Source organism: uncultured Photobacterium sp. (assembly GCF_947502415.1).
Taxonomy (GTDB): Bacteria; Pseudomonadota; Gammaproteobacteria; order Enterobacterales; family Vibrionaceae; genus Photobacterium.
Genome location: NZ_CANMZV010000001.1, coordinates 1 through 57,671 on the forward strand (window position 1 = coordinate 1; position 57,671 = coordinate 57,671).

The following is a 57,671-nucleotide window of genomic DNA, read 5'->3' on the forward strand; positions in this document are numbered from 1 at the left end:
AAAGACTTGGTTTTTACACTCCAGGATACTGCTATGCACAATAATTACTTTTGTCGCACTTCAAAGTTGAAACTAAGAATTAAAACAACACTGGCTGCGATGCTTGCAGCTTCTCTTATTGGCTGCGCTGCTTCCCCGGCAACAGACATATCGGCAAAGGTGAAAGACGTAGCGATAACAGCTTCGGTTTGTTGCAATACATATAGCGAATTTTCCTGGGTGCCAATGCAAGGGAATGAGATTGATTTTGCTATTGATGAATATTCTAAGGTAGGGCAGTTTGCAGAAGGGAATAGTTATTTTGCTGCTTTTGCATTACCTCAGAATGTCGAAAGAATGCGGGTGGGTTTGAAGAGCTGGATGAAAACATCGGGTGTATTTGCCCCCAAAGTTTTGCTGTTAAGCCCTCAGTTTGAACCGGTAAAAACTATTGCTCTTGAAGATTTTGAGGTAAAGCCTTCGAATATATTTAGCCTTTCTAGCTATCAGAAGCGTTTCGTGATGGAGCAAAGCAAAACTCCGTATATGGTTGTATATTCTCCGCTTGAGTACCGGGAAGGCAAAATTCAGATTCCGCATCCTGAACGAGTTCGTGCTGAAGAGCTGGGTATGGCTAGACCAATGGTGACAGATCCGGTTATCCAGCATCGCAAATTTGGCTCGCTAGCTCTAGATTTGAAGCCGCTTAATTTACGCTCGTATCGAGCTGACCAGGCCGTCAGGGCTCCTGTAGTTCCTGCTGTTGTTTCAGAAACTCAACCTGTTACAAAGGTTGCTCCGGCGGCTATGAATGTGAAGATGCTACCGGAAACGGAGGCCTTTTATAACGTTCAAATTAAAGCGGCAGTTGAAAAGAACGATATGCATAAAGCACTTCAATTACTTGAAGAGGCCAAGCGTGCAGGTTCAAGCTCGGCAGAAACAACGTTTATCGAGCTAATTAAGAAGTAAATCACCATAGCGGGCAGGTTTCACCTGCCCGCTTTCATCTTTTATCTCCTTTTCCTTTTTGCCTTCAGAGTTAACTTTCCATGACTAAATCGAACACGCCCGAAAAACATGTCGTTTATCAGGTTTTTACTCGCTTGTTTGGCAATACAAATACAACCAACAAGCCTTGGGGAACGATTGAAGAAAACGGTGTCGGTAAATTTAATGATTTTACTGACAAAGCACTGCAAGAGATCAAACAGCTGGGTGTCAGCCACATTTGGTATACAGGTGTCCCACATCACGCTTTGGTTAGAGACTATAGTCAGTATGGGATCGCAGCGGATCATCCTAGTGTTGTGAAAGGGCGGGCTGGTTCACCATATGCTGTTAAAGATTATTACAACGTTAATCCGGATTTAGCAGAAGACCCGGCGAATCGTTTGGATGAGTTCAAAGCTTTGATTGAACGAAGCCATCGCAATGGGCTGAAAGTGATTATTGATATTGTCCCCAACCATGTCGCTCGTCGCTATCAGGGGCTGACAAACCCTGAAGGTGTTGAAGACTTTGGTGCTTCAGATAATACGTCGGCAGTCTATCATCGCGACAATAACTTCTATTACATTCCGGGTGAAGCATTTCAGGTTCCTGAAGCTAAGAATGGTTACCTGCCTCTCGGTGGTGAGGCGCATCCTGATTTGGCAGAGCCTTATGACGAATTCCCGGCTAAATGGACAGGAAATGGCACTCGTCTGGCACAGCCAAAATTTGATGACTGGTATGAGACCGTTAAGGTCAATTACGGGGTAAGACCGGATGGCAGCAAGGATTTTGATGAGTTACCTTTAGGTTATGAGCTTCTTGAACATTCTGCGCATCATCAGTTCTGGCAGGATAAATGTGTCCCGGATTCCTGGAATAAGTTCCGTGATATCGCCTTGTATTGGCTTGACCTTGGGGTTGATGGTTTCCGTTACGACATGGCTGAGATGGTGCCTGTTGAGTTCTGGAGCTTTATGAACTCATCGATCAAACACGTCAATCCTGATGCATTCCTGATGGCAGAGGTTTATCAGCCGCAGCTTTACCGGGATTATATCCACCTGGGTAAAATGGATTATCTGTACGATAAAGTTGATTTGTATGATTCGCTGAAACTTATTATGCAAGGGCGCGGCTCAACGGATAATATCGTTGGTGTACAGGAGCAGCTATTAGATATTGAACACCATATGGTGCATTTTCTTGATAACCATGATGAACAAAGGTTAGCCAGTCCGGAATTTGCAGGTGATGCGGATAAAGGCAAGCCGGCAATGTTGGTTTCGACGACATTAAGTACCTCACCAACCATGGTTTATTTCGGTCAGGAAGTCGGTGAATCCGCAGCGGAAGATGCCGGCTTTGGTCTGCATTCTCGGACGACGATTTTTGATTATTTCGGGGTACCAAATTATCAGCGTTGGATGAATGACGGAAAGTTCGATGGGGGCTTGTTAACCGAACAAGAACGAGCGCTTCGCGACTTTTATCAGCGTTTGTTGAATTTCTTGTTAACGAGCTCTGCGATGACCGGCAAGTATCTGGAAATCCATCTCTACAATCGAGCGCATAGCGAACATTACAATGAATCCTTGTTTTGCTTTAGCCGTTTTGATGAGCAGCAGAAGCTGCTGATTGTGGTTAATTTTGCGGATGTTAATCAGGGAATGGTTAAGGTCAAACTGCCTGCGGCATTGCTTGATGCCTGGCAGCTCGGAGAGGGTCTGTATGTATTGACAGAGCAGCTCTATGGAAACGAGCAGGTCCATTTATTTGTTGCTGATGGGGACGGTGAAGCAATTATAGAGCTACCTGCATTAGCTGCAAAAATCTATCAATTGGGTTAATTATACAGCCTGAATATTCTATTCAAAGCCGCTGATTATCAGCGGCTTTGTTGTCTTCAGAGCAACAGAATGTGTTTAGTTTCACAGAGTTGATAGAAACCTTCTGGGGGCGTAGGGAGGGGGAGGATGATCAATGAGCATGGGGGGAGGAGAATGCATTTATCGATGAAAACAACAACTCGATAAAAATAACAACGGGAATTGATGATGAAACATATGCTTAAAACTCTGACCCTTTGCTCGCTTTCTGCCGCAATTGCTTTTCCGATGGTAGCTTCCGCTGCAATGCAGGAAGGAAAAATTCTGATCTGGATTAATGGTGATAAAGGCTACGACGGCCTGGCTGAAGTTGGCCGTCAGTTTGAAGAAGAGACCGGTGTTAAGGTAAACGTCCAGTACCCTGAATCTCTTGAGGCTAAGTTTCAGCAGGTAGCGGCAACAGGTGGCGGCCCTGACATTATTTTCTGGGCACACGATCGTTTTGGTGGTTATGCCAAGTCCGGCCTGCTGGCAGAAGTTCATCCATCAGAAGAGTTTAAGCAGAAGCTCGTCGATTTCAGCTGGGATGCAGTGACTTACGAAGGCAAGCTTGTCGGTTATCCCGTTGCCGTCGAGTCTCCATCTCTGATTTACAACAAAGATCTTTTGCCGGAGCCACCTAAGACCTGGGAAGCGCTGGTAGAGATCGAAAAGCAAATGAAGGCAAAAGGTAAGAAAGCCATCATGTGGGATGTGAAAAACGCCTACTTCACCTGGCCAATGATTTCGGCCAACGGTGGTTATGCATTTAAGAAAACCGAAACAGGCTTTGATGGTAAGCAGGTCGGTGTAAATAGTAAGGCGGGTATTGTTGGCTTGAGCTTCTTGGTTGATTTGGTGAAGAAAGGTGTTGTTTCTCCGGATATGGATTACGCAGTTTCTGAGTCTGAGTTTAATAAGGGCAATGTCGCCATGACTATCAATGGCCCGTGGGCATGGGGCAACCTTGAGAAGTCTAAGCTGAATTACGGCGTTGCTGTACTGCCAACGTTGAATGGCGGGACATCTAACCCGTTCGTTGGCGTTTTGAGTGCCGGTATTAATGCTGCCAGCCCTAATAAAGACTTGTCTGTCGAGTTTATTGAGAACTACTTGCTGACTAACGAAGGCCTGAATAAAATTAATGATGACAAACCTTTAGGTGCGGTTACATTGAAGTCATTCCAGAATATCCTGTCGAAAGATAGCCGAATTGCTGCAACGATGACGAACGCGCAAAATGGCGAAATCATGCCGAACATACCGGAAATGACTTCATATTGGTTTGCGGAAGGTGCTGCAATTGAAAATGCATTGCTAGGTCGCCAGACAGTGAAAGAAGCGCTGGATACGGCGGCTTTGCAAATCAAATAATGGATAGAACACCTATGTAAATTGGGTGAATAAATGTCTTTCAATGCGCCCGCCTGGTCTGCGCATTCTTATTTGAAGAACGTATTTTAGTCCTGAATGGCTGGCCAATAGCCATACTGGCGACGGATAAGGAACAGATGTGAACGGGTTAGTGCAGGCTCCGTATAGTGAGCAGTTATATGTGAAAGGTACCTTTAATGGCTGGGGTGATGACACTCCAATGGCTTATATGGGGGCGGGGTGCTATCAGGCGGTAATTTGTCTTTCGGCAGATCAGCATAGTTTTAAGGTTTCCGATCAGCAAGGTAGTGAAGGGCTGACGTTTTCGGCAGATAAGTACAAGTCTGTGGTGTGTAAGTTGGATCAAGTTCAGGCTTTAGTGCCGGCTAAAGGGATTGGTAATGATCTGACGTTTTGGGCTCCGGAAACAGGACTGTATACAATTTCGCTTAACGTAAAAGATCAGAAACCGTTAATGATAATTGCAGCTGGTGGCGATAACAGTGATGCAGAACTAAGCCGCGAACTTGTAGAGCTTGAAGTGGCTGTTAGTGCCGGTTACGCTCAGTTGCACGCCAAATCTGAGCCTGTGTTAGCACCTGATATACTGTTCGATCATCTGGCAATTAAAGCTCAGGAAAGTGTTCCGTTCGTGTTCGGTGATAATGTGGACGGTTATTTTGAAGGGGTTACTCACGGTTTTGTTGCATCAGGAAAATACCGCCATAAACAGGGTTGGTATCTGGGCTCTTTTGCATCTTTTGTTGATGGAAAAATCAATGATAAGTGCTTGGCAACTGATGCAGAGATTTTGCCATATGGTGTAACTCACCATTATTCCAACCATAGCCGCGATACATTTATGTTGCTTTCGCAGCAGCGAGCAGTGGCATTGACGGTATGCTTACCACAGGCGGCCAAGCTGGCATTGGCTCCACAATTGAACCTTGGCCTGAATGCCTCTTCAGTAAAGGCATTTGAAAACGGTGTTGTGTATGTATTGGATCCGGCTTTGCGGCAGGACAATACCCCATCGTTCATTGCACTTTGCGCAGACAAGCCATTTCGTTTCAAAGAAGTTACTTTTTCCCAGATGCCTGCGCTGAAAGATGTGATGCACCTGAATGGTAATCACGTTAAGCCAGTTATTGAAACGCTGGAGGATGAAATTAGCCTGACACTGTATATTGCGTTTGCTGAGAGCGAAGCTGAGGCAATTGCTCTGGCTAATCAGCAGCTTGAGCAAGATGGTTACGTCATGCACCAGCAACAAACCTATGACATGCTGACCCATTCTTACATCTGGACATCAGATCTTGAATATAACCGGGCGCTGATGTGGGCTAAGGCATCAGGTAAGGTTTTCGTCTCTAATGAGTTTGGAAAAGGGATCTGGGCCGGATTACCGTGGTTCAAGGACTGCTGGGGACGTGATTCATTTATTGCGTTGCCGGGGATCACTCTGGTTAATGGTGATTTCAGCGATGCAAAAAAAATTATTGATAATTTTGCCTCAATGCAGTTGACGGATGAGAAGCACATTAATTACGGTCGTATTCCGAACCGGGTTACCAGCCTGACCAATATTATTTATAACACCACCGACGGTACGCCGTGGATGGTCCGCGAGGTATGGGATTACCTGCGTTATAGCGGTGACATTGAATATGCTCGCGCGATTTATCCGGTTGTGCAAACTTACATCGATGGTATCGAAAAAAATTATCTTGATCAGCATGGTTTGATGACTCATCGCGATCCGGATACCTGGATGGATGCTAAGTTGGAAGGGAAGCTTCCTTGGTCAGCTCGTGGTAACCGAGCTAATGATATTCAGGCTTTGTGGTATACCAGCCTGAAAGTGGCGGTGGAGCTGGCTCGTATCAATCAGGATGAGAATAGCGAATTGCGTTATCAGGCAATGGCGGATAACGTGCAGGCGAGCTTCCAGCAATTGTTCTGGGATAAAGAACAAGGTTTACTGGCTGATCGCTTATGCGAAGATGACAGCCGTGATTTACAGGTGCGTCCGAACCAGCTGATGGCGCTGAGTGTGCCTTTTGACGGCGCACTGGTCGACAAGGTGATTGGAGCTAATATTGTAAGGAATGCGGTGACGGAGTTGTTGTTTCCGTGGGGGATCACATCGTTATCGCAGAAAGATCCTATCTTCCATCCTTATCATGCGAATCGTGAGGAATACCATAAGGACGCCGCTTATCATAATGGTACGATTTGGGGCTGGAATGCGGGCTTTACCGTGACAGGCTTACTGCAATATGGCTATACAGACTTTGCTTATGAGTTGACTAAAAATTTGTCACAGCAAATTTTGTCGATTGGCCACTGTGGTGCGATGAGCGAGAATTTGGATGCTTTCCTTGATGCCAAGGGGCAGCTAACTACAACTGGTACTTATGCCCAGGCTTGGTCGGTTTCAGAATTTACCCGTAATGGTTATCAGGATTATGTCGGGTTTACACCGGATCTGCTGGCTGGAAAAGTGATTTTGTCACCGAGTTTGCCGTCTGTGTGGAAGTCGTTCGATGCCAGTCTGCGCTTTGCCGGGAACAATGCCTTGGTTGTTGATTTTGTACGACAGCCAGGCGGTAATGAAGTGTATCGTCTTAATTATCAGCAACCAGCGGATATTGCTCTTGAACTGGTGCTGACAGCAAGTAATAAAGCTAAGTACTTACTATCGTTTTCTGGTACTTCTTTGCCGGTAATGGTAGCGTTTAATCCGGCTCTAGCTCAAGCTGAAGTCAATGGCAAGTCGGTAGTACTGACTTGTGTCCAGCAGAGTTATCTGGTGGAAATTGGCTCATTGGAATTTGCCCAACCCGATACAGATCGTGATTATCCGGTTTTGCGTATTAGCCATGTTTTGCAACAGCAAGTTGAGGTAAGTGACTTGAGCAAAGCTGTCGATTAGTGAGAACAGAGCCACAATAAAAACAAACGCCGCTCAAGATGAGCGGCGTTTTATGTCTATGGCCGTTGGTATAATCGGGCACCTTATCGGTTAAAGAACACCGTGCGAGCTATTTAGAATCCTCATCCGTGAACACTCGACCTTCAATGGAGTAAGGCTCGCGCTCATCATATTGATTGATATTGCTTTGGCCCCTGAGTTTTTTGATTTTGACTTCAAGCGCTTTGGCCTCCTGATAGTTACCTTCTTGATATGCCATATAGATTCGTTGCTCGATATCTTCGATTCTGTCGTGGCTGCTCATGTAATGATCCTCCATCAAAAGATATTTCTAGATATCTAATACCAAACCAACATAAATTTTTTATACCGAAAATTAATTAGTTTGATATATCCGGGTGATTCCCTAAATTGCTTACGTAGCCTGTGATGCTGAAGATCACCAGCCATTTAAGTCTAGGTGTGATGAGCAGGGCTCACCACTCATTACCGGGCTTTACGGCCATAAAATTACTTTATTATCTCCAGGTAGCGTGTTGCCCAGGCATTTATCCAATGAACAGGTGCCGAGGGGGGCTTTGTAACAAGTACAAAGAAAGGTAAGCGATCACAAAAAAAGCGCTGTCAGTAAACTGGAACAGCGCTTTTCGTTTAGAGGAAATTAGCTTTTACACGCCCGGTTCTTTGTACAGACGGCGGCATGCACGGCCATCACTGTGGAACAGGTGGCAGCGGTGGGCTGGAATACCAAATTTGAAGCTATCACCTGCTTCTACGTCCAGTGTATCTGGGCGGCGGTAGATAAAGTCGGCATCTACGTGTTCAAGATGCAGGTAAGCCTGGGTCTCGTAGCCAAGTTTTTCAACAACTTGAACTTTACCTTCAACACATGCTTCGCCTTCGTCACATGGAACCAGGTGTTCAGGACGGATACCTAACGACATACGGTCACCTTTTGTTACGGTTGTACCGTCAACAGGGATCCAGAAGGCATTACCGTCAGCCATTTGAACCATCACTCGCTCATCTTCTGCCTCTTCGATGAATACGCTCATGAAGTTCATTTTCGGTGAGCCGATAAAGCCCGCGACAAAACGGTTTTGCGGGTAGTGGTATAGCTCTAGTGGTTTACCGACCTGAGAAACATAACCACCATCCAGTACGACGATCTTCTGTGCCATTGTCATGGCTTCGATCTGGTCGTGGGTAACGTAGATCATGGTACAACCCAGCTGTTTGTGCAGCTTGGCAATTTCAATACGCATCTGGACACGAAGCGCGGCATCCAGATTAGATAGCGGTTCATCAAGAAGGAATACGTTCGGTTGGGAAACGATAGTACGGCCGATGGCGACACGCTGGCGCTGACCACCTGAAAGTGCTTTAGGCTTACGTTCTAGCAGGTGACCCAGTTGGAGAATATCAGCAGCATGATCAACACGTTGTTTGGTTTCAGCTTTGTCTGCTTTTGCCAGCTTCATACCAAAAGACATGTTGTCGAACAGGTTAAGGTGTGGATACAGGGCGTAAGACTGGAAAACCATACCAACGCCGCGTTCAGAAGGAGGAACCTCGTTCATGCGTTCTTCGCCGATGTAAAGATCACCGGAAGTAATGTCTTCTAAGCCCGCGATACAACGAAGAAGGGTCGATTTACCACAGCCTGAAGGCCCTACAAAAACAACGAATTCGCCTTCAGCAATATCGAGATCAACGTTCTTGGAAATCAGGTTATCTCCATATGCTTTACATACATTTCGTAAAGTGACACTCGCCATCGAGCCTATTCCTCTAAGTTTGTTGTTGCCTGCAAGGCTTCTCTTTGCGGCATGATATTCACGCCAGGCCTTACGGGTAAAGAATTTTTATTCGGTGTAGTGAAGAAAAAAACGGGTAGCGTGTGTTGCACTCAGGCAGTGGAATGAACTGCTACCCTGACCAATTCCACTTTACTTACTTCCCCAAGAAGTAAAGCGGTTCTGTCGTTTCCAATAAAAGTGGTTACTGTGAAAGTTAAAACTGCATAAAACAGAACAGTAAAAGCATCTTCATCTACCCATTGGGTATGGCTGTATTCTTACCTAGCTGGCACAGGGAAACATCCTCCTTATTCATTATTTAAAAGGTGGATGAGGGGGGGAGGAGTGCTTGGATCACATTTTAATATTCCGCTTGCTGATGAGGTTATTTATTACCAGTACCATGTGCGTTGTATCACAATCAGGTGTTGTTTTTAGATCTCTGTCACTAACCGAAACGACAGAGATCACGCTTTTAAATCGAAGGGTTAGGGGGCGTAGGGCGTAGGATGATGCCGGGTGCTCACTCCTGATGGATGATACAGGCTGAAAATTGTGCTGCAGAGTAGGTTCTGGAGTACGAAATATAACAATCATGAAGGATGTTAAAAATGAAGAAAGTCCTCAGCACTGTAGCTTTTTGTACCCTTGCTGCACTTGGTTCAGTTAATGCGCATGCTGCGATTGAAGAGGGTCAACTTACTATCTGGATCAACGGCGATAAAGGTTATAACGGCCTGGCTGAAGTAGGTAAGAAGTTTGAAGAAGACACAGGTGTAAAAGTTACAGTTGCTTTCCCCGATGGCCTGTCTGAGAAGTTTCCTCAGGTAGCGGCGGCGGGTGATGGTCCGGATATTGTTTTCTGGGCGCACGACCGTTTCGGTGGTTATGCAAAAGCAGGTCTGCTTAAAGAGATTAAGCCATCTGCTGAGCTGAAAGACAAAATCATCGATTTCACATGGGATGCAGTGACGTACGATGGTAAGTACATTGGCTACCCAGTGGCGGTTGAAGCACTTTCTCTGATTTATAACAAGGATCTTGTTCCTAACCCACCGAAGAACTGGGAAGAGGTTGAAGCGCTGGATAAGTCGCTTCAGAAAGATGGCAAAAAAGCGATCATGTGGAACCTGAAAGAACCGTACTTTACATGGCCGGTAATTTCAGCTGATGGTGGTTACGCATTCAAGTTCACAGTGAATGGTTACGATGTGAAAGATGTAGGTGTTAACAATGCGGGCTCGAAGCGCGGCATGAACTTCATTAAGTCACTGGTCGACAAAAAAGTGATCTCGCCAGATATGGACTACAGCATTTCTGAAGCTGAGTTCAACAAAGGTAACGTTGCAATGACTATCAATGGCCCATGGTCTTGGGGCAACGTTGAGAAGTCAGGTATCAGTTACGGTGTAACAGTTCTGCCTAAGCTAAACGGTAGCGCATCTAAACCATTTGTTGGTGTGCTGACTGCGGGTATCAGCTCTGCGTCACCTAACCAGGATCTGGCTGTTGAGTTCATCGAAAACTACCTATTGACAGACGAAGGTCTGGGTATGGTTAACGATGACAAGCCTCTTGGTGCTGTTGCGCTGAAATCATTCCAGAAGACGTTAGATAAAGATGCACGTATCGCTGCAACAATGGATAACGCGATGAACGGCGAAATCATGCCTAACGTACCTCAGATGACTGCTTTCTGGTATGCAGAAGGCAACGCTATCAAGAACGTTGTAGACGGTCGTCAGGACATCAACGGCGCGCTAGATGCAGCTGCAGGTCATATGCTTAAGTAACTTTTTGCGGGGAGGGGTAACTCTCCCCATTTTTGTCATTTTTTGCTAGCAAGGAGCTGAGATGCAGTCAGTTCAAGGTGCAGGACTTTTGGAATCGGAAAACGAAAGTCCTAAATTTAATTATCGTAAGTGGCTGAAGTGGTCACTGCTAGGCATGATCGGTGTGGTTAACGGTTATGCTACCGTGTTGATGTATGCACAAGGCGAGATTGCCTTTGCGCTTCTTACCGTTGTTCTAACAGCACTTGCTCTTTTTATTTTCGGTAGTAACAAAACATACGCCCATCGATATATCTTCCCTGGTATTGCAGGGATGCTCATTTTCATTATCTTCCCATTGGTTTATACCGTAGGGCTTGCATTTACTAACTACAGTGCATCGAACCAGTTATCGCTTGAGCGGACGCAATCGGTATTGCATCAACGTACTTTCCAGTCTGGTGATAGCTATAAATTCGACTTATATAAAGTCGACAATGGCCATCAACTGGTAATTAATGCAAATGGTGAATTGCTTGCTTCTGATGTTTTCGACATTGCAAACCCGTTTGCGGATCCGATGAGCCTTCGTCAAGTTGACAGTATTCAAGGGCAGAAAGAGAAGATCAAAGCGATTGTTCAGAACCGTTCTAACTTAACAAAAGTTGAGTTGGTGATGCCGGATGGTGATCAAATCCGTATGAGTGGTCTGCGTAAGTTCGCTGCAGAATCACCGCTGTTTACTCTTCAGGGCGATGGTCTGACACTGGTTAACAATAAGACTCAGCAGCTATTTAAGCCAAATATGGAAATCGGTTATTACCAGCCGGTTGATGCTGATGGCAATTTTGTTGGTGAGCCAATTTCTCCGGGCTTTGTCGTGGGTGTGGGCACGGCGAACTTTGAACGAGTAATGACAGATGATGGCATTAAAGAACCATTCTTCGGTATCTTCATCTGGACCGTGGTATTTGCTTTCCTTGCCGTTGCTCTGACGCTGGCTGTCGGTATGGTACTGGCGTGCATTGTCCAGTGGGAACCACTGAAAGGCAGTGGTATCTACCGGGTGCTATTGATCCTTCCATATGCTGTTCCATCGTTTATTTCGATTCTGATTTTCAAAGGTTTGTTTAACCAGAGCTTTGGTGAAATCAACATGTTGCTGGATGGGATTTTCGGCATCAAGCCGTCTTGGTTCTCTGATCCTGTGATGGCAAGAATCATGGTTGTATTGGTAAATACCTGGCTTGGTTTCCCATACATGATGATTCTGTGTATGGGCCTTCTGAAGTCGATTCCGGAAGACTTATACGAAGCTTCTGCAATTGATGGTGCCGGTCCGATTCAGAATTTCATGACGATCACGCTGCCAATGCTGATTAAACCGCTAACGCCGCTATTGATTGCAAGTTTCGCCTTTAACTTCAACAACTTTGTAATGATTCAGCTACTGACTGCGGGTGGTCCTAACATGGTGGGGACGTCTGAGCCTGCTGGTTACACTGACTTGCTAGTAAGTTACACCTACCGTATCGCATTCGAGGGTGGCGGTGGTCAGGACTTCGGCCTGGCGGGTGCTATCGCAACCATTATCTTCTTGTTGGTTGGTGGTATGGCGCTACTTAACCTGAAATTCACTAAGCTATCACAGGACTAAGGAGAGACGTCATGCCAATGGTTCAATCTAAGTCATTAAAATACCGAGTATGGGCGACGCACATCGGATTGTGTTTGTTTCTTGCGGCAACCATCTTCCCATTGTTGATGATTATTGCTATCTCACTGCGTGAAGGTAACTTTGCCGGTGGTGAGCTTATCCCGAGCAACCCAACACTCGATCACTGGCGATTAGCCCTTGGATTCGCGGTCACAAATGATGACGGTAGTGTAACACCGCCTCCATTCCCTGTGCTGTTATGGCTGTGGAATACAGTGAAGGTTGCTGGAATCACATCGATTATTATCGTTGCGCTTTCAACAACCAGTGCTTATGCGTTTGCACGCCTTCGCTTTAAGGGTAAGAGCACAATCCTGAAAGGGATGATGATTTTCCAGATGTTCCCGGCGGTACTTGCACTGGTAGCCTTGTACGCTTTGTTCGACCGTCTTGGTCAGTACATTCCGTTCCTTGGCCTGAATACTCACGGTGGTCTGATTTTCTCTTATCTGGGGGGTATTGCTCTTCACGTATGGACCATCAAGGGGTATTTCGAAACAATTGATGGATCACTGGAAGAAGCGGCTGCGCTTGACGGCGCGACACCATGGCAGGCATTCCGTCTGGTTCTGCTTCCGTTGTCGGTGCCAATTCTGGCAGTTGTTTTCATCCTGTCATTTATCGGCGTAGTAACAGAGGTTCCGGTAGCATCACTACTATTAACCGATGTGAATAACTACACATTGGCAGTAGGTATGCAGCAATACCTCTATCCTCAGAACTACCTGTGGGGTGATTTTGCGGCTGCAGCAGTACTATCGGCAATTCCAATTACTTCCGTATTCCTGTTGGCTCAGAAATTCCTGGTTGGCGGTCTGACGGCTGGTGGTGTGAAGGGTTAATTTTATCTCTCGCGACATAAAGGGCTTGCTATTTAGCAAGCCTTTTTTTTACACAAAATAGTAGCTAAAGTTTATTAAACAAGAAGTAATAAATAGGTTGTAGATATATCAGTAAGTTGAATTCCAATAGCATGGCAGGCATTGACCACTATTTTTGTTGTTGCCTGTAAGTGATAAGAAACTCTATTAATAGGACTAACATTTTGTGCTGAATAGGGGCAGTGATGAGTGAAAACTTGCAGCTTGAAGTATGAAAGAATCGCTAGTTGACGGTTTTTTTTGTTTAAAACCGTCATTATGACTGCTAATATAATTCCTATAAGACATGAGATTAGAAAAGCAATAATAAGGCTCACTTCACTTATGGTGAGCTACTCCTGAGTACAGGGCTTAGCACTGGTTTGGCCGCCGATCTGTTAAGATAACCTGTATTTAAAATTTAATTGGCGTTGCTGCATAGCTGGCTTACTCTTCAGCTGGAAACAGAGTGAAGGTAGGTTTAATTGGTAACCAAAACCCGATGATTTCATCGGGTTTTTTGTATTTATAGCAAACGGAATAATACCAAACTGAATACCGATCTGGCTTATGCACGGATGACTTGGTTTTTTCCTGCTTCTTTGGCTTTGTATAGCGCGACATCTGCAGCTTTGAGAACATTGGCCGGCTTGTGGTCTGGGAAGCTGTCGGCGACACCGATACTCACAGTTATCTTGACTGTTTTTTCTGTTGACTCATCCTTACGTTGTTCAATGTCTTTTTTATTGCTTTTCGGACGTGAACTGTACTGGCGGACACGCATTTCATAGTTGGCGACAGCTTCTCGGAATTGTTCAAGGTACTCAAGACAGTGGTTACAGTCCTTGCCTTTGAATAAGATCGTAAATTCTTCGCCACCATAGCGGAATACTTCAGCACCGCCTTTTATCTCCCGCATGAATTTAGCGATAACCCTTAGTACGTCGTCGCCTGTTTTATGTCCGTAGGTATCGTTGAATTTCTTGAAATGATCGATGTCTAGCATGGCTAGGGTATAGGTTTTTCCAAGGTATTTAAGTTCGGTTTCAAGTGCACGACGACCAGGTATTCCTGTTAATTGATCAACATAAGCGAGTTCGTGACTACAAGTGATGATATTGAGCAACAGTAAGATAGCTGCGACGGAGAAAGCTGCGCTCGATATAAAGGTCTGTTGGAATACTGAAAATGTGATCCCGGCAAAGAGTAGGCTGATAAAAATAGCCTGGTCATACCCTTGGTTTCGCTTGAGTATGGTAGACGCACACGCAAAACCAATAGCTAAATAGAGCAAAATTAGTAATACCGGCATAGGTGAAAAGCCTGGGATGGCATAGAGATAGCTTTCCCAGAGAGGGCTTAGATCCCTGTCGGAGAAATGATTCGCGACTAGGACTCCCCAGGCAATCTGTAATAACAAGAATATAAAGTAGCCGCTGCCAAAACGAGAAAATAGCCGGCGTTCCGGCAGTATATGTACCAGAAGCAGGTTAAGGGGGAGGAGTGTAGCCAGCATTACATAGATAATATGGGTTTCGTTGTTGGCAAGCGGTGACTGAAGTCGAGTTTGTATAATGTAGAAAGTGATTAGCATCAGCAGGGCAGTTAGATCTGTTTTACCTTGGTTGAAAGGCTGGCTAAGCAGGATAACAAGGCCAAGCAACACATACGGCAGAATCAGCAACAGCTCCCGATAAGGCGCAAATGTAGTTACAGCCGATTCTAACGAAAATGTCATCAGAACAGCCAGTAGCAAAGGTAACCCAAAGCGCACTCCTGCGCTTCTGAATATTGCAAAAGAAACTTGTGGCATTACAACTTATTTCCCAATCAAGGGCTTATTATCAGATATTTGGTACAGGAGCTTCAATTTAAACAGCGAATAAAAATGATAGGTCTGTTTAATATGAAGGTGTTCTGCAACGAAAGGGAGTGATCCGCTACTCCCTTATTTATATATTGTTCCTTATTCTAATTATTTGATAAGGAAAGGAAATAATTTTTTTATTTCTTCTTGTGTCAAACTCTCTACACATTCAATGTTCCGTTCCGGAATTCCATCCGGATCAGGATAATGTTTTAGTACCTTCTCCATGCTGGCTTCACGGATAAGGTGAAAGATGGGAAACGGTGAACGGTTAGTAAGATTTTCCGCATCATCTGGAACTGTGTCATAGAAGCAATAGTTTGGGTGGAAGCTGGCTACTTGGTAGATACCTTTTTTTCCTGTTTGTATGACCAATGCATCAATTAGATTCAGGAACTGGTTATAATCATCAAACTCGGCAAAGAGGCCAGGTGTTACAACAAGGGTTGTTTCTAGCTCTTCAACGGGGGTTTGATCGAGTTCCAATAGTTGTTGATAGATATCTTCAAGCAATAGTTCTTCGCTTGTTGCTTCGCTTACGTGGATTTTAATCTGTTTGTTGCGGTTTGGTTTAGCGGCAAACGGGCATAAGTTGAGCCCGATAACGACATTTTCAAGCCATTGTTCGATTTGTTGGTGAATATATGAAGTTTGTTGCGCTGACATTGCTGACTCTTCGTTTTTATTGAATGATTTTGACTTAAGAGTAACAGTCAGATTGAAAGTCGGGATGTAAAAAAAGGGCCAGTTTTCACTAGCCCTTGATTGATAGCATTTATAGAAGAAGCAATTAAGCTTGTTCTTCAGTCGCTTGAGTTTCAGCTACAGGTGCAGGGAATTCTTTAACTGGCTTTGCGACCAGCTGGCGTGTACCTGCGCGAACTTCAGCAAGTTTGACTTCGAAAGTGTCACCTAACTGATATTCCTTGACCTTGTCGATGTTGATGATCCCAAGATCAGCGTTACATTCGATACGCTGTTTGTTTTCCAGGATCAGCGCGCCAGGAATGAAGGCTGCCGCACCATTTTCCAGCAGACGAACACGCATGCCGGCACGGTTGATGTCGAACACTTCCGCAGTGAAGGTGCTTTCTTGCTTAACTGCATCTTTCAGTAGGCGAACGTATAGCCAATCAGCAACATCACGCTCGGCCATACGATGATGGCGGCGGTGGTTGGCAATTTCTTCACCAACAGTATCATCCGGTTTCTGGCTTGGTTCGTTACCGCTGATGACAGCCTTAAGCAAGCGGTGGTTGATCATATCACCGTACTTACGGATTGGTGATGTCCAAGTTGCGTAGACATCAAGGCCCATCGCGTAGTGGGGGGCTGGTGCATTGCCTACTTCGCTGTATGCCTGGAATTTACGTAGACGGTTATCCAGATAAGTTGTTTCCTGGTTGTTCAACCAGCGACGCAATGCACTGAAACCTTCCAGAGAGGTCAGTTCTTCTTTCTCAAACGGCGCTTCGGCGTTGGTCAGGAAGTCCATTGCGGTATCCAGTTTCTCAGGATTGAAACCGTTATGGTAGTTAAATACACCGGTACCAAACTTTTCTTGCAGGATACGACCGGCACAGATATTTGCTGTGATCATTGCTTCTTCGATCATACGATTCGCTGTACGGCGAGGGTCTGTATGAATAGCAATAACGTCGTTGTCTTCGCTTAGTTCGAAACGGTAGTCAGGACGGTCAGGGAATACGACTGCATTATTTGCACGCCAGTTGCTGCGGGCATTGGCGAAACCGTGTAGCGCTTTAACTTGCTCTGCAATTACGTCATTCGGTGTCCAGTTTTCACTATTACCGTGCTCAAGCAGATCCGAAACGTGGTTATAAGCAAGACGGCCTTGCGATTTAATCCATGCTGCGAAGAAGTGGATGTCATCTTGGATCACACCTTCTTGATCTACAGTCACACGACAGCAGATAGCCGGACGTTTTTCATTTTCCATCAGTGAGCAAAGTTCATCACTTAGCTCACGTGGCAGCATCGGAATATTTCGACCTGGCAGGTAGATGGTGAAACCACGCTGGCGTGCTTCATCATCCATTTTATCGCCAACGGAAATGTATGATGTTGGATCCGCAATTGCGATAGTGATCTCAAAGCTGCCGTCATCTTTTTTCACGGTATAAAGTGCATCATCCATATCTTTGGTTGATTCACTATCAATAGTGATGAACGGTAGATCAGTAAGGTCTTGGCGTTCAAGGCCTTCATCCAGCATATTCCAGCTATCTTGCGGAGCAGGTTCTGCATTTGGTAGTTCATGACGGGCCAGAGTTACCCACCATGGTGCAATCTTGTCATTGCTGTCTGTGATCTTTTCTTTGATTTCACAGAAGAATGTTTTGTTGTCGCCTACTAGCGGATGGCGAGTCATGTTCGCAACTACCCAGTCACCTTCTTTAAGAAGTTCTGGGTTGAGGCCTTTTACGGCGCGCGCTTTGATTGCGTCTTTTAATTGCGGATGATCAGGTACAACGTGCAGACGATCGCGAATAAGCTTTACGCGACCGATAAAGCGGTTAATGAACTGTTCGACCAGTTCTTGAGGCTCTGCGACTTCACGCTCTTTTTCAGTACGAATAACAGCAACAACACGGTCACCGTGCATTACGTTTTTCATATAGTTAGGTGGGATGAAGACACTTTCTTTATTGTCTGTTTCCAGAAAACCAAAGCCACGGTCTGTTGCTTTGATATTACCTTCCTTTTTTGGAAGTGTTTCCTGAATTTGTTTTTTTAGCTGTGCTAGTAATGGATTATCTTGAAACATTATGCCCGGTCTCAGATTGTGAACGGACACACTATAAGGCCTTCATGCATTAAAACCAAGTTCTATACCTACGTGAATACAACTCATTGTCGTTCAATTAGCCCTTGTTACTGTTGAATTTGTTGCTTTTATATGAACCTGTAATGCGTTTAAGTTCATGCTTTATTTGAGATAGGTATCAATAAGGTGTTGATACCTAATGTGAATATTTTTTCTAGGTATGAAAATGAAATATCGAGATGTTTACATTTTTCGCGCTATTTTGGACGCAGGGGGTCACATTCTGGATTATTACTGCTACTAAACTGTCTTCTTTCTGGTAAACAAGATATTTAGTACGAATAAAAAAGATATGTTTAAGTACTTACATAATGCTCGGTTGGTTGGGGGCGTAATATGGATGTCAGTCTGAAATTAGAGTTAAGTCATTTGGTGGACTTGTTGGCTCGCCAGTCAAGTCTGGAACGCTGGTGTTATTCTCTGTTATCAAGTTTTAGTAAGGAGCTCAAGTTAACCAATATAACCCTGATGGTTGAAAAGAATTATGAGCCGAGGGTAATTTCCAGCTGGATTGATGATCAATTCCGGTATTTCAGTACGCCTTTAACACTGAAAGATTATAACGATGTACCTGTCGGTATGTTGCAACAGGCCAGGCAAACCGGCCAGTACGTACGGACATCCGTAGACCGGACAAGCAGGGTGTTCGGGCCAAAGGTAGACGACGGTAAAAATTCTTGCTGTCGGTTGTTATTACCAATCAAGACACATAATGGTAATGTCGGCTTTATTTATGCGGAAACAACGGAGCCTAATTACTTCGAAGCCAATTTTGAGCATATAGAGAGTTTATTGTATTCAATTGCCTCTGATATTAGCGCCCGGGTTTTAAGGCAAGAGGTGATTGATAACTATCTCACACGCAGAAGTGTTGAGGCTGAACTTGAAATCCGCAATTACTCGATCAATGAGTATCTGGCCTTACTGAGAAATCTTCATGAAGTAACGCTGAGCTTATCAAAAGTCTCTAGTCTTGATCTGTTATATCGTACTGCGGTTGATTTGGGGCGAAGCCATTTGGGAATTGACAGGATGGCATTATTTTTGACTGACTTTAATAAAAATGAGTTGCAGGGAACTTATGGTACCGATCCTGATGGTAACTTGGTGTTGCGAAGTGACTTTACCAGTGCAATCCCTGATCATCCGATAGTCAATGAAGCCTTGAGCCATAAAGATCACGTTGTTGTAAAAGAGAATGTGCCACTTTACTTTGGGGTCAAGCAGGTAGGAACCGGATGGAATGCGATGATTGCCATGTGGAATGGCAATGAATGTATTGGCTGGCTGGCAGCTGATAACCTGATTAACCAGCGTACGTTGACTGAACATCAAAAAGAGATCCTGAAATTATTCGGTGCGGCTTTGGGGCAGCAAATAGTGATCAGGCGTAAGCATGTTCAGCTGAGCGAGTTAAATGCCGAGTTGGAGGTGCGGGTATTGAAACGTACGCATCAGCTAGAGGCAACTAACCGGGCCCTTGCTGAAGCTAACCAGCAACTAGAACTTTTATCTATGCAAGATGGGTTGACGGGAGTTGCGAATCGTCGTTTTTTTGACCAGACATTAGATCGCTATTGGAAGTTGGCTCAGAAAACTGAAGAGCCACTCAGTTTGATCATGATTGATGTCGATTATTTTAAAATATTTAATGATACCTACGGGCATCAGGAAGGTGACAATTGCCTTATAAAAATAGCTACTTCATTGGACGAAATAGTCAAACCATACCAAAAGTCAATATTTACCCGTTATGGCGGCGAAGAGTTTGCCTGCTTATTACCTAGTGTTGATGCTAAGACAACACAGAGTATTGCTGCAAAGATGCGGATTTGTATAAACCAGCTGGCTTTAACAAATGAATTGGTTGATGACGGCAAGGTTACAATCAGCTTGGGCATGCATACAATAACGCCGACAGCTGGGACTATGCTTGAGGAGTTGATTGAAGGGGCTGATAGGGCTTTGTATCTTGCGAAGGAATGGGGAAGAAACCAGTATCACCAATGGAGTGATTTAGTGTGCGATATAAAGTAATGTGCAGCATGTTTATCAGGTAAGCTTATTGTTCAATAAATAGATATTTCAAACTTATTTTGTGACAACGCTCAATTTTTTCTGGCATTTTATCGAGTAATGGCGCACAATGCGCGCCTCATATCTTCGAGGCCCATGCTTGTGGTTGCTGTTGCAGAACCGATTAAAGCCAAAGGGGCCCGTTTTACGTTAGATTATATATTGGGATCCCAATGCAAGAATCTGTTACAGAATTTCGTCAGTTAGATCTGGCTGACACACTTTTATCCGCACTTGACTCAATGGGCTTCGTTGCGCCGACTCCAATTCAGGCGGCGTCAATTCCTCTACTACTAACTGGTACTGATGCGCTGGGTAAAGCACAGACAGGTACTGGTAAAACAGCAGCGTTCTCACTACCGCTTCTGAACAAGCTTGATCTTGGCCAGCATAAGCCACAAGCAATCGTTATGGCTCCGACTCGTGAACTTGCGATTCAGGTTGCTGCAGAAATTAAAGTTCTTGGTCAAAACGTCAAGGGTCTTAAAGTACTAGAAATTTACGGTGGTGCATCTATCGTTGATCAGATGCGTGCGCTTAAAGCTGGTGCTCACATCGTTGTAGGTACTCCAGGTCGTGTTAAAGACCTAATCACTCGTGACCGTCTACACCTTGATGAAGTACACACTTTTGTACTTGATGAAGCAGACGAAATGCTAAAAATGGGTTTCGTTGACGATGTAACTTGGATCATGGAGCAGGCTCCAGAATCAGCTCAGCGCGTTCTGTTCTCTGCAACTATGCCTCCAATCGTTAAAGAGATCGTTGATCGCTTCCTACGTGAACCTGCGCGTATTGACGTTGCTGGTGAAAACCGTACTGTTTCTCAGGTAGAGCAGCAGTTCTGGGTTGTTAAAGGCGTAGAGAAAGACGAAGCAATGATGCGTCTTCTAGAAACTGAAGATACTGACGCATCAATCGTATTCGTACGTACACGTCAGGATACTGAGCGTCTGGCTGACTGGCTATCTGCTCGTGGTTTTAAAGCTGCTGCACTGCACGGTGATATTCCACAATCTCTACGTGAACGTACTGTTGATCACATCAAGAAAGGTGTTATCGATATTCTGGTTGCAACTGACGTTGTTGCTCGTGGTCTTGATGTGCCGCGTATTACGCACGTATTCAACTACGATATCCCATTCGATGTAGAATCATACATCCACCGTATCGGTCGTACTGGTCGTGCTGGCCGTGCTGGTAAAGCGATCCTTCTTGTTCGTACTAACCAGATCCGTATGCTGCGCACTATCGAGCGTGTAACTAAGTCTCGCATGGAAGAAATCCAGCTTCCTCTACGCGATCTAGTTGCCGCTGCTCGTTTGAACCGTCTAGGTCAAGAGCTAGCGACTCAGAAAGAACAAGTAAATGTTGAAGCATTTGTTGAACTTGTAGAGAAGCTGCAAGAGACAATTGAAGTTGATGCTGCAACACTAGCGGCGATGCTTCTTCAGCGTCAGCAGGGTAACCGTCCTCTGTTCTACAAAGGCCCAGACCCAATGATTGCTGCTATCGAGCGTGACAAGCAGCGTCGTGAGCGTCGTCGTGAAGACCGTGGCGGCGAGCGTGGTGAACGTCGTGAGCGTCGTTCTTACAACAATGCTGACTGGGATACTTACCAGCTACAGGTTGGTCGTGAGCAAGGTGTTCAGGTTAAAGATATCGTTGGTGCTATCGCGAACGAACTTGGCCTAAGCAAAGAGTTCATCGGCGCAATCAAACTGGCTCCTGAGCACACTTATGTTCAACTTCCTAAGAAGATGACGGCTGAAGTATCAGCTCAGCTTAAGAAGCTACGTATTCGTCAGAATGACGTTAAAGCTGTTGTTGTTGAAGGTGAGGTTCTTCGTGAGCACCGTCGTGGTGGTCGTGATGGTAGCCGCGATGGCAACCGTGGTGGTTACCGTGGTAACCGCGATGGTAACCGTGAAGGTGGCCGTGGCCGTCGTGATGGCGAGCGTCGTTTTGACCGCAACCGTGGCGGCGACAGCCGTGGTAGCTACCGTGGTGAGCGTAACCACGGTTCATCTGACCATCCACGTCGCGACCGTAAGCCTCGTAACGAAGCTTAATCGCTGCGAATTAGAGATAGAAAACCGGGCTATTAAGCCCGGTTTTTTTATATCTGTGCTTTTATACCAAATTGAATAATACACCTGCCCTCTGAGGGTGCTCTGCCGCTAATGATAACGAAACATATTTTTTAACGAATTATGCTTTTATAGATTTATGAGAACTGAGTGGCTATTATTTCTTTGTAACTCAGATGCCCTGTTGCTATGACTAATACATGCAGTGATAGAACCATTGTCATTGCTATTTTATTTATACAACAAGGGATAAGTTGTATGTCTATATTAAATAATCTATCAATAAAACGTCAGGTGACAATTCCGGTTGTAATGGTCTCTGTTCTATTTCTAGCCTCTTTTTTCTTGAGTCGTGGTGGTCTTGAAAATGCAGTTTCGGTAATGAATATGACGACTCAGCAGGCCGTTATGTCAAAAAATAGTATTGCGAGACTAATTAATGGAATGTATGCAACCAGAGTAAGTGCTATTTACGCTATTTATGATAAGTCACAGTTGAAAGGGTTTGAAAACAGTCTTAATCAAACCGAGCAAGAAAATACATTTGCAATTGAAAACCTCAGGGCTATGTCCGGGATAGAAACAGAACTGAATGCGTTTAATAAGATATTTAATGAGTATTTGAATTATACGCGCAACACTATGTTATCTGTGTTGACAGAATATCACTCCGGTAATCTCAATGAGCTGGAATATCAGACTTATGTCACTCAATATCGTTCCCTGGGTGACAATATGACAGTCTCGATTGATGCGCTTTCCGATAAGCTTAATGTCATCACAGACCAGCAAATAGCTGCACAGGTTAAAAATCATAATCAGATTCTTGAAACCGCTTTGTGGGCAACACTAGTGACGACGTTGGCTGGTGTAGGATTCGGTTGGTTGTTGTCGGGTTATATAGTGAGTCCGATTGTGGATCTGCAGCGGACTATGCAGAAAATTGCCCGTGGCGAACTGAATGTTGAATTAGATACCGACGGTAAAAATGAACTTAGCCATCTTGCACAGGATATATCCCGGATGGTTGTACAGTTGCGTAACACGGTTAACGAATTAATGACGATCAGCACTAGTGTAGCCTCATCATCAACAGAATTGGCTGCGGTGATGAAAGAGTCAGAAAAAAATGCGAATCAGCAGACAACAGAGGTTGAACAAGTTGCGACAGCAGTTGAAGAACTGTCTTCTACCGCGGAAAGTGTCAATCAGGCTGCGGTAAGGGCTGATGATAACGCTCGCAGCGCAAGTGTTCTGGCGGCTGAAGGGGCCGGTTTATTTGACCAGACTACGCTTGCCAGCGAGGAGATATCCTGTCGTCTTAATGATGCTGCAGAAGTGGTAAACCAGTTAGAGCAGCAATCAACACAGATCAGTAAAGTGATCGAGGTAATCCAAAGCATTTCCGAACAGACTAACCTATTGGCTTTGAATGCAGCTATTGAAGCTGCCCGGGCGGGGGATAGTGGGCGTGGTTTTGCGGTGGTTGCTGATGAAGTCCGTCAGCTTGCAGCTCGTACTCAGGAGTCAACAGGGGAAATTCAAGCCATTATCGAACAATTGCAGTCTCAGTCAGCTAATGCGAATGAAGCGATGCATTCAGTGCGTACTATGCTGGAGAGCAGTCATACGCTGACAGATAAAGCCAATGAAGCACTTTTGGGCATTAATGAAGCTGTTCAAGGTATTACTGATATGAACACTCAGGTTGCGACAGCAGCAGAGGAGCAATCTCAGGTTACCCATGATATTAACCGCAACATCAGCAACATTCACCACATTGTTAGTCTGAGCGCTACAGGTGTCAGCCAGTGTGCTACAGCCAGCGATGAATTATCAGTATTGGCCGAAAAGCAAAAACATTGTCTTTCATATTTTAAAATTTAATGTTTCAGTAGGATTATATAATACCAAGCTGAATGTTAACCTCATTGATAGGTCTGATTGTTTTTCAATTTGGTATAAGTACGAGGTAATTAATTTATCTCGTGCTTTTTTATGGCTTATTAACTATTAATGGGTATAACCATCGATGTTAATGTTCGTTTCTATTTTATAGACGTTAGTATATTGATTCTTTTGTCAGTGTATTTCCTTAGCGTAGTTAAATTTCATTATTTCATGAACGTTATGTCTGACATATCGGAGCAGTGATGTTTGCACTGGTGTTACTGTAAGTTTTGTGTGTTTCTTCTAATATCCACATAAATAGTATTTTTTCTTTGGGGATAGCGTTTTTCAATATGCTAATTTAGTTTCAGTTTAAGATTTGTATTACTGATTGGTATGGAGTTGGGAGAAATCATGCTTAAGAATAAAGTGTGTGTAGTTACCGGTGGAGCGCAGGGAATTGGCCGCTGTATCGTTGAAACTTTCGCTAAAAACGATGCAACTATAGTATTTGCTTGCGACATGAATGCTGCGGCTATGGCTGATCTTGAATCTGATTACAGTAATGTAAGAGCAGTTGAACTTAACGTTTGCGATCGTAAAGCGATCGAGAATTTTATTGCGAAGATAAAGCAAGAATTTACTAATATTGATGTGCTAGTCAATAATGCCGGTATTACTCGTGATAACTTACTTGATAAGATGACTGAAGATGACTGGGATATGGTTCTTGATGTGAACCTCAAAGGTGTCTTTAATATGACGCAGGCGGTTGCTCCGGTGATGATTGAAGCAGGAATTGGCTCTATTATTACCATGTCATCTGTAGTTGGTACAGATGGTAATGTTGGTCAAAGTAATTATGCTGCAACTAAAGGCGGTGTGATTGCGATGACTAAAGGCTGGGCAAAAGAATTCTCACGCAAAGGTGCACAAGTTCGTGCTAACTGTATAGCCCCTGGGTTTATTGAAACTCCAATGACAGTTGATTTGCCTGAGAAAGTGCTGGATTACATGAAAAATAAAACACCGCTTAAGCGTATGGGCAAACCGGAAGATATCGCGAAGGGGGCTCTGTTCCTTGCCAGTGATAATGCATCATTTATTACCGGTCAAACTCTGAAAATTGACGGTGGTTTGGTGATTTAATTTGCTATAACTGGTGGCAATGATTATTTCAGGATACGTTAAGCAGCCATTCATGTGATGGCTGTTTTTTTGTTATTTATGGCGCGAATGCATTGCGGTGAACCCTAAGATAAATTGGTGTGGCCTTTTTAAATTGCGTGGTTTTAGTAAAAGCGATTTTCCTTTTAATGACGTCACTTAATTGAACTGTCTCCGTAATTTTTAGCCAACTGGTTGGAAACTACAAAAAAAATGAAATAAATGATAAAAAGGCTATACAAAGCATTAAATGCTGGTAGTATTGCTCTTGGCCTGTAATCAGACCTATTTATATGAAACAAGATATTATGCTTTTAGAACACTTTGCTACATCTGCTTTACCAGTTAATGTTATCAAGTACTTCCATCCATAATTATTCCTCACATAAGTAATTCTTTTCTGGCTATACAACGCATTACGCGAATTATTTGTTAAAAAATTTAGGATATAATCATGTCTAAACTAACTGGTACAGTTAAGTGGTTCAACGAAGAAAAAGGTTTCGGCTTCATCACTCAGGATAACGGCGGCGCAGACGTATTCGTTCACTTTCGTGCGATCGTTTCTGAAGGTTTCAAAACTCTAGCTGAAGGCCAGAAAGTTTCTTTCGAAACAGAGCAAGGCCAGAAAGGTCTTCAAGCTGCAAACGTTGAAAAAATCTAATTTAACGTTGCACTGATTTTGAAATGCTGGCTTAGGCCAGCATTTTTTTATCTAAATAACTTGGTTCCTTATTATTAGAGGAACTCAATTATTTTTAATAAAAAGGGGCAGAATCTAAGTTCTGCCCCTTTTTCATTATGCGTATAATCGCTTTGCTTGTTGTCGAGATTAAGCGTTTTTAGGTGATGTATGCGCTAGGTTAACTGGTACTTCACCTTGGTATTTTTCCACTTCTAGTTGCGCCATGTGGCCACAGTTAGCCTGTGCCAATTGTGATGACCCTTGATCGAAGGTTAGAACGTTGATACAGCCATTTCGGCACATACCTCCGGCTTGTCCAGGTGTGTCTGAGTCATACCATGCACCTTCACAAACACGAACTGCACCTTGGCGGATATCGTCAGATACCAGTGCGCCTACTAGAATTTGACCTCGGTTATTGAAAGCGCGGACCAGATCACCATGTTTGATACTTCGTTCCTTGGCATCTTGGCTGTTAATCATGATAGCTTCGCGGTTTGCAATAGCGAATTTGTCACGCAGTGGCGTGTTATCCAGCTGGGAGTGTAAACGCTGAGTCGGGTGAGCTGTGTTCAGTGATAGCGGGAATTTCTTCGCGATATCGGCTTTGTACCACTCACGAGGCTCGTACCATTTAGCGTGCGGTGCACAGTCAGCGTAGTCCATTTGTGCTATGGTATCGGAGAAAATCTCAATACGGCCAGAAGGTGTACCTAACGGATTTAGAAGTGGGTTTTCACGGAAGTCTGCATGGCGTACCCAGCGCTTGTTGGCTTCTGGAATTGGGAATACAACATAGTCGTTAGCATTCCAGAACATCTCAAATGGTGGCAGAGGTATGCGGTTAGTGCGTGCTTGTGTGGCCATACCGTCATACATTTCTTTCAGCCACTGCATTTCGTCTTTGCCTTCAGTGTAGGCGTCTTTTACCCCCAGCTTGTTTGCCAGTGCCACATAGATATCAAAGTCGTTTTTGGCTTCATGTTGTGGCTCAACTATTTTGTGCATAGGGATCACATAGCGCTGCGAGTAATCACCGCCCATATCCAGATCGTTACGCTCGTAAGCGGTCGTTGCTGGAAGCACAATATCTGCATGTTTGGCTGATGCCGTCCAGTAAGGTTCCTGTACAACAATGGTGTCAAGTTGCTGCCATGCCTTTAACAGGCTATTGGTGTCCTGATGTTGGTGGAACGGGTTACCGCCAGCCACGTAAACCATTTTGATTTCAGGGTAGGTAACCTTACGGCCATTGAACTTGATTGTTTTACCCGGGTTCATAATGGCATCAACAATACGGGCTACCGGAATTGGAGCCGGAGAACCTTTCGGTGCTTTGCCTGCGTTGATACCTGCCAGAATACCGCCTTTAGCTGTCGGGCTACCGCCTGAAGAGTAGTGGTAGCTGAAGCCAAAGCCTCCGCCTGGCAAACCGATTTGGCCCAGCATTGCAGCCAGTGTAACCAGCATCCAGTTTGGCTGTTCGCCATGGTGCTGGCGCTGCATACCCCAGCCAGCCATCAGCATAGTACGGTTTTTGGCTAATTCACGGGCCAGAGTTTTAATGGTTTCTGCGTCGATACCACAGATATTAGCGGCCCATTCGGCTGTTTTTGCTTCGCCGTCAGTTTCACCGTTCAGATAAGTAAGGAACTTATCAAAGCCTGTGGTGTAGTATTTCAAGAACTCTTTGTCGTGCAGATCTTCGCTGTAAAGGGTATGAGCCATACCCAGCATCATTGCAACGTCAGTATACGGACGTGGTGCAATCCATTCTGCGTTCATGTAGTCGATGGTTTCATTGAGAATCGGATCAATAGCAATGATACGGGTGCCTTTATCTTTAAGAGCTTTAAGGCCTGCCTGACCTTCGTGATCTGGTACGTTCCAGGCGTTCTTCAATGTCGCCATGGCATTGAAGCCCCATAGTACAACCAGCTCACTGTTTTCAACAACTACAGGCCATGCTGTTTGTTGTTCGTAAACTTCCATTGAGCCCATAACGTGCGGCATGATCATCTGTGCGGCACCGGTTGAATAGTCACCTGCATAGCCCAGGAAGCCACCGGTCAGGTTCATCAGGCGGTGCAGCAGGGTACGGCTGTTGTGTAACATGCCCGTACTTTTCCAGCCATATGAACCGGCGTAGATTGATGACGGACCGAAATTTTCCTGCAGGCGGGTAATTTCACTGGCAACCAGTTCAGTGGCTTTGTCCCAGCTGACACGAACCCACTCGTCGTTACCGCGTTTCTCTTTGCTTACGCCTGCACCACCTTCAAGGAAGCTGCGGCGGACCATTGGGTATTTAACACGGTTCTTTGCGTGTACCTGATGCGGCACCATTTTGATCAGCTCATTTGGTGCCGGATCATCGTCTATGGCAATTGCATCGATCATCTTGCCATCTTTCACAACACCCTGGAATGCGCCCCAGTGAGCAGCACTTAAAATGCCTTTATGGGCTGTTTTTGTGTATTTGAAGTGAGGAAGAGCTTCTTCAATGGCTTTTGCAAGCGCTGTTTTTGGTAAAATGCTGTTGATTGCTGGTACTGCTGCCAGGGCTGCTGCACTTTTCAGGAAGCGACGACGGCTCAGTAAAACTTCGTTTTTATTGGTCATGGATTGCTTGCTCATTAGTGTTTACTTCCCGTCATATCGCTTGCGTGTTTTTGAACGTATTGAGTTAGGATTCGGCTTTGCTCCGGAGTCAGAGATGTGCGGGATTCCATGCCTTTAATAACACCAATCCACTGGTTGGAGTTAAAGTGATCCAGCGGTGTCAGGCCGTGACAACCGGTACAGTTTGCTGACATCAGCTCTGATGAGTAGTCCCAAAGGGCTTTGTCGTTATCAAGTAGCTTGTCGGTTTCCATCCATAGTTTCAGGTCAACCTGATGCCATACAATACTGGTCGCTTCGTCAGTCACTGTTGCCAGTTTTTCAACTGCCATTTTTGCATCATCACCCAGAAGCACAGAAAGGATCCGTTTACCCTGTTGCGCGTAGATCACTGAATCAACACCTTCCTGCTGCCAGCCATGAACAACCCCCTGAACTCGCTCAGCACCACGGGTGAGCACTTCGAACTCTGTCGTTGGTAGCAGGTTACCCTGGTTGTGACTCTCAGTTTCACTCAGGTAGAAAGGGGTGGTTTCATAAGTAAACAGCTGAGTAGCCGTTTCTGAAGCAGACAAGGCTGCTTTTGCCAGTTCTGCGGCACCTGATTGAGCTGAAGTTGAAGTATCTGGCAATAGGTGTGCAATGCCTTTATGGCAGTCGATACAGGTCTGGTTATTAGCAATTGCCTGCTGATGCATGTCGCGTGCTGCTGGTCGTTGTTCAAGCAGTGTCATTGCATTGAAGTCGTGACAGTTACGGCAGGTTGCAGAATCGTTGGCTTTCATTTGCTGCCATACAGTTTCAGCCATGTGCTGGCGGCGAGCTTCATAGGCTTCTTCGGTATCAATTGTGCCTGCCAGTTCATGATAGATATCTTTTGCAGCACTTACTTTGGTGAACAGGTAATCAATGGTATCGGTTGGAATGTGGCAATCTGCACATTCTGCGCGCACACCGTGCTTGTTCTGGAAGTGGATCGTACCTTGGTATTCAGCCAGAGGCTTTTCCATTGAGTGACAGGATACACAAAATTCAGTTGAACTTGTTTTGTGCATAATGAAAGCTGCGGTGCCAAATGAGGCAATGCCTCCTAGTGCGCCAAGAGCTAGGATTCCAAATAGCATTTTCTTTTGTAATGATTTTTGATATTTATTGTTTACCATTGTTTACATTTCTTTATATGGTGAAATAACTGGAGGCATCCTACAAAAAACAGTATTAATACGGTAATAAATACTGCTAAAGAGGTATTTGTTTGGACACGTTTTCGACGTTTGTGTGGTGGATGTTATGATGTTGATATGGCAATGGTTTTGTAAAGTGGGTGGTTGTGAGCGGTGCTTTATGGGTATGTTGGCGAGTGGTTACTATTACTGAAAGGCTTTAAAGGAAAAAGATGCTTATCAATGACAAATATGACAACTTATTTCATTAATGCTGGTGAGATGTATTCCCTTAAGGGATGAGTGTTGTGAAAAAGAGAGCGCGAGAGTGCTCTCTTATCGCTTTTTTAGTTCTGGATAATTTCAGAGCTAGATGGATTTAACACTGTCACGTTCAACCAGTGTAGGTTCAAGCTGGATAATTTTGTTGGTTGTTCGTTTGTTCTGGATCTTATCTAACAGAGTATCAACTGCTTGCTGACCGAGGCGGTGCTTAGGCTGGTGAATGGTAGTGAGTGAGGGTGTGATGTACTTGGCTAGTTTGATGTCATCATATCCGACGATAGAGATGTCATCAGGTACCGATAAACCTTTCTTGTGGGCAGTATTAATTACACCCATTGCCATCATGTCATTACAAACGAACAGGGCTGTCGGTAGCGGGCCTCTTTCGTAGATTTTATCGAAAGCTGTTTCGCCGCCTTCACATTCAAAGAGTCCTGAGGCAATCCACTGCTTGTTGATTTCTAATCCCGCCTCTTCCATTGCCTGAACAAAACCCGACAGGCGTTGCTGTGCAGGAAGTTTATCTAACGGGCCGGTAAGGCAACCAATTTTTGTGTGCCCTTTTTCAATTAGGTGACGGGTTGCCAGGTAGCCGCCATGATGAGAGTTATCTTGGATTTTATCACTCGGAAAATCAATTGGTCCCCAGTCCATGACGATTGTCGGAACTGGCTGGTGGCGAGAGAATAGGTCAAAATCTTTCCCTTCGACTTCACTGCACATCAGTAATAACCCGTCGACACGTTTTTGCAAAAGGGTGTCGAGGTTGGAGTGCATGCGTTCGATGTCACCTTCGGTATTACAAAGGATCAGGTTATAGCCTTGCTGGTAGCAACGGCGCTCGACACCTTTGACGACTTCACCGAAAAATGGGTTGGTTGAGGTTGTAACTAACATGCCGAAAGTTCGGGTATGGTTCACCTTCAGGCTGCGGGCCAAGGCCGAGGGGGCGTAGTTTAACTCTTTCACTGCCGCCATTACACGAACTGAAATATCTTCGCTGACAAAACGGGTTTTATTGAGTACGTGGCTGACCGTTGAGGTTGATACACCGGCGTATTTCGCAACATCTTTGATTGTCGCCATTGAGTTCTCCCTGATACATACCAGATAACTGGTATTAGCCCGTATAACCAGCAATATTTTACAACCAGAACTTTTAATAAAAGTTTGGCACGATATTGAGGCGGTTATACAGGCCGGTTTACTTAATGGTGCTCGATAAGAAAGCGTTCCACTTCTCGGCGATGCGGAATAGAAGTCTGAGCACCCATACGTGTTACTGAAATTGCGGCTGCGGCATGAGCAAAGCGGATGGCTTCGTCCATCTGTTTTCCTTCCTGAATACCGGTTAGCAGTGCACCATTGAAGGTATCACCAGCGGCGGTGGTATCTTTGGCATCAACCCTGAATCCCGGTACTTGCTGGCCTTTGCCGTCATTGCTGATCCAGACGCCTTGGCTGCCAAGGGTGATCATAACCTGCTTGATCCCTTTTGCGTGCAGAATGTCTGCGGCATTTTGCGCTGATGTAACATCCTCAACCTTTACCCCTGTCAGCAGTTCCGCCTCAGTTTCGTTAGGCGTAATCATATCAACAAGTTGTAATAAGTCATCAGATAATGCTTGTGCAGGTGCCGGGTTTAGCACAACGCGGGTGCCTGCTTCCTGCGCAACCCTTGCTGCAGCTTCAATCGTTTCAATTGGTGTTTCCAGTTGCATCAGCAAAGTATCGGCATGGGTGATGAGGTGATGGTGTGGCTCAAGGCGGGCAGGACTTAAGCAGCCATTGGCTTCGGCCGAAATACAAATGCTATTTTCACCTGTTTGGGCGACCTGGATCATCGCAATACCGGTCGGTGTATTTTCTTCAATCAGAACAGCTTCAGTATTCATGCCTTCTTTGGAAAATTCTTCTCGCATCTGATAGCCGAAACTGTCATCACCCACACAGGCAATAAAGGCAACATCGGCGCCAAGGCGAGCCGCGGCAACGGCCTGGTTAGCCCCCTTACCACCAGGAATAACACAATAGCTGTGGCCGTGTAACGTTTCACCCGGACGCGGGAAAGAAGCTACCTGTAAAACATGGTCGGCATTGACGCTACCAAGAACAACTAATTTATTCATATCGGGACCTTTCTTACTTTACGTTTGCCGTTTTTATCGGGCCAAAATGTATGGGTTAGCGGTGTAGTAAAAATTAAACAAGCGCTAAACGATAGATTTTGAGATAGGGGTGCGGAACCTAGCACCTTGTTCCTAAGTGGCTCAGAAACAGAGCCAAGGAGCTAGGTTCCGAATATTACTACTTAGTAATTACTTTCAGAGGAACTGGAATATTTGCTTCCACTTTCTCACCTTTCAGCATTTTATCTGCAGTTTCCACGCCCAATGCACCAATCAGATCCGGTTGCTGTGCGATAGTTGCGCCCAGTTTACCGCGGTTAACTGCTGCGATACCGTCCTTTGTGCCATCGAAGCCGACGATCAGAACGTCTTTGCCTGATGCCTGAACAGCACGAAGGGCACCCAGAGCCATTTCATCGTTTTGGGCAAAAACTGCCTGAACATCCGGGTTGGCTGCCAGCATGTTTTCCATTACGTTCAGGCCTTTAGTGCGGTCGAAGTCAGCTGGCTGGCTGGCAAGTAGGTTCATGCTGTGTGCGTCCACGGCATTCATGAAGCCCTTACCACGTTCGCGTGCGGCAGAAGTACCTGCGATCCCTTCAAGCTGGATAACACGTGCTTTTTCACCGACTTTTTCCATGATGAATTTACCAGCCATTTCGCCACCGGCAACGTTGTCGGATGCAATATGACTTACCACTTCACCACGGCTTGCACCACGGTCCAGAGTTAGGACAGGGATCTTGGAGCGGTTTGCCATGCGAATCGCGTTAGATACGGCATCTGAGTCTGTTGGGTTGATCAGGATTGCTTTTACGCCGCGGACAGTAAGATCTTCAATGTTAGACAGTTCTTTACTTGGGTCATTTTGAGAATCAAGAACAATCAGGTTATACCCTAGTTCCTGTGCTTTTGCTTCTGCACCTTCTTTCATTGTGACGAAGAATGGGTTATTCAGTGTCGAAACAACCATGGCCATGGTGTCTTGCGCAGCTGCGGTAGTGCTGAAAGACGCTGAGATTACGGCAGCAGAGATTAGGGTTGCTAACTTTTTCATTCCGTTTTCCTTTCTACGTATGTCGGTTGTGCGGGCAGGGGGCTACCCGCGCTACAGAGGTTGATACCAATCGGTGTTACTTGTTTTTGTTATCTACGAGGACTGCAAGCAAGATAACCACTGCTTTTGCAATCATCTGGTAATAGGAGGATACATCCAGCAGGTTAAGTGCATTGTTAAGGAAGCCAATAATCAGTGCGCCGATCAGGGTTCCCATTATGCGGCCTTTACCACCGGCGAGACTGGTGCCGCCAAGCACTACCGCAGCAATCGCATCTAGTTCGTATCCCATACCAGCGGTAGGCTGAGCCGATGAGAGACGAGAGGTGACGATGATGCCAGCCAGAGCTGCTAACAGGCCGCAGATTGCGTAGACGCCAATCTTGACGCGGTCCACGTTGATACCTGAAAGACGGGTTGCGGATTCGTTGCCGCCAAGCGCGTAGATATAACGACCGAATCGAGTGTGGTTCAACAGGTACCAGATAGCAGCGAAGACGATAACCATCAGCCAGATTGGAACCGGGATACCCATGGCATAACCAGTACCAAACCATCCAAAGCTATCTGCGACATCAGTAAAGCCTGTTGAAATTGGACGACCGTCGGTGTAAACCATGGTCACACCGCGAAGCAGGGTCATTGTAACCAGAGTGGCGATGAATGCCTGTACTTTACCTTTGGCAATGATCACGCCACTGATAGCGCCAAGGGCTGCACCAGCGACTAGGGCTGTTGGTACTGCCACAAGCACTGGAATTTCCATACCAATCATGGTGGCGGCAAATGCACCGCAGAGCGCAAGAACTGAGCCGACGCTAAGGTCGATACCGGCGGTTAGGATAACCAGGGTCATACCTACTGCGATGATGGCATTTATCGAGGTCTGGCGCAGGATATTCAGGATGTTATCCATGGTGAAGAAGTTCGGGTTCAGGAAAGACACCACCACAATCAGGAAAATTAATGCGATCAGCGACTTCTGTTCGATTAACCATTCTTTGCTGAATAGCTTGGTGCTACCGGAATCAGGTGTTTTAGTCATAGCGTTAGTGCTCATGCTGCTACCTCGTTGATTTGTTTACCCACAGCGCAGGCTAGTAGTTTTTCTTGGTCGGCATCGGCGGCCATAAATTCACCGCTGATCTGGCCTTCGTGCATGACGAGGATACGGTCACTCATACCCAGCACTTCTGGCATCTCCGAAGAGACCAGGATGATGCTCATCCCTTCGGCTTTGAATTGGTTTATTAACTGATATATTTCCTTTTTGGCACCGACATCGACACCACGCGTAGGTTCGTCAAGGATCAGGGCTTTCGGTTTGGTCATCAGGCCTTTAGCGATAGCGACTTTTTGCTGGTTACCACCAGATAGGTTGCCGATGATCTGATTTCTGGTCGGGGTTTTGATATTGAACAGGCGGATAAAGTCTTCAACTGCGGTCACCTCTTCGTAGTGATTGAGCTGAAGGCCTTTGGAAAGTTGTTCCAGCGAGCAGATGGACATATTTTCTTTAACGGACAAACCAAGGATCAGGCCATCACCTTTACGGTCTTCTGAAATATAAGCGATACCGTTAGCCAGGCCGTCCTGTGGGCTGCTTGGGTTGATCGTCTTGCCATCTAGGATCACATCCCCTGATTCGCGGGGGTGGGCACCATATATCACTTTCATTAGCTCAGTTCGGCCTGCGCCCATTAAGCCGGAAATACCCAGGATCTCTCCGCGATCTAAAGTAAAGCTGACGTTGTGGACATCGGAAGCATTAAGGTTTTTTACTTCTAAACAGGTGGTACCGTGTGTAACGTCAATGCGAGGGTATTGCTCATCAAGTCGGCGACCTACCATCATTTCGATCATGGTGTCTTCGTCGATATCGGCAACCTGGCGTTCACCAATGAATTTACCGTCACGCAGAACCGTGATGTCATCGCAGATTTCGAAAATTTCTTTCAGACGGTGAGAGATATAAACAATGCCGCAGTCTTCATCGCGAAGTTCGTTGATGACCTTGAACAGGGACTCAGTTTCGGTATCGGTCAGGGCATCGGTTGGTTCGTCCATAATGATGACTTGCGATTTGAACGATAGCGCTTTGGCTATTTCAACCATTTGCTGTTCGCCGAGACTAAGTTCACCCAGTAGCTGTCGAGAGTTATGTTTGACATTAAGGCGTTTGAGAAGAGCATCGGCTTCACGGTACATTTCTGACCACTTGATTCCGCCAAAAGCATTGGTTATCTCACGACCCAGAAAGATGTTTTCTGCAATGGTTAGTTCGGGAATAAGATTTAGTTCCTGGTGGATAATGCTGATCCCGGCTTCTTGTGAATGACGTGGACCGTTGAAATTAACTTTTTCGCCCTGATATCGGATTTCACCGGCATCCATGGCATAAATCCCGGTCAACGCTTTCATTAGGGTGGATTTTCCTGCTCCGTTTTCTCCCATCAAAGCCATCACTTTGCCTGGATAAACGTTGAGGCAGGCATTATCGAGAGCTTTGACTCCCGGGAATGCTTTCTCAATCCCTTTTAATTCTAAGATTGGCTGTTTCATGTCAGTTCCTTGCAGTTAGCAGAAGAGTCGGATTTAGAACACTACGCCAGATTGAAAAATCACATTGGCGTATGGGGTGCACTCTCCGGTGCGGATCACTGCTTTGCTGTTTTGAGTGTGGATTTTGAATTCTTCGTGGCTGACATAGGTAAGGTTAATAGATCTGCCGCATTGCGCTTCTTCATTACGAATGAGTTCGATGAGAGCTTCGTGATGTGTAGGGCTAACCTTCAGGAATTCTTCGGCCATAACAACACCTTCAATTTGCATTTCACCAAGCACCGCTTTTACTGTCTCGATAAAGGTAGGGACGCCAGGAATAAGCGCAAGATCGATACGTTGTGTTTCATCCGGGATAGGTAAGCCTGCATCACAGATTGTGACTTCGTCTGTGTGTCCTAATGTTGCGATGACGTATGACAATTCAGCATTGATGAGTGCGCTTTTTTTCATGGGTTGTACCTTATTCGTTCTGTGGGAGAAGCGAGATGAACAAACCTGTTTGGCATGACATCTTATATTTCATTTTATTCATCGAAACGGTTACGCAAACGTTTCGATGACTAGAAATGTAGATCGAAACGTTTCGATGTGCATTAGCTAAGCACGCAAAGTGTGACTTAAATCAGAACAAATATGCTTTTGATGAATAAAAAGAGGAAGCGATCACAAATCAAGTTGATGAGTTTCATATTAAAGCTTATGACTTGATTCGTTGCGGGCGTGATTGTGAATGGATTGTGTCGGGGTAATGTAATTTATTGCAAATTATGTTTGAAACCTTTGGGTTGCGAGCAGAAAAAGACTTATCATTTACCCCCGAATATTTCACCGAGGTATGATGCTCGATATGGCACCTTCAGCAGCGAATCTTTTACCGTTTACTTTGCTAATTGCACCGATTTCGTTGTTTTGTCTGATGTTCGCATTGAAAAAAAGAAATGTTTGGTTGATCCGGGTTTCGTTGCTCGGGTTGGTGCTGGTGGCAATGCTATTGGTTGTCTTCCAGTATCTGGACTATAAGCATTTTGAAGATTGCCTGTTAAAAGGCGCCGACTACAGCGCCTTTAAGGGGAGTTGTATCAAGTTTAATTAACTTAATGTTGCGATGATCACTTGAGAAGAAGAGAAGCATGCCAGTGCGTGCTTTCCTTCTTCTAACATTATCTCTTTACTTTTCTTTCTATTGATGAGGGCACAGACTTCATCATTATCATCAAGCTTTATCGATACTTCGGCTGAACAATCATCATATTTTATGTGTTGGATGATCCCGCTGAGCTGGTTGTCGAGTTGCAGATCTGAAGGTGATTCATTGCTAATTTGGATTGCCGGGCCTTTTACAAGTGCAACCACATCCTTTCCTTCTTCTAGTTGAAGGCGGATTGTACTGCCGTGGGTTATCGTCGCAATAACGTGTTGTCCACTTTGTAGTTTGATAAAGACCTTGTCGTGCAAAGTATGATTTTCAATTTCACTGATAGTGCCGAAAAATTGATTTCTGGCACTGGTTTGTAGTGAGAATTTGGTCATAACACCTAATAGGCTATGTAGTGGGGCATCTTCGTCGTTGAGTGCCTTTAGTCCCATATTCTGGATTGTATCTAGCAGGTCATACATCTGGAGCAAACGTTCGCCAAAGCGGGTCAATGATGCTCCGCCTCCACCTTTACCACCTTTTTCACTGGTTAACAGCGGTGATTCCGAACGGTTATTCATATCTTTGATGGCATCGAAGGCTGCTTTATAACTTATCCCTGCTTGCTTAGCTCCTTTACTGATGGAGCCTGTTTGCTGCACTGCCTTGAGCAATGCAATACGGCGAGGATTGGCAAAAACCTTGCCATTTTCGGAAAGGGTGAGCAGGGCATCGAAGTCCATCATGGTGAATGCGGGTCCGTGTAGATATTCAGGTGTTTAATGCAGAGTATATCTGATTATTCAATGTGGTATAAGGTATTGAATGAATAGGGATGGTCTGGGTTGAAGTGGGGCAGAGGTGAAAAAAGCGAGAGCCGGAGCTCTCGCTTTGATTATTATATCACTTCGCAGTGATTAAGCTGTTTGTAGCTCTTCTTTCTGTGCTTCAGGCTCAGACTCGATAAGACGGTTGAGGCGAGGTGCCATGATGACACAAATCACACCAACAGCTGTCGCTGCTGCGGCAAGGGCAAAGAAGTAGTTACCGTAGGAAGCTAAGCTTTCTACCGGAGTCATTTCTACTTCGCCTGATGAAGACAAGCCCGCAACCCATGCACCCGCTACTGATGCGATAGCCAGAGTCATGTTCCATGCACCGTAGATGAAGCCACGGATTCGACTTGGGAACAACTTGGCGATAGCAGACAGACCCAGAGCAGAAATCAGTAGTTCACCGATAGCAAACAGGAAGTGAGGAGCAGCAATCCAGAATGGGTTCAGCATGCCGTTTTCGTCGCCGAAGTACTGGGAGAAACCGGCGCAACCAAAGGCTGCAGCACAGATCAACATACCCAGAGCGAATTTACCCGGCATTGAGAGGTCTTTGCCTTTCTCACCCAAGGTTGTATAGATATGGGCAAGGATTGGGCTCAGGAAGATTACCCACATAGGGTTCAGTGATTGATAGGAAACCGGGTTAACCGCGATACCGAACACTTCTGCTTCTACGTTGTTAATAGCGAAGAAGTTCAGAGATGTTGGCATCTGGTTGTATAGCACGAAGAATGCCAGAGCCTGAACCATCAGTACTAAACCAACAACCATACGCTTGCGGCTGCTTGGTGCTTCCTTCTTCATCTCTTTCATGATGAGGAACAGGATAACCAACGCGGCGATGCCTAGGACGGCCTGTGCCAAAGGTAGGTTAGTTAACAGGTAGCTAGCTGAAGCGATTGCCAGTAATACACCAGAAAGGAACAAGCTGTTGGTCTTGAATGGAACTGCACGCTTGTCGGCTTCGGTTGCTTCCTTGATTTTTTTGTTGAACAACAGATAGGTCACAACGTTAACAGTCATGCCGACAGCTGACAAAATGAAAGCAGATGTCCAGCCGATGCTGTAAGCCATGATAGGTGCGCCTAGCTGCGCAAGGAATGCACCGATGTTGTTAACCATGTAGAACAAGGTGTAGGCACCATCAAGGCGAGGGTCATCTTTATCATAAGATGCAGCAATGATAGTCGGTGGAGCAACACTACCGATACCACGACCTACAGCAACAGTACCCAAACCGATGAATACGAAGTGCGGCTGAGCTGTGATGGCCGAGTAGGCAATGATGAAATAACCGAGGCCCTGGAAGAAGAAACCCCAGACCAGGGTACGCTTCGCTCCGAGGATCTTATCGGCAAGCCAGCCACCGATAAACAGGATAGCTGCACCTAAAGCGGCGAAGGCACCAAAGGTCGCAAAAGAGGTTTTTTGGTCAATACCCAGTTCATCGCCAAGGAAAACCGGCAAAATTGCCCATAGGCTATAGAAAGACAACGCCCACCAGAACTGGCATGAGCAAAGAATATAAAAGGTCAACGGATGACGTTTTTTCATAACTTATTCTCCAACAGTGCGACGGCACTAGAGTGCTTGGATGTAGAACGCTTTATAAGCGCGATACAGCTCGTGGATATCAAACTTGGAAGACAACTCGAATGGTGAGTGCATTGATAAAATGGCTGCACCTGCATCGATAGTATTAATACCGTAGTGGGCCAGGTATTTAGCAACAGTACCGCCACCACCTTCGTCAACCTTACCTAGCAGGCCGGTTTGCCAGGTGATTTCATGGTCGTCGAAAATACGGCGAAGAGCTGCAACGTATTCAGCGTCAGCATCATTGGACGCGACTTTACCGCCATGACCAGTGTATTTAGTCAGCACCAGACCGTAGCCAAGCTTGGACGCATTTTGTGCATCATGAACTGATTCAAATAGTGGGTTCAAACCTGCATTCACGTCTGATGACAAGGCGTATGAGTTCCATAGACAGCGACGTAGCATTTGATCGTTGTACTTTTCACCAGCCTGACGTATAAGCAGTTCACCTGTGAAGAATTCCAGATAGCGTGATTCAAGGCCGGTAGAACCTGTTGAGCCAATTTCTTCTTTATCAACTAAGAAGCAGACTGCAGTTTGTTCCGGGGTTTCGATATCCAGGATTGCCTCAAGAGAGGTATAGGCACAGATGCGGTCGTCCTGACCGTAAGCACCGACGATACCTTCATCGATACCTACATCGCGTGCATCGCCAGCCGGAACCAACATTAATTCTGCTGAAATGAAATCAGTTTCTGAAATGTCATACTTTTCATGTAGTTTTGTTAGTACATGATGTTTGACTTTGTCTTTGATTTTTTCATCTTCAAACTCCATCGGTATAGAGCCGACGATGATTTGAAGTTCTTCGCCTTTTAGCACTTCCGCAGCATTACGTTCGCGTTGAACTTTTTTATCCAAGTGTGGCAATAGATCAGGAATAGTAAAGACAGGATCTTTAGGGTCTTCACCGATGGCGATATCGACAATACGACCAGATTTAGTAACCACAACACCGTGTAGTGCTAGTGGACGTGATGCCCACTGGTACTTTTTGATACCACCGTAATAGTGGGTACGCATTAATGCCAGCTCGTTTTTCTCGTACACAGGATTCGGTTTAAGATCCAAACGAGGAGAATCAATGTGGGATACGACGTAGCGGATACCCTCATTGATCGGACGTTTACCGACAACGGTTAATACAACATTTTTATTGCGGTTGATAAAGTAAACTTTATCGCCTGCAGATAACGTTTCAAACTCGTTGATAGAACGGAAGCCATGTTGTTCGGCTTCTTTTATCGTTGCTTTAACACATTGACGTTCAGTCTTTCCGATATTTAGAAAGTGTTTATAGTTTTCACAAAATTGATTGATCTCATTAATTCTTTCATCTTCAAGGCTGAGCCAACCATTTTTGAATTTCAGCGTATCCATTGCGTAACTCCAAATGTATATGTTGAACTTTCGTGGCGGAGGTTATCATTCTAATAACATAGCTTTTTGTGAGCGCTATCTTCTTATTGAATAAATATTTCTAAACTAAACATCTCCAGATGTGGCGATAAATTGGTTTTTAATTTTGCTATTGTTTGTTTTGGCGACTAGCTGCGAAAAATATCTCGTAATGATGATTTAATTAACTTTTGTTTCAATAGGTGGCAAATTTGCTGTGTTTTAAATTGTTATGGTGAATTGAGATTAAAATAAAAGAGGGGCAAATTTACGCTCTAAGCATAATAATTTGAGGAGGAAATTTAATAGTTTCGACAAGATGCTGCCGATGTGCAATCTGTGTGATATATTTTTTAATTCCCGCGATTAGTTTTTCTAATGTGTCGAGTGGGTTTTGAGCAAGATCACTATTTACAGTGAATTGATGTAAGTTATTAATGTGCCACAGTTTATGGTCGAAATGACTACTATAAGGGCAAAAGTTTCCTATCGTAGTCGAATTATTTAATTTTTATCACCTTTGGTGATTAAGAATGGGGTAAATATTACCCAAAAGACTAAAGAGGCATGATCTGTGTATCATAAGTGCTTAATTCTCAGTGTTTTTATCTTGTAACAGGGCATCGCTCACAAAAAAATAAACATTACTAATTATAATCGGCTTCAAGTTGTTAAGGAAAAGAAGTTATCTTCTGAAAAATAAAACCAATATAAAGAGCGTGTTAAATATATAAAGACGGTTCTTTGGTTATCAAATTCTAAATGCAAACAGAGAATACTAGTTGTCTCGCATCGTTCGCATTAAATGCAGGGCCTAATAGGTCTGCGCCGGAAACTGATTTGTCTTGATGTGTCATAACCATCTCAAATATTAGTAGCTATATAAAGCTGTTGTTTTTGGTTTGGATGATATGTGTTAGTGAAAATAGAAATCGGTGAAATATATGTCAGAACTATACGATGTCGTAATTATAGGCGGCGGCTCAGGCGGTATGTCTGCGGGCGTTTATGCGGCCCGCGGTAAAATGAAGACCCTTATCATTGAAGATAAGCGCAATACTGGTGGCCAGGCGGCAACAACCAGTGAAATGGAAAATTATCCAGGCATTCTAGAGGCTACCGGCCCGCAGCTTATGGATATGTTCCGCGAGCACTGTAACAAGTTTGGTGTTGAGTTTGCCCGAGGTTTGATAACGGATATTACTATCGACGATGACGGTTTTATTAAAACGCTTAAAACCAATAAAGGTGAAGAGTACCAGACGAAAAGTATCATTGTCGCCACCGGTGCAACGCCTCGAATCCTTGGCATCAAGGGTGAATCGGAATTCCGTGGTAAAGGCGTATCTTACTGTGCAACTTGTGACGCGGATTTCTATGAAGAGCTGGATGTTGTGGTTGTCGGTTCAGGTAACACAGCGGTTGAAGAATCTGTATTCCTGACTAAGTTCGTAAACAAAGTCACAATGGTCGTGCTGCACGATCAGGGCATTCTGGATGCGGATCGTACAGCTCAGGAGCAAGCGTTCGCAAACGACAAGATTGAGTTTGTTTGGAACTCCGTGGTCGACGAAATCTGCGGTGAGGAGTTGGTAGGCGGCGTTAAGCTGAAGAACTTGAAAACCGGCGAGATCACTGAACTGACAACAGATGGTGTGTTCATGTTTGTCGGCACTGTGCCAAAAACAGATTTCATCAAAGACTTGGTTGAACTGACTCCTCAGGGTTATGTGATCACCAATGAGAAGCAGGAAACGAATGTTCCGGGTATTTTTGCTGCCGGTGACGTAACTGAGAAATTCCTGCGTCAGGTAGTGACTGCCGCTGGTGATGGTGCGGTAGCAGCCGTTGCAGCTGACCGTTACATCGAAGAAGAAGAGAACTGGCGTAAGTCTGTTGCTGAGTTTGGTGGTACTGCGATGGTAGCCTTCTGGAATCCACTGAGCAAAGAAAGCCTGGAAGTTATCAACCAGCTTGAGCAGAACTGTAAGGATAATCCTGAGCAGCGCGTGGTGACTATTGATACCTATAAGAGTCAGAATATCGCCAACCGCTTTAAGGTAACAGAAGTGCCGGTTGTAATCCGATTTGACGCTGGGCAGGAAGCCAAGCGTGTGGATGTGAAGGATATTGCTGAGTTAGAAACTCTGTATTAAGGAAAAACAATGATCGAATTGAGCAAAGAGAACTTCGATTCTGAAGTTAACATCGATGGTATCGTTCTTGTTGATTTTTGGAGCGAAAACTGTGGCCGTTGCATTGAGCTAATGCCAGACGTAGTAAAACTGGCTGAGAAGTACGGTGAAGACATTAAATTCTGCAAACTGAATATTCAGGGCAACCGTCGTTTGGCGATGGCGCAGAAAGTAATGGGCCTGCCTTCATTCGTCTTCTACAAGAACGGTGAAAAAGTGAAGCATCTTTCTGGTGAAGATCTGGAAATTGAAGATGTTGCACAAGAAGTAGAAAGCTTCATCGCTGAAAAAGCGTAAGGCTGAACCAGTCTCGCAGAGAGGCTGACAGAAAGAATTTGTCTTAAATAGGTTAATTAACCTGTTGGCACAAATAAAAGCACGGTGTTTAAGGATTTGTCCTTGTTCCCGCGCTTTGAGTAAAACCCATGTTATTGCAGCTCTCTGCATAACATGACCTTAGTAATCTGTACCCTTTGGAGTGAACAATGCTCAAAGATAAGAAAGTTGTTATCTTGGGAGACAGAGACGGTGTACCAGGACAGGCAATTGAAGCTTGTATCAAATCTGCTGGCGCACATGTTCTTTTCTCTACAACTGAGTGTTTCGTCTGAACCAGCGCAGGTGCTATGGATCTGGAAAACCAGAAGAGGATCAAAGGTTTTGCTGACGAGTTCGGCCCAGAGAATCTGGTAGTCGTACTTGGTGGTGCTGAAGCTGAAGCTTCAGGCCTAGCATGTGAAACCGTTACAAACGGCGATCCTACTTTTGCCGGACCATTAGCCGGAGTCCAGTTAGGACTCTCTTGTTATCATGTGGTTGAGCCGGAAATTAAAAATAATGTGGACCCTGCTATCTATGATGAGCAGATAAGCATGATGGAAATGGTACTTGACGTCGATGCCATCGTTGCAGAAGTCAAAGATTACCGTGAGCAATTTGGAAAGTATGTTTAATCGGGAGAAAGATTGTGTTCGCTAATAAAACAGTGATCATTCTTGGAGACCGCGATGGCGTACCTGGTCAGGCAATCGAAGCTTGCATGAAGACTACAGGTGCTCACGTTGCTTTCTCTACAACAGAATGTTTCGTCTGAACAAGCGCTGGCGCAATGGATCTTGAAAACCAAAAGCGGATTAAAGCACTTGCCGAGGAAAAAGGCGCTGAGAATCTAGTTGTGATTCTTGGTGGCGCAGAAGCAGAAGCTTCTGGCCTGGCATGTGAAACTGTCACCACAGGTGATCCGACTTTTGCAGGACCATTGGCGGGAGTCCAGTTAGGACTTTCTTGTTATCACGTGGTTGAAGACGAAGTAAAAGAAGCCGTCGATCCGGCTGTTTATGAAGAGCAGGTCGGAATGATGGAAATGGTACTTGATGTCGATGCTATCAAAGCGGAAATGCAACAATACCGCAGCGAAACTGCATTAGCATAAGTATATCTCAATGCTGGTTCGGATCTGTTTGCAAACAGGCAGGTTCGAACCTTATATCCGGCTCGGATGCAGGAGTAACAATGGGATACGCAGTAATCAAAGGCGTAAGCTATATGCTTGCCCATACCCCAGATATCTTGATTCAACATGGTTCAGTTCAGGTGGCATCGCGGGCTAAAGACCCAGCAGACGCTTACCTTCAGCAGTTAAACGACCACCTTCGTTCTTTTGAAGACGTTGTCGCTTACCCTGCAAACCAGTGTTATATCGGTAACATTACCCCACAGCAGTTAGCAGAAACCCCACAACCTTGGTTTGGCCACAAAGAAGCGGCACCAAGCGAAGGTAAATACGGCGAAATCTACTGCCAGGAAATTTTTTATGCCATGTTAAACCACGTTGATGTGTTTAACCTGGTGTCTTTTACTCCAGAGTTCATTGAGGCCTATCAGGCGAAAATCAGCCATCACCCTCTATACGGTGAAGCCGATTTGCTCGCTGGCCATAAGACAATGTCCAAAGATGAAATCTTGGCTCTGGTTGAGGCTCATCAGGCCGAAGTTCTGATGATGAACGGCGAGTTGGTTGGCTGTGTGAAAGCAGCGCACGATGAAGATGAAAACTTGTCTGCCCATATCATGCTAGAGAACCTCTGCACCAAGGCATCCGGCGTTATGGCGGCGATGCTTCTGAAACAGCAGGGGCTTGATTTGGAATCTGTTGATTACATTATCGAGTGTTCTGAAGAGGCTTGCGGTGACATAAATCAGCGTGGCGGCGGTAACTTTGCCAAGGCTATCGGTGAAGTAGTCGGCTGTACTATGGCAACAGGCTCTGACGTTCGTGGTTTCTGTGCGGCTCCAGCCCACGCTATGACTCAGGCTTCTGCGCTGGTTAAAGCGGGTATCTTCAAAAATGTCATGGTAGTTGCCGGTGGCGCAGTAGCGAAACTGGGTATGAACGGCCGTGACCATGTTAAGAACGACATGCCTGTGCTGGAAGATTGCCTGGCTGGTTTTGCTTGCCTTGTTAGTGAAAACGATGGCGTTAGCCCAGAAATCAACACTGACATTGTAGGCCGTCACCAGATCGGTACGGGTTCTTCTCCACAAGCTGTTATGACTGCATTGATTGCCAATCCGCTGAAAGCTGCGGGCATGGCGATGACAGATATTGATAAATATTCTGTTGAGATGCAAAACCCTGAAATTACCAAGCCTGCTGGCGCAGGTAACGTGCCTGAATCTAATTACAAGATGATTGCTGCTCTGGCAGTGAAAGAAGGCCAGCTAGAACGTACCCAGCTTCCTGCTTTTGTTCAGGAACATGGTATGACAGGCTTTGCGCCAACTCAGGGCCATATCCCATCAGGTGTACCATTCCTCGGCTTTGGCCGCGAAATGATCCTAAATGGTGAGATCAACAACTTCATGATGGTTGGTAAGGGCAGCTTGTTCCTAGGCCGTATGACTAACCTGTTCGATGGTCTGAGCTTCGTAGTTCAGAAGAATAATGGCGAGCAGAATGAAGTGTTTGATGAAGCTCAGGTCAAACAGGTCGTTGCTCAGGCAATGCGCGATGTGGCTGAGAATTTGCTGAACAGCGAGCAGTAATCGGAGGTTGCTATGGGTAACATCAATCAACAACTTTCCGACACCTTTAACGCCATGGCGGATGGGTTGCTAAGCGGTCAGTTCGGGAAAAAGACCCGTATCGGTCTTACCCTGGTTGGCAGCGAACACGGCCCTCAGGAATTACTTCGCGGTGCTCAGCTGGTAGCCCGACAGTATAGCGATATTGAGCCTGTACTGATTGGCTGTGAAGGTCCCGATTGTGGCTTTGAGTGCTATCCGGCTGCGGATCTGCACGAATGCCACCAGGTGATGGAACAGCTGTTTGCCGATAAGAAAATTGATGGCTGCGTAACATTGCACTATGCCTTCCCGCTTGGTGTCAGCACCATGGGTAAAGTGGTTACACCGGGTATCGGTCGCGAAATGATTATCGCATCGACAACCGGTACTACAGATACCAACCGTCAGGCGGCTTTGCTGAAAAATACCATTTACGGCATTGCACTGGCGAAGGCTAGTGGTATTGAAAAGCCAACCGTTGGTGTGCTGAATATTGATGGTGCGGCATTGTGCGAACGAAGCCTACGTGAGCTGGCTGAAGCTGGTTATGACATTAATTTTGCAGAATCAGCGCGTGCTGATGGCGGTATCGCAATGCGCGGTAATGACCTGCTGCAAGGTACACCAGATGTCATGGTGACAGACAGCCTTACCGGTAACCTACTAATGAAGATGTTCTCTTCCTTTACAACTGGCGGCAGCTATGAAGCATCGGGCTTCGGCTATGGTCCTGGATTGGGTGAGGGCGCGTCTGACAAGCTGGTAAATATCATCTCGAGAGCGTCTGGCGCACCGGTTGTGGCAGGAGCCATGAGATTGTGTGCTGATGCTGCAAAAGGGGATGTTATGAAGCGTGTCGATGAAGAGTGGGAAGCCGCATCACTGGCAGGTTTGAATAGCGTGCTGGCTAAGTACAAGCAGCCAAAGCAACCAACAGAAGTGAAGGCCGAAGTGACCGCGCCACCTGAGAAGGTGACTGATGCAGACATTGGCGGTATCGATATCCTTGAGATTGAAGATGCTTGCCAGGCGCTGTGGAAAGCGAACATTTTTGCCCGCACGGGTATGGGCTGTACCGGTCCTATCGTGTTGGTTGCAAAAGAAGATTTGGAACAGGCTAAAGTTGTTTTAACCGAAACGAAATACATCGGTTAATGTCGACTCAGCCAGATAAGGCTCCAGCCAATCCAGTTCGATATTGAGAAAGAAACAAACGTGAGCGCGAAATCGGTAGCTTTGAAAGTAGCGCTATACCGTCCGTTATTAAGGATCTAGAGATGACAGATTCAGTAGTTCGTCTGACGCAGATGACCAAAAAAGCCGGGTGAGCAGCGAAAATTGGCCCTAAGGCCATGGCGCAGGTTCTGCAGTCCATTTCACCCCTATTTCCCCAACAAGCGTATCCTGATCTGATGGTCGGGTTGACGGTAAGTGATGATGCTGCCGTCTACAAAATCACTGATGATGTTGCTGTCATTCAAACGTTGGACTTTTTTACTCCAATCGTTGATGACCCGTATGATTTTGGTGCCATTGCTGCTGCAAATGCGTTGAGCGATGTGTATGCCATGGGCGGGCAAGTGACATTAGCAATGAACATCTTTTGCGTTCCCGGTGATCTTCCCCAAGAGGTCGTTGGCCAAATCCTCAAAGGTGGTGCGGAGAAAGTCCGTGAAGCTGGCGCGGTATTGGTCGGTGGTCACACCGTCGAAGATGATGAGCCGAAATTTGGCTTGTCAGTCATGGGTACGATTCATCCCTCTAAAGTGCAAACCAAGGCAGCTGTTGAAAGCGGCGATGTCCTGGTACTTACAAAGCCAATTGGTACCGGCTTGATTTCAACCGCAGCAAAACGGGGTAAGGCGAGTCCGCAGGCCATTCAGGCCTCAACCGACAGCATGAAGAAGCTTAACCGTAAAGCTGCGGAGATTTTTGCCCGCTATCCGGTGAAAGCCTGTACCGATGTAACGGGTTATTCACTACTCGGCCATGCATTGGAAATGGCTGAAAAAAGTGATGTTTGTATGCACTTTAATGCTACTCAGGTGCCATTCCTTATCGAAGCTGAAGATTACGCCGCACAAGGGTTATTCCCTGGTGGTGCTAAGCGTAACTTGGATGCTTACCGAGATGATATCGAATTTGCACCGGAACTCGATGAAAGCTGGCAGCGCAAGCTTTGCTGTCCGGAAACATCCGGTGGCTTGCTGGCAGCAGTACCCAGGGATTGTCTGGACGCTTTATTGACTGAATTTAGCAATAGTGAAGAACCATGTTGGGTTATCGGGTCTGCCGAAGATGGTTGCGGTATCAAGGTTTCTTGAGACGTTACGTTCTAAGGCTGTACTAAACCCAATTGACGCTTGTTTGGAGATATAAATGAAACTCGAACTAGGCAACATTCATGTTCGTGATCTGGCTTTCGGGTCGGTAAGCGAAGTAAAAGAAAACACTGTGGTGATCGATAAGCAAGCCCTAACTGGCTACTTGTCAGAATTGGATCACCGTATCCGCTCTCTTGAACTATCAATCGCAAAACCTGGCGATAGCATCCGCATTATGCCAGTTAAAGATGCAATTGAACCTCGCGTAAAAGTGAGCGGTGCAGGTAGCATCTTCCCAGGACGTCATCTGGGTGAAGAAGCAATGGTTGGTGAAGGCCGTACACACGTGCTGAAAGGCATGGCGGTTATCACTACCGGTGAGGTTGTCGGTTTCCAGGAGGGTATCCTGGATATGAGCGGCCCTGGTGCAGATTACACTCCATTCTCTTCAACCATGAACCTGGTGATTCAGTGTGAAGTGGATGAGTCATGCAACCAGTACGATCACGAAGGTGTACTTCGTCTGATTGGCCTGGAAGCGGGTCGCTGGATTGGTAAGCTGGCGGCTGATGTAGAGCCAGACGAGATCCACACTTATGAAACTAAGCCTTTGCTAGAGCAGGCAGCTGAGTATCCTAACCTGCCAAAAGTTGGTTATGTTTACATGCTTCAGAGCCAGGGTCTGCTACACGACACATACTGCTATGGTGTTGACGTTAAGGGCATGTTGCCAACACTGCTTTATCCAACAGAAGTGATGGATGGCGCAATCATCAGTGGTAACTGTGTATCAGCTTGTGACAAGAACACTAGCTTTGTTCACCAGAACAGCCCGGTTATCTACGATCTGTACCGTCACCACGGTTCGAAGTACAACTTCATGGGCGTAATTGTTACTAACGAAAACGTTACTCTACGTGATAAAGAACGTTCTTCTAACTATGTTGTTAAGCTTGCTAAACAAATGGGTTGGGATGCTGCAATTGTCAGTGAGGAAGGCTTTGGTAACCCAGATGCCGACTTGATGATGAACTGTGCCAAGCTAGAAGCTGCCGGTATTCAGACTGTATTGCTTACAGATGAATATGCAGGTCAAAACGGTGAAAGTCAGTCACTTGCTGACTCACATAAGAGTGCAGACGCAGTAGTTACTAACGGTAACGCGAACCAGTTAATCACATTGCCAGCAATGGATACAGTACTCGGTTATGACCGTTATGCTGATATGGTTGCTGGTGGTTTCCAAGGCAGCTTGCATGAAGATGGCTCTATCACGGTTGAGATTCAGGCTATTCTTAGCGCAACCAGTGAACTTGGCTACCATCACCTCACCACTAAAGCAAGCTAAGCGAGGATACACACATGACATTGAAAGTCGTTTACTATTTGAACCAGTTCTTCGCTCAGAAAGGTGGCGAAGAGATGGCCCACACACCAATGGAAGTGACAGAGGGTACCATCGGTGTTGGTACTCAGGTTAACACCATGCTGGGTGAAAAGGCTGAGATCACTCACACAATCGTTTGTGGTGACTCATACTTCAACGAAAATGAAAGCCTTTGCTGCCACAACTTGCAAGAAATCTTAGCTCAGCTTAAGCCTGATTTAGTGATTGCGGGTCCTGCTTTCAACGCCGGTCGTTATGGTATGGCTTGTGGTACAGTTGCGAAAGTTGCACATGAAATGGGTATTACAACCATTTCAGGCATGTACCCTGAAAACCCTGGTTACGAGTTATTCCGCCAGTATGCTTACATGGTTGAAACGGGTAACAGTGCAGCGAGCATGCGTAAAGCCATTCCAGCGATGGTTAAACTGATTAACCGCTATATTGAAACTGATGGTGAAGTTGGTTCACCAGAAGAAGCCGGTTATATGTCTCGTGGTATCCGCGTGAATTTCTTTGCAGAAAAACGTGGTGCAGAGCGAGCGGTTGACTTGTTGATTGCTAAGCTTGCTGGCCCTGAGTTCACAACTGAATATCCTATGCCTGTGTTTGACCGTGTTGATCCACAGCCGCCGGTTGAAATGATGAGCACTGCTAAGATTGCGCTAGTGACATCAGGTGGTGTGGTTCCTAAAGGTAACCCTGACCATATCGAATCTTCAAGTGCATCTAAGTATGGTGAGTATAGTATTCGTGGTTTGGAAACCTTGACGGAAGAGACTCATGAAACAGCACACGGCGGATATGACCCAGTTGCTTGTAACCAGGACCCTAACCGAGTTCTTCCTGTCGACGTGTTACGAGACATGGAACGAGAAGGTGTTATCGGAAGCCTGCATGACATGTTCTACACCACGGTCGGTAATGGTACGGCGGTCGCGAAGGCGAAAGAGTACGGCGCAGAGATCGCGATGAAACTACAGAAGGCAGGGGTGACAGCTGCTATATTTACTTCCACTTGAGGCACTTGTACTCGTTGCGGCGCAACGATGCTAAAAGAAATCGAGAAAGTAATGCCTGTAGTTCACGTTCTAACTGTCGTGCCTATCTCTAAAACGGTCGGTGCAAACCGTATCGTTCCTGCAATTGCGATTCCTCACCCACTGGGTGATCCAAAGATGCAGCCGAAAGAAGAGAAATACGCACGTCGTCAGCTAGTTGAAAAAGCACTAAATGCGCTTCAGACTAAGATTGATGAGCAAACTGTGTTCTAAGCATACTTCAATCTGTGATTGAAAATAAAAGCCAGTCGATTTATTCGACTGGCTTTTTCTTTTTTTGTCATTTTTGTTAATCGATTAGTGGTTATTTCCTTGATGAACTATGTCGGTAGAAAGGAGGGTATTTTCGAATGTGTGGGGGCCCCGCTTACGCGGGGATGATGGTATCGAAAAGAAGAGTTAGTTAAGTCCTTTGAATCCCAGAGAGTCGAGGCATGACTTAATCAATTGAAGGTCGATAAATTGAAAATCCGAGCTTTGTTTTACCGGGAAAGTTGCGTCGATGTCTTCATTGGTTAGCATTAGGTGCTGTGGATTCGCTTTGCAGAGAATCTGATAACGTTCAATGGTCTGTTCAATCTTATCAAGAGAATCCATATCCAGCTCATCATGATTATTTAGGATGATAATACTGCGATAAGGCGTTTCATGGGGTTTAACACTGCCAGCCAGAGGGTGGGATATTAGCTTTCCGCCAAGATGGATTTTGTCGCGTACAAGCATTAATACATCATGGATGTTGTTTCTTGGTGTGTGCTTAATATGAGTGTTTAATTCTGCAACGCTTGGGTTGTTGCTAACTATTTCAAGTCTGTCGTATCTCACTATGATATCCCTATAATAATAGTTTCATTATATTTCAATGAAATTTGTTCTATTGGTTATAAAATATTCAATTGGTTGCTGTTATTATAATAAAACAGGAGCAATTAATAGTGGCTTCATCTCTTATTTTTCGTCATTACCAATTGATATAAGTAAAACTAATGACAGGTATTAGAAATACATATCAGGATGTGAACGCCTTGTTTTTATTAAGTTTAAATTTATGGTGTGTGAGATTGTGCCTATCTTTTAATTACTGCGAAAAATGTTAACCAGATAACTAAATGGGCAACTGGTTTTATATTTATTTGTGTTTGTTGATGAAGTCACAAATTATGATATAACCACTTTTAAATCATAATCTTATTGGGTAAATTAAATCCATCGAAACGCGGAAGTGGATGGGGTCTGGTGGCCCTCCCGGTCTTCAAAACCGACGTGAGCTGAATAGGCTTTGGCAGGTTCGATTCCTGCTCCTTCCGCCAACTCTAACATTTTCTAATATTGGTTTATCTAATATTGCTTTCAATTAATGTTAGGGCTGGTTTTATAATATAGGTTGCTTTTAAATTGTTTATATTTAATCCAGAGTAAGAAAGATACAATGGTAGTAATATTTGCCAAACTCATTTAAGAGTAACGAAATACGGAAGTGGATGGGGTCTGGTGGCCCTCCCGGTCTTCAAAACCGACGTGAGCTGAATAGGCTTTGGCAGGTTCGATTCCTGCTCCTTCCGCCAACTTTAACTTTATTATTATGACTGTTTATTCTGAAAGTTAGAGTTATTGAACTTTGAATGCGAATGTTGTTAATTGAATTGTTCGTGTTTATTCAGGGTAAGAAGAATGACGGTGGCAATAATACTCGCCAAACTGATTTAATTTAATTGGTTTTCATCTTTATACTTGTCCCTGAATCTTCCCGTAATTTGCCCTCTAAAATTTCTCGAACAGAAATAAATTAAAATCCCCTATAAGCATTGATAACTAGATTTAGTCATTTGTTATTGATTTTTATCAGGTGTTGGAATGCTTTCTGTTTTTTGTTTTATTTATATCGGGGCTTTATTATGACTGTAAGCACCTTATCTTCAATTCCACAAATTGAAAAGATTCTTCAGCAAGCTTTTATTTCTCCTTATATTGAGCGGCTTAGCCGTCCGGTTGTGACTGACATTGTTCGTGATCAAGTGCAAGCATATAAAAAAATGCACTTGAAGGATCCTGAAGGTGTCCCGTTTTCCCTGGAGCAGCTATACCACTATATCGAGCAAGCCTGCTGGCTGATGAATCAGCAGCGTTTGCAGCGGGTGGTGAATGGAACTGGGGTAATTGTCCATACCAACCTTGGTCGCTCGCCGCTTGATGCTGAATTATGGCAGAGTGTGGCTGAGGTAAATACCCACTACAACAACCTTGAAATTGATTTGACAACTGGCAAACGAGGTAAACGCAAGGGGATGTTGCAGCATCTGATGCAATATCTGGTTAAAGGCGAAGATACTTTGGTGGTAAACAACAATGCCTCTTCTATTTATCTGATGTTGCATGAGTTGGCAAAAGGTAAGGAGGTGATTGTCTCTCGTGGTGAGCAGATCCAAATTGGCGGTGGGTTCCGGATCCCGGATATTCTGACTTTGTCCGGTGCCAAACTGGTGGAAGTGGGAACAACGAATATTACCACTACTCAGGATTATATCGATGCTGTAACAGAAAATACCGCGATGGTACTGCTCGTCCATACCTCTAACTTCAAGATCCGTGGTTTTACGGAGTCACCAGATGTTAAAGAGCTAGCGCAGGCGCTGCCAGATCATGTGGTATTAGCTGTTGATCAGGGTTCGGGCACAACGACGGAATCTATGCCGGATGAACCGACGGTTGCTAGCTATATTCAGGCTGGTGCTGATCTGGTTTGTTTCTCTGGTGATAAAATTCTGGGCGGCCCGCAAGCTGGCTTAGTGACAGGCAAGCAGCCACTGATCAAGCAGCTTGAAAAGAACCCGATGATGCGCGCATTCAGGCCAAGCAGGATTGTTTATTCGCTGCTTGAAGAGTTAGTTGTGCGTAAGCTGAATCAGCTCGACAGTGGGCGTGGTGTGGCTGAAAGTAAGAATACCCAGTCGGAAGCGGAGCTTGAACAAAGAGCTCAGCAGCTCGCAGAAGGTTTTGGTGAACAGTTACAGGTTGTGCGTTCTGAGATGACGGTGGGCGGAGGTTCATTGCCAGATCAGAATGATCCGTCATGGTCAGTTGAGATCAATCCGGATAATGCACGTTACAAGCGATCGGCTGAAAGACTGTTGCAAGTTATGCGTAACTGGCCGCTGCCAGTAATGGGGGTGATTAAGCATGACAAGGTACAGCTTAATCTTGCAACGATTTCTGAATCAGAAATTCCTTATCTGCGTAGCCAGCTGGCGGAGGTATTGCAATGAGTTTTATTGTCGGAACCGCTGGCCACGTTGATCACGGTAAATCAGCTTTGATTAAGGCGCTGACAGGCATTGATACTGCGCACCTTCCTCAGGAAAAGAAACGGGGGATGACCATTGATCTTGGTTTTGCCTTCTTTAAACATCCTAATGGCGAACCGGTTGGTGTGATAGATGTACCGGGGCACGAGCGCTTTATACGCAACATGGTAGCCGGGGTTTGGAGCCTCGACATGGTGCTGTTTGTGGTAGCCGCCGATGAAGGCTGGATGCAGATGTCAACTGACCACCTGAAAGTGATTGCCTCGATGGGAATCGAGAATGTCACTTTGGTGATCACTAAATCGGATCTGGTCGACGATCAAATGCTGTCATTGGTTGAAGATGAAGCTTTAGAGCAGTTTCTTGAAATAGCTGGTTTTATTCCTGATTCAATGGTGGTCTCTTCCCATCAGCAGAAAGGGATTGAGGCATTACGTCAGCATATTTGTCGCAAGCTAGATGTGATGGAAGCTCAAGAGAATACACGGATAGATACTCAGCGTCAGGCTCACTTATATATCGACCGTGTGTTTACCGTAAATGGTGTGGGAACAACGGTAACCGGGAGTTTATGTGGTGGTGAATTTCAGGTTGGTCAAAAACTGATACTTCAGCCATCAGGCAGGGAAGTTCAGGTAAAAAGCTTGCAGTCTTACCACCAGAATATCGAGACCGCCAAACCAGTTTCCCGGGTCGCTATTGGGCTCAAAGGGGTAAAGAAAAAAGAAGTAGAGCGTGGTTCTTGCCTGATGGCTTCGAAAGAGGCTGGTTTCATGGTCGACGAAGTGATCGTGCGGCTCAATAGTATGTTGTTTGAAAATAAGTGCCGTAATAACAGTGAAGTTGAAGTTGCTTTCGGTACTTTTAATACACTGGCGAAAATCTTTGTATTTAAAGGGACTAACTTGGCTCGCCTGAGACTGAAAGAGCCTGCGTGTTGTTTCTGGAATCAGCGTGCCTTGCTGATCCAGCATGGCGGAAGCCGAATCGTCAACTGTGGTGCTATTGTCTGGGGCGGAGTGGTCGAAAAACAACATCGAAATAAACTGTATGACTTGTTGATGGATATGCCGGAACAGTCAGAATGGACGGATTACGTCAACATCAATATGTCGCTCTACGGTTACGCTAAACGTGGTGATCACCAGTTGGATGAAAGCAGTTATAAGGTTTGCGGTGAATGGTTGTTTACCGAAGAATGCTTTAATCAGTCGCACCAGCAGGTTGAAGCTATCCTCAAGCAGGAGCAGATTGATCTGTCTGCTAATGAGCTGAGCGGTAAGTTGCAATTACCGATAGCGACATTGACAGCATTGCTTCAGCAGATGGTGGAAGAAGGCAAGCTGCGTCAGAACGGAGAGTTATTCTCATTAGGTAATGGTCGTAGTGAAACTCAGCTCTCACCGGTAGCTAAGCAGATTCTTGAGCGAATGAGCCAAGCTGAGAAGCAGGGGTATGAAGCTGAGAAAGAGAAAATCCCAGGGGCACAAAAAGAGTTACGAAACTTGGTTCGACTTGGTTTTGCTGTGCCAATGGAAGGTAAAATTTATTATGAGAAAAGTATTTATGACAGCTTTGTCACTGATCTCATCGAAGGACGGGAAATTGATGAACGTTTTACGATTGCAGATGCAAGGGAGCGAATCGGCTTATCTCGTAAGTATATGATACCTGTTCTGAACCGTATGGAATCAGATGGTTGGATTAAGCGAATTGAGAATGACCGTCAGGTGCTCAGAACTATAGAATCCATAGCGTAATTTTGATGGATTGCCTTAACACTGAACCTTGACAATAAGTCTGATTTAGCTGAGTTCGATTACATAAATCCCTCGATAAACATCGAGGGATTTTTTGTAGCTACGTTATATATTACAAACGGCAACTACTCATCTTAAAGCGATAGTCGTTGCCAATTTCATCATCAAACGTTTCGTTAATGACCTCACCTGCACGCTCAGCCAGGTTCAAGTTCAACTTACTGTAATCTGTTAGGTAAAATGAGATATTTCCGTTATCGTTTTCTGAAGTTGTCTCTCTTACGACGCCATCTGTAAAATCGAAAATATTGATAGTGGCATCCTGCTCACCATTGTATGTAATTTGGATCAGGCCGCTGGGAACAAAGTATTCGTTAGTGTTTTGGTAATAGGTGCCGACATACTTGATTGTTCCTTGTCGTTCCCATTCCTGTGTTTTTTGACCCGAGACTTGACCTTGTGATCCAACACCATCAAAGTGCCAGGTTCCTGAAATGCTGTTTGCTCCGATATTTACAGAAAACTTAGCAATATCGTCATAATCAGGATTGGTACTTCCAATACTTAGCGGTTGGCTTCCGCCTTTTAATTCCAAAGGCTTACCAAGAATACCAATATGTACATAGTCATCTTGTTCAGATAAAACAGCACCACGGGCACGAAGTCCTACAGGATCAATTGCGACTCCAAATAGACCGCTGTCATCACCACTGTATTCACCGTAATAAACGCCACTAATATTGCATCTTAGCGTTTCATTAAAATGTTCTATTGCTTGTTGAGCACTAGGTATGTTGATATCGATGTATTGAGATAACAGTGTCGAAATATCATTTACACCTTGGTCTGATGTTATGTCGATATTACTCATGTCGACATCGTTTGAAAGGTATGCGCGTAACCTTTCGCTTATTTGAATTCCGTTTTCAGGGGCTTTATCTTTATCTAACGCCATTAAAACACGTACCATGTTCACGTTTTCAGTGTCAGATGGGTAAAGAAGGTTTGTCATTTCAATCGGCGTAACAATCGGACTCGCATCAGCCTCGCCAAGCGATAGCGAGCCGATCGAAAACTTGATCTTTTCTCCTTCTTTGTACTGAAATCGACCTGCACTTTCTGTAACCCCTGCCTGTGATTCCGTACGATAAGTCACGCCACTGACGGCTGCATCTCTAAAATATCCAGTGTTAACTGTTTTCTCTGTATTAGTGTTTTCATTTGTAGAACCACTACCACACCCCTGTAGGTATAATGCACTTAGTATTAATGCTAGTGCTGTTTTATTTGTTTTCATAGCTATCTCCGATAAGGCTAATTTTAGTGTTAATGAAAACACAAGTTCAAAAACTAATGGGTATAGTGAATCCCATTAGAAAAACACAGTGTAAAATCACTGTATTTATGTGATTTTTGTAATCGACTTCAGCACTGGTGCTATTTTGAAAACATTTAATTGGGATTGGTTTTTTAAATCCTACATAAAAGTCTTCTACTTGAAAGTTAGAAGTGACAATTTGACTGTCACGTTCCTTATACATACACGTATTTCATTGCAATCAGCGTAACTTGTAGCGGTAAACTACGAACTTTTTATGCTTTGGTAAAATAATCAATCAATAATTAAAAAATTAATCATTTAAATACAGTTGGTTATGCATCCCGAGGTTAAGTGCGCACTTAGTTGTGTAAGATTTTTGTTTTGAGAACGTCATCACAAAATTTGTTTATTGTTGTGTAAATCTTGTGATGTGTTTTTGAGGCTGTTTATAATTGATGCCTATATCAATAGGTCACTGTTTTATGAAAATAAATATAACGAGTAATATTTATCTCGATATGGAAATGTTGAGAGTTGTGTGTTTTG

The 57,671-nt window shown here is 45.0% G+C and carries 44 protein-coding genes and 2 tRNA genes (1 of these 46 running past the window's edge); 27 read left to right on the forward strand and 19 right to left on the reverse strand.

Translation table 11 applies throughout. The features are described from left to right. The 4 genes from Q0852_RS00005 to Q0852_RS00020 all read left to right on the forward strand — a co-directional run. Positions 1-951: MalM family protein (locus Q0852_RS00005; RefSeq protein ID WP_299012788.1), on the forward strand; the 951-nt coding region annotated here is incomplete at its 5' end. An 80-nt stretch (positions 952-1,031) separates the two neighbouring features. After that, positions 1,032-2,822: an alpha-amylase family protein gene (locus Q0852_RS00010; protein ID WP_299012790.1), complete on the forward strand. Its 1,791-nt coding sequence runs from the start codon at positions 1,032-1,034 to the stop codon at positions 2,820-2,822. A 207-nt stretch (positions 2,823-3,029) separates the two neighbouring features. Then, positions 3,030-4,214, forward strand: a complete 1,185-nt coding sequence (gene malE, locus Q0852_RS00015; RefSeq protein WP_299013426.1) for a maltose/maltodextrin ABC transporter substrate-binding protein MalE — start codon at positions 3,030-3,032, stop codon at positions 4,212-4,214. 139 nt (positions 4,215-4,353) lie between these two features. Then, positions 4,354-7,149: an amylo-alpha-1,6-glucosidase gene (locus Q0852_RS00020; RefSeq protein WP_299012792.1), complete on the forward strand. Its 2,796-nt coding sequence runs from the start codon at positions 4,354-4,356 to the stop codon at positions 7,147-7,149. Between the two features lie 109 nt (positions 7,150-7,258). On the opposite strand, the gene Q0852_RS00025 is transcribed toward Q0852_RS00020, so the two are convergent. Then, positions 7,259-7,453: a hypothetical protein gene (locus Q0852_RS00025; RefSeq protein WP_299012794.1), complete on the reverse strand. Its 195-nt coding sequence runs from the start codon at positions 7,451-7,453 to the stop codon at positions 7,259-7,261. Positions 7,454-7,817: 364 nt separating this feature from the next. Next, positions 7,818-8,927 carry a maltose/maltodextrin ABC transporter ATP-binding protein MalK gene (malK, locus tag Q0852_RS00030; protein WP_299012796.1) on the reverse strand — a complete coding sequence of 370 codons (1,110 nt, stop codon included), beginning with the start codon at positions 8,925-8,927 and terminating at the stop codon, positions 7,818-7,820. 632 nt (positions 8,928-9,559) lie between these two features. Here malK and malE (Q0852_RS00035) point away from each other — a divergent pair. From malE (Q0852_RS00035) to malG, 3 genes are all read left to right on the forward strand, one after another. Beyond that, entirely contained in the window at positions 9,560-10,741 is a 1,182-nt protein-coding gene (malE, locus tag Q0852_RS00035) for a maltose/maltodextrin ABC transporter substrate-binding protein MalE (RefSeq protein WP_299012797.1), read from the forward strand. A gap of 61 nt (positions 10,742-10,802) precedes the next feature. Beyond that, positions 10,803-12,377 carry a maltose ABC transporter permease MalF gene (malF, locus tag Q0852_RS00040; RefSeq protein WP_299012800.1) on the forward strand — a complete coding sequence of 525 codons (1,575 nt, stop codon included), beginning with the start codon at positions 10,803-10,805 and terminating at the stop codon, positions 12,375-12,377. Between the two features lie 11 nt (positions 12,378-12,388). Further along, a complete protein-coding gene (gene malG / locus Q0852_RS00045; RefSeq protein ID WP_299012801.1) occupies positions 12,389-13,279 on the forward strand; it encodes a maltose ABC transporter permease MalG in 891 nt (296 codons plus the stop codon). Between the two features lie 74 nt (positions 13,280-13,353). On the opposite strand, the gene Q0852_RS00050 is transcribed toward malG, so the two are convergent. The 4 genes from Q0852_RS00050 to Q0852_RS00065 form a co-directional block, all read right to left on the reverse strand. Next, positions 13,354-13,575 (reverse strand): hypothetical protein, encoded by a 222-nt coding sequence (locus Q0852_RS00050; protein ID WP_299012803.1) that lies wholly within the window; start codon positions 13,573-13,575, stop codon positions 13,354-13,356. A gap of 290 nt (positions 13,576-13,865) precedes the next feature. Then, the gene (locus Q0852_RS00055; RefSeq protein WP_299012805.1) at positions 13,866-15,110 is read right to left on the reverse strand and encodes a diguanylate cyclase; all 1,245 of its coding nucleotides are present in this window, start codon (positions 15,108-15,110) and stop codon (positions 13,866-13,868) included. A 162-nt stretch (positions 15,111-15,272) separates the two neighbouring features. After that, positions 15,273-15,830 carry a DUF1415 domain-containing protein gene (locus Q0852_RS00060; protein ID WP_299012807.1) on the reverse strand — a complete coding sequence of 186 codons (558 nt, stop codon included), beginning with the start codon at positions 15,828-15,830 and terminating at the stop codon, positions 15,273-15,275. 124 nt (positions 15,831-15,954) lie between these two features. After that, positions 15,955-17,952: an exoribonuclease II gene (locus tag Q0852_RS00065; protein ID WP_299012809.1), complete on the reverse strand. Its 1,998-nt coding sequence runs from the start codon at positions 17,950-17,952 to the stop codon at positions 15,955-15,957. 396 nt (positions 17,953-18,348) lie between these two features. Here Q0852_RS00065 and Q0852_RS00070 point away from each other — a divergent pair, with 396 nt between their 5' ends. The 5 genes from Q0852_RS00070 (at position 18,349) to Q0852_RS00090 (ending at position 25,899) form a co-directional block, all read left to right on the forward strand. Continuing rightward, entirely contained in the window at positions 18,349-20,049 is a 1,701-nt protein-coding gene (locus tag Q0852_RS00070) for a sensor domain-containing diguanylate cyclase (RefSeq protein ID WP_299012811.1), read from the forward strand. A 212-nt stretch (positions 20,050-20,261) separates the two neighbouring features. Further along, positions 20,262-22,160, forward strand: coding sequence for a DEAD/DEAH box helicase (locus Q0852_RS00075; protein WP_299012812.1), 1,899 nt, complete (start codon positions 20,262-20,264; stop codon positions 22,158-22,160). Positions 22,161-22,436: 276 nt separating this feature from the next. Further along, a complete protein-coding gene (locus Q0852_RS00080; RefSeq protein ID WP_299012814.1) occupies positions 22,437-24,065 on the forward strand; it encodes a methyl-accepting chemotaxis protein in 1,629 nt (542 codons plus the stop codon). A gap of 417 nt (positions 24,066-24,482) precedes the next feature. Beyond that, positions 24,483-25,217, forward strand: coding sequence for a beta-ketoacyl-ACP reductase (locus Q0852_RS00085; protein WP_299012815.1), 735 nt, complete (start codon positions 24,483-24,485; stop codon positions 25,215-25,217). A gap of 472 nt (positions 25,218-25,689) precedes the next feature. Then, positions 25,690-25,899 carry a cold-shock protein gene (locus Q0852_RS00090; protein WP_299012817.1) on the forward strand — a complete coding sequence of 70 codons (210 nt, stop codon included), beginning with the start codon at positions 25,690-25,692 and terminating at the stop codon, positions 25,897-25,899. A gap of 168 nt (positions 25,900-26,067) precedes the next feature. Here the strand turns inward: Q0852_RS00090 and torA are convergent, their stop codons facing one another. The 8 genes from torA to rbsD all read right to left on the reverse strand — a co-directional run bounded on the left by torA (position 26,068) and on the right by rbsD (position 36,191). Continuing rightward, a complete protein-coding gene (gene torA / locus Q0852_RS00095; protein WP_299012819.1) occupies positions 26,068-28,557 on the reverse strand; it encodes a trimethylamine-N-oxide reductase TorA in 2,490 nt (829 codons plus the stop codon). Continuing rightward, positions 28,557-29,705 (reverse strand): NapC/NirT family cytochrome c, encoded by a 1,149-nt coding sequence (locus tag Q0852_RS00100; RefSeq protein ID WP_299012821.1) that lies wholly within the window; start codon positions 29,703-29,705, stop codon positions 28,557-28,559. The genes torA and Q0852_RS00100 overlap by 1 nt, the downstream gene beginning before the upstream one ends. Before the next feature lie 369 nt (positions 29,706-30,074). Continuing rightward, on the reverse strand, positions 30,075-31,076 hold the full coding sequence (locus Q0852_RS00105; protein ID WP_299012823.1) for a substrate-binding domain-containing protein: 1,002 nt from the start codon (positions 31,074-31,076) through the stop codon (positions 30,075-30,077). A 122-nt stretch (positions 31,077-31,198) separates the two neighbouring features. Further along, a complete protein-coding gene (rbsK, locus tag Q0852_RS00110; RefSeq protein ID WP_299012824.1) occupies positions 31,199-32,119 on the reverse strand; it encodes a ribokinase in 921 nt (306 codons plus the stop codon). Between the two features lie 178 nt (positions 32,120-32,297). Beyond that, the gene (gene rbsB, locus Q0852_RS00115; protein ID WP_299012826.1) at positions 32,298-33,176 is read right to left on the reverse strand and encodes a ribose ABC transporter substrate-binding protein RbsB; all 879 of its coding nucleotides are present in this window, start codon (positions 33,174-33,176) and stop codon (positions 32,298-32,300) included. Positions 33,177-33,252: 76 nt separating this feature from the next. Beyond that, entirely contained in the window at positions 33,253-34,236 is a 984-nt protein-coding gene (rbsC, locus tag Q0852_RS00120) for a ribose ABC transporter permease (protein WP_299012828.1), read from the reverse strand. Then, positions 34,233-35,738, reverse strand: a complete 1,506-nt coding sequence (gene rbsA, locus Q0852_RS00125) for a ribose ABC transporter ATP-binding protein RbsA (RefSeq protein WP_299012830.1) — start codon at positions 35,736-35,738, stop codon at positions 34,233-34,235. The genes rbsC and rbsA overlap by 4 nt, the downstream gene beginning before the upstream one ends. A gap of 33 nt (positions 35,739-35,771) precedes the next feature. Beyond that, positions 35,772-36,191, reverse strand: coding sequence for a D-ribose pyranase (gene rbsD, locus Q0852_RS00130; protein WP_299012831.1), 420 nt, complete (start codon positions 36,189-36,191; stop codon positions 35,772-35,774). A 397-nt stretch (positions 36,192-36,588) separates the two neighbouring features. Between rbsD and Q0852_RS00135 the strand changes: the two genes are divergently transcribed. Further along, positions 36,589-36,834: a hypothetical protein gene (locus Q0852_RS00135; RefSeq protein ID WP_299012832.1), complete on the forward strand. Its 246-nt coding sequence runs from the start codon at positions 36,589-36,591 to the stop codon at positions 36,832-36,834. Here the strand turns inward: Q0852_RS00135 and Q0852_RS00140 are convergent. The 3 genes from Q0852_RS00140 to Q0852_RS00150 form a co-directional block, all read right to left on the reverse strand. Next, the gene (locus Q0852_RS00140; protein WP_299012833.1) at positions 36,831-37,622 is read right to left on the reverse strand and encodes a TOBE domain-containing protein; all 792 of its coding nucleotides are present in this window, start codon (positions 37,620-37,622) and stop codon (positions 36,831-36,833) included. The genes Q0852_RS00135 and Q0852_RS00140 overlap by 4 nt on opposite strands. A 171-nt stretch (positions 37,623-37,793) precedes the next feature. Continuing rightward, positions 37,794-39,266, reverse strand: a complete 1,473-nt coding sequence (locus tag Q0852_RS00145; protein ID WP_299012835.1) for an oligopeptide:H+ symporter — start codon at positions 39,264-39,266, stop codon at positions 37,794-37,796. Between the two features lie 27 nt (positions 39,267-39,293). Beyond that, positions 39,294-40,691 (reverse strand): aminopeptidase, encoded by a 1,398-nt coding sequence (locus Q0852_RS00150; RefSeq protein WP_299012836.1) that lies wholly within the window; start codon positions 40,689-40,691, stop codon positions 39,294-39,296. Between the two features lie 962 nt (positions 40,692-41,653). On the opposite strand from Q0852_RS00150, the gene trxB reads away from it, so the two are divergent. From trxB to grdB, 9 genes are all read left to right on the forward strand, one after another. Next, positions 41,654-42,865, forward strand: coding sequence for a thioredoxin-disulfide reductase (trxB, locus tag Q0852_RS00155; protein ID WP_299012838.1), 1,212 nt, complete (start codon positions 41,654-41,656; stop codon positions 42,863-42,865). A 9-nt stretch (positions 42,866-42,874) separates the two neighbouring features. Beyond that, positions 42,875-43,201 carry a co-chaperone YbbN gene (locus Q0852_RS00160; RefSeq protein ID WP_299012839.1) on the forward strand — a complete coding sequence of 109 codons (327 nt, stop codon included), beginning with the start codon at positions 42,875-42,877 and terminating at the stop codon, positions 43,199-43,201. A 188-nt stretch (positions 43,202-43,389) separates the two neighbouring features. Next, positions 43,390-43,857: a glycine/sarcosine/betaine reductase complex selenoprotein A gene (grdA, locus tag Q0852_RS00165; RefSeq protein ID WP_299012842.1), complete on the forward strand. Its 468-nt coding sequence runs from the start codon at positions 43,390-43,392 to the stop codon at positions 43,855-43,857. Between the two features lie 14 nt (positions 43,858-43,871). Next, positions 43,872-44,336 (forward strand): glycine/sarcosine/betaine reductase complex selenoprotein A, encoded by a 465-nt coding sequence (gene grdA / locus Q0852_RS00170; protein WP_299012843.1) that lies wholly within the window; start codon positions 43,872-43,874, stop codon positions 44,334-44,336. 80 nt (positions 44,337-44,416) lie between these two features. Continuing rightward, positions 44,417-45,949 carry a glycine/sarcosine/betaine reductase complex component C subunit beta gene (grdC, locus tag Q0852_RS00175; protein ID WP_299012845.1) on the forward strand — a complete coding sequence of 511 codons (1,533 nt, stop codon included), beginning with the start codon at positions 44,417-44,419 and terminating at the stop codon, positions 45,947-45,949. A gap of 12 nt (positions 45,950-45,961) precedes the next feature. Then, positions 45,962-47,125 (forward strand): glycine/sarcosine/betaine reductase complex component C subunit alpha, encoded by a 1,164-nt coding sequence (gene grdD, locus Q0852_RS00180; protein ID WP_299012846.1) that lies wholly within the window; start codon positions 45,962-45,964, stop codon positions 47,123-47,125. Between the two features lie 122 nt (positions 47,126-47,247). Further along, positions 47,248-48,294 (forward strand): selenide, water dikinase SelD, encoded by a 1,047-nt coding sequence (selD, locus tag Q0852_RS00185; protein WP_299012847.1) that lies wholly within the window; start codon positions 47,248-47,250, stop codon positions 48,292-48,294. A gap of 55 nt (positions 48,295-48,349) precedes the next feature. After that, complete coding sequence (locus tag Q0852_RS00190) at positions 48,350-49,642, forward strand: glycine/sarcosine/betaine reductase component B subunit (RefSeq protein WP_299012848.1); 1,293 nt, start codon at positions 48,350-48,352, stop codon at positions 49,640-49,642. A gap of 14 nt (positions 49,643-49,656) precedes the next feature. Beyond that, on the forward strand, positions 49,657-50,955 hold the full coding sequence (grdB, locus tag Q0852_RS00195; protein WP_299012849.1) for a glycine reductase complex selenoprotein B: 1,299 nt from the start codon (positions 49,657-49,659) through the stop codon (positions 50,953-50,955). Between the two features lie 186 nt (positions 50,956-51,141). Here grdB and Q0852_RS00200 read toward each other — a convergent pair whose 3' ends face one another. After that, entirely contained in the window at positions 51,142-51,567 is a 426-nt protein-coding gene (locus tag Q0852_RS00200; RefSeq protein WP_299012850.1) for a GrdX family protein, read from the reverse strand. Between the two features lie 393 nt (positions 51,568-51,960). Here Q0852_RS00200 and Q0852_RS00205 point away from each other — a divergent pair. The 4 genes from Q0852_RS00205 to selB all read left to right on the forward strand — a co-directional run bounded on the left by Q0852_RS00205 (position 51,961) and on the right by selB (position 55,804). Then, positions 51,961-52,052 (forward strand) — tRNA-Sec (locus tag Q0852_RS00205). Positions 52,053-52,215: 163 nt separating this feature from the next. Beyond that, positions 52,216-52,307 (forward strand) — tRNA-Sec (locus Q0852_RS00210). A gap of 330 nt (positions 52,308-52,637) precedes the next feature. After that, positions 52,638-54,005: an L-seryl-tRNA(Sec) selenium transferase gene (gene selA, locus Q0852_RS00215; protein WP_299012851.1), complete on the forward strand. Its 1,368-nt coding sequence runs from the start codon at positions 52,638-52,640 to the stop codon at positions 54,003-54,005. Continuing rightward, positions 54,002-55,804 (forward strand): selenocysteine-specific translation elongation factor, encoded by a 1,803-nt coding sequence (gene selB, locus Q0852_RS00220; protein WP_299012852.1) that lies wholly within the window; start codon positions 54,002-54,004, stop codon positions 55,802-55,804. Before selA ends, selB begins: the two co-directional genes overlap by 4 nt. A gap of 112 nt (positions 55,805-55,916) precedes the next feature. Here selB and Q0852_RS00225 read toward each other — a convergent pair whose 3' ends face one another. Next, positions 55,917-57,101, reverse strand: a complete 1,185-nt coding sequence (locus Q0852_RS00225) for a hypothetical protein (protein ID WP_299012854.1) — start codon at positions 57,099-57,101, stop codon at positions 55,917-55,919. A 506-nt stretch (positions 57,102-57,607) separates the two neighbouring features. Between Q0852_RS00225 and Q0852_RS00230 the strand changes: the two genes are divergently transcribed. Next, positions 57,608-57,671, forward strand: partial view of a winged helix-turn-helix domain-containing protein gene (locus tag Q0852_RS00230; RefSeq protein ID WP_299012855.1) — the 5' end (the start) only. 572 nt of this gene lie beyond the right edge of the window; the window shows 64 of its 636 coding nt (coding positions 1-64); it begins with the start codon at positions 57,608-57,610; the stop codon falls past the right edge of the window.

What these genes read in the sequence shown, in the direction of transcription:
- malE (WP_299013426.1), top strand. Translation starts at nt 3,030, where the DNA reads ATGAAACATATGCTTAAAACTCTGACCCTTTGCTCGCTTTCTGCCGCA.
- malG (WP_299012801.1), top strand. Translation starts at nt 12,389, where the DNA reads ATGCCAATGGTTCAATCTAAGTCATTAAAATACCGAGTATGGGCGACG.
- Q0852_RS00140 (WP_299012833.1), bottom strand. Translation starts at nt 37,622, where the DNA reads ATGATGGACTTCGATGCCCTGCTCACCCTTTCCGAAAATGGCAAGGTT.
- Q0852_RS00055 (WP_299012805.1), bottom strand. Translation starts at nt 15,110, where the DNA reads ATGCCACAAGTTTCTTTTGCAATATTCAGAAGCGCAGGAGTGCGCTTT.
- selB (WP_299012852.1), top strand. Translation starts at nt 54,002, where the DNA reads ATGAGTTTTATTGTCGGAACCGCTGGCCACGTTGATCACGGTAAATCA.
- Q0852_RS00070 (WP_299012811.1), top strand. Translation starts at nt 18,349, where the DNA reads ATGGATGTCAGTCTGAAATTAGAGTTAAGTCATTTGGTGGACTTGTTG.
- Q0852_RS00190 (WP_299012848.1), top strand. Translation starts at nt 48,350, where the DNA reads ATGAAACTCGAACTAGGCAACATTCATGTTCGTGATCTGGCTTTCGGG.
- Q0852_RS00065 (WP_299012809.1), bottom strand. Translation starts at nt 17,952, where the DNA reads ATGTTTCAAGATAATCCATTACTAGCACAGCTAAAAAAACAAATTCAG.
- Q0852_RS00135 (WP_299012832.1), top strand. Translation starts at nt 36,589, where the DNA reads ATGGCACCTTCAGCAGCGAATCTTTTACCGTTTACTTTGCTAATTGCA.
- Q0852_RS00150 (WP_299012836.1), bottom strand. Translation starts at nt 40,691, where the DNA reads ATGGATACGCTGAAATTCAAAAATGGTTGGCTCAGCCTTGAAGATGAA.
- rbsC (WP_299012828.1), bottom strand. Translation starts at nt 34,236, where the DNA reads ATGAGCACTAACGCTATGACTAAAACACCTGATTCCGGTAGCACCAAG.
- Q0852_RS00090 (WP_299012817.1), top strand. Translation starts at nt 25,690, where the DNA reads ATGTCTAAACTAACTGGTACAGTTAAGTGGTTCAACGAAGAAAAAGGT.
- torA (WP_299012819.1), bottom strand. Translation starts at nt 28,557, where the DNA reads ATGAGCAAGCAATCCATGACCAATAAAAACGAAGTTTTACTGAGCCGT.
- malK (WP_299012796.1), bottom strand. Translation starts at nt 8,927, where the DNA reads ATGGCGAGTGTCACTTTACGAAATGTATGTAAAGCATATGGAGATAAC.
- Q0852_RS00100 (WP_299012821.1), bottom strand. Translation starts at nt 29,705, where the DNA reads ATGGTAAACAATAAATATCAAAAATCATTACAAAAGAAAATGCTATTT.
- Q0852_RS00160 (WP_299012839.1), top strand. Translation starts at nt 42,875, where the DNA reads ATGATCGAATTGAGCAAAGAGAACTTCGATTCTGAAGTTAACATCGAT.
- Q0852_RS00080 (WP_299012814.1), top strand. Translation starts at nt 22,437, where the DNA reads ATGTCTATATTAAATAATCTATCAATAAAACGTCAGGTGACAATTCCG.
- Q0852_RS00050 (WP_299012803.1), bottom strand. Translation starts at nt 13,575, where the DNA reads ATGACGGTTTTAAACAAAAAAAACCGTCAACTAGCGATTCTTTCATAC.
- rbsK (WP_299012824.1), bottom strand. Translation starts at nt 32,119, where the DNA reads ATGAATAAATTAGTTGTTCTTGGTAGCGTCAATGCCGACCATGTTTTA.
- Q0852_RS00075 (WP_299012812.1), top strand. Translation starts at nt 20,262, where the DNA reads ATGCAAGAATCTGTTACAGAATTTCGTCAGTTAGATCTGGCTGACACA.
- Q0852_RS00060 (WP_299012807.1), bottom strand. Translation starts at nt 15,830, where the DNA reads ATGTCAGCGCAACAAACTTCATATATTCACCAACAAATCGAACAATGG.
- trxB (WP_299012838.1), top strand. Translation starts at nt 41,654, where the DNA reads ATGTCAGAACTATACGATGTCGTAATTATAGGCGGCGGCTCAGGCGGT.
- Q0852_RS00025 (WP_299012794.1), bottom strand. Translation starts at nt 7,453, where the DNA reads ATGAGCAGCCACGACAGAATCGAAGATATCGAGCAACGAATCTATATG.
- rbsD (WP_299012831.1), bottom strand. Translation starts at nt 36,191, where the DNA reads ATGAAAAAAAGCGCACTCATCAATGCTGAATTGTCATACGTCATCGCA.
- Q0852_RS00145 (WP_299012835.1), bottom strand. Translation starts at nt 39,266, where the DNA reads ATGAAAAAACGTCATCCGTTGACCTTTTATATTCTTTGCTCATGCCAG.
- rbsB (WP_299012826.1), bottom strand. Translation starts at nt 33,176, where the DNA reads ATGAAAAAGTTAGCAACCCTAATCTCTGCTGCCGTAATCTCAGCGTCT.
- grdD (WP_299012846.1), top strand. Translation starts at nt 45,962, where the DNA reads ATGGGTAACATCAATCAACAACTTTCCGACACCTTTAACGCCATGGCG.
- grdC (WP_299012845.1), top strand. Translation starts at nt 44,417, where the DNA reads ATGGGATACGCAGTAATCAAAGGCGTAAGCTATATGCTTGCCCATACC.
- malE (WP_299012797.1), top strand. Translation starts at nt 9,560, where the DNA reads ATGAAGAAAGTCCTCAGCACTGTAGCTTTTTGTACCCTTGCTGCACTT.
- malF (WP_299012800.1), top strand. Translation starts at nt 10,803, where the DNA reads ATGCAGTCAGTTCAAGGTGCAGGACTTTTGGAATCGGAAAACGAAAGT.
- Q0852_RS00225 (WP_299012854.1), bottom strand. Translation starts at nt 57,101, where the DNA reads ATGAAAACAAATAAAACAGCACTAGCATTAATACTAAGTGCATTATAC.
- rbsA (WP_299012830.1), bottom strand. Translation starts at nt 35,738, where the DNA reads ATGAAACAGCCAATCTTAGAATTAAAAGGGATTGAGAAAGCATTCCCG.
- Q0852_RS00105 (WP_299012823.1), bottom strand. Translation starts at nt 31,076, where the DNA reads ATGGCGACAATCAAAGATGTTGCGAAATACGCCGGTGTATCAACCTCA.
- selA (WP_299012851.1), top strand. Translation starts at nt 52,638, where the DNA reads ATGACTGTAAGCACCTTATCTTCAATTCCACAAATTGAAAAGATTCTT.
- Q0852_RS00010 (WP_299012790.1), top strand. Translation starts at nt 1,032, where the DNA reads ATGACTAAATCGAACACGCCCGAAAAACATGTCGTTTATCAGGTTTTT.
- Q0852_RS00085 (WP_299012815.1), top strand. Translation starts at nt 24,483, where the DNA reads ATGCTTAAGAATAAAGTGTGTGTAGTTACCGGTGGAGCGCAGGGAATT.